Here is a 57,671-nt window from a genome sequence, read left to right on the forward strand (position 1 = left end):
CGAGCCAGCCAGTACTTCCCCATCTTTGAGTACTACCTGGCCAAGCACGAAATGCCCGAAAGCCTGAAGTACCTGGCCGTGGCAGAATCCATGCTCGTACCCCGGGCAGTCTCTTCGGCCAGTGCGGCCGGCCTTTGGCAACTCATGCCCGCCACCGCCCGTAGCATGGGCCTCCGCGTCGACGGAACCGTTGACGAGCGCCTCGATCTCTACCGGGCTACCGAAGCTGCCGTGGTGATGCTCAAGGAACTGCACGGACAGTTTGGCGATTGGCACCTGGCACTTGCTGCCTACAATTGTGGTCCCGGCCGCGTCCGCAGGGCCATCTCCGCATCCGGCGGGCACACCTACTACCCCAAGGTAAAGCCTTACCTGCCCAGGGAGTCGCAGCAGTACGTAGCCGCCTACGTGGCCGCTGCCTACACCGTCAACTACTACGACGACTATGGCCTGACCCCCGCCGAAAATGTCAAGGAAGACGAACTGGCCGCCCTACGGGTCTACCGTCACCTTTCCCTCAACAAGCTGGCCGACGCTTGCGGCATCCCCCGCCAGCAACTGCGCAAGATGAACCCCAGCTACCTGCGGGGTTACGTACCGGCGAATGAGATCGGCTACCGCGTCCGGATCCCCCTGGAAAAGAAATGGGAAGCCAAAACCTTCATCTGGGGCCGCCCCAACCTCGTTGAAATTATGCCCCCCAACGAAACCGAGTTGGCCAGTCAGATTGTCGCCGATCTCGGCTTCAGCGCCCGCTACTGGCTGCTGGGCTGCCAGCCGGCCAACCTGCTCTCTTCCCCCTCGGTCGTCCAACTGGCCCACGAGGAGCGCTTTAACCTGGCCGTAGCCGAAAGCTACCAGGCCGTAGCGATGTTGACCACTGCCCCGTAGTGCCTCCCACGCTCCGGCGAAAATGCAAAAGGGCCGTCTTGAATCATCAAGATGGCCCTTCTGCATTTTACGGCAATGGAGCGGGCAGTTTAGTTGAACTTCTTCATGACCCGGTCCAACTGCACTTTGTTGTCGCGAGCTTTAATGGTTTCGCGCTTATCGTAGGTCTTTTTACCCTGCACCAGGGCAATTTCCAGCTTGGCAATGCCCCTCTCGTTAAGGTAGAGGCGATAGGGGACGATGGTGAATCCTTTTTCCTTGACCTTGCGTTGCCACTTTTTGAGCTCCTGCTTTTTCAGGAGGAGCTTGCGGGGCTGCCGCTCTTCGTGGTTGTGGATGTTGCCCTGCTTGTATTCGCCGATGAACACGGAGCGTACCCACATTTCGGAGCCCTGGAAGATGCAGTAGGCATCGCGCAGATTGACGTGGCCCCCGCGGATGCTCTTGATCTCGGTGCCGGATAAGACGATGCCCGCCTCGAGGGTCTCCAGGAAGGTGTAATCATGCCGCGCTTTGCGGTTAACGAATTCTGTTTTTTTCTGTTTGGCCATAAGTCCGGGTAAAAAGGGAGCGGGGTAAAGATGCTCCAAAAAAAGCTGGTAGTGTAAAATACCCAAACGTCCACTAAAGTTTCCCCGGCCTTCTTTTCAGTAGGCCTTCCAGGGCTTTAAATTGATGGCCAGCTCTACGGGGCCGGCGGCAAACCAACTGGCAACTTCGGCAAACTGCGGAGCCCGCCACTTGGAAGGAGGAACCTGGGTAAAGCCGTAGGGTTCGGTGGGAGCGCCAAAGAGGTTGGTATCCAGTTCCCCGTTGCCGTTTACGTCGTGAAAAGCAGCGAGCACGTAATGCCCCGGGGCGGGAAGTTCGAGGCTGAGGGCCATCGACTTATCGGCCACGGAATAGACGGCAGACTGGATGGGCTTTTGCTGGCTGAATCCCGTGGCGGAGTCGTAAACCGCCAGCCGGATTTGTCCGCTGGCTCCTTGCTCGGTGGTCAGGGTCAGGTGAACCTTAGGAAGAGAGGGGGGGAAGAGAAAAAACGAAATGGCGAGTAGCAAAGTCATTGTTTCATTGGTTGGGTGTAGAATAGCCTGGCCAAGGGCCGTCAAACAGGTATAACGCCCATCACTGGGCAATGGTGGCGTGGGTAAAGGTTATCCAATTCCTAAAAGTGGGGCGCGAGCAGTCCGCTGATCTCTTTGGGGTAGCAAACGAAATACTTGCGGAAAGTGCGGGGGGCAATGCCAAAGTCGCTGATTTTGGACATGGGCACTACACTGCCCGATTTGGTAAGTACCATGATCTCGTCTTTGTTCAGGGTGTAGGCGCTGTTGCTTTCTTCTCCGACGATGAGGAAGCTCTCCGCCCCCCGCGGCAGATCGCGGTGGCTGGCCAAGGCAGTCCGGATGTTGTCCAGGTACGCCGCCGGAAAGGGTTCGTTGGAGAACTCGAGCCGGAAAAGGCGGCGGTTGACCAGGCCGTAGCTGAGGTAGGACAACAGCGGATCGGAGTGTTTTTGCCAGGCCTTGACGGCGGCGGAGATGTCGGTATCATCCAGGGCGGCAAAGCAGTCGAGCAGTTCGTTGCGGCGCTTTTTGAAGTCTTCGGTAGTGATGTGGTGGTTGAGGAAATATTCCAGGCTGGGCGGGGCCCACGGCGTTTGGCCCATGGCGGCCAGTTCGCGGGCCCGCTGCAAGACGAGGATCAGCATCCGCTCCGCCGAAACCACGGTCTTGTGTAAGTACACCTGCCAGTACATGATGCGCCGGCTGGTGAGGAAGCGCTCCACGGAGTAGATGCCCTTTTGCTCAATGACCAGTTGATCGTCTACCACATTGAGCATCTTGATGATGCGGTCGTAGCCAATGACGCCTTCGCTGACGCCGGTGAAGTAAGAGTCGCGGTTGAGGTAGTCCATCCGGTCCATATCGAGCTGGCCGGAGACCAACTGGTGGAGAAAGGGCTTGGGGTATCGGCCGGTAAAAATTTCGATGGCCAGGCTGAGGCGGCCCTGGAACTCCTCATTCAGCCGCTCCATAAAAAGGAGGGAGAGTTCTTCGTGGTGGGCGTAAATCAGGGTGTGTTCGAGGGTATGGGAAAAAGGGCCGTGGCCGATGTCGTGGAGCAGGATGGCGATGCTCACTGCTTCTGCTTCGGCGGCGGAGATGGCGACGCCCTTGCCGCGCAGGCTGGCGATGGCGTCCCCCATCAGGTGTAATGCCCCGAGGGCGTGGTGAAAACGGGTGTGCAGGGCCCCGGGGTACACGTAGTGGGTAAGACTGACTTGCTTGATGCTCCGCAGGCGCTGGAAAAACGGATGCTCGATGAGCTCAAACAAGGTGCCATACGGGATGGTGATGAAGCCGTAAACGGGGTCGTTGAGGATCTTATGGGTTTTTTCCATTGGCGGAGCCGGGGGGCGGAAGGTGGACAAAAGTACCGAAAACGCGGGAAGGCGCAGCCTTTTACCTGCGGGAATGACCCACCGCTTGCCAAAGCTACGGCAAAACTCCTCCTCCCCACGGGAGTACCCGGCGAGCGGAGGTATTCCCCCGCTCCCCGTCCATACTCCCCCCACTCGGGGGGGCGGGGGGGAGCACCTGCGGCCGCGCCCACCTTGCACATTAGTGCCGGATTCCTGCTTTATATTTACGCCCGATGACGGACCAAATAACGCGCATGAATGCCCTGGAACGCGAACTGCATTTGCGGCAGTTGCAGGTCCGCCGTCTGCTCCAAATCACCCAGGCCATCAACAACAACGTTGCCGTTGATGACCTTTTTGACATGTACCGGACCTTCCTGCACCAGGAACTCGGCGTACTGGAAATGGCTCTGTTCGTGCGCGACAGCCAAAACGACCAGCGCTGGCTGATGGCTACCCAGATCGGGATGGACGATAAGCCGCTCCCTGACTTCGACCTGGGCGCTGCCCTGGCCCGGTTCACCCGGCCGGGCCTGGTCAACCCCAAGGTCCACCCCTTCTTCGCCAATTTTGTCCACGTCGTTCCCGTCCTCCACAAAGAGCGGCCCATTGCCTACATCCTCATCGGCCGCTTCAGCGAAGAAGAAGACATGTTTGAGCGGGTGCAGATCATCACCACGATCACCAACGTCATTGCCGTAGCGATTGAGAACAAGCGTCTTTTTCGGCGGCAACTGGAACAGGAAAGGCTCGAAGCGGACCTGGACCTCGGGGCCAAAGTGCAGCAAATGCTCATCCCTGAAAAGTATCCGCACCGCGACCAGTACGAGATCAGCACGATCTACAAACCCAAGCTGGGGGTAGGTGGGGATTACATCGATTACAAAGAGTTTGAAGACGGAAAGCTCGTCTTTTGCATCGGCGACTTCACCGGCAAGGGCGTGAGTGCGGCCCTGCTGATGGCCAATTTCCAGGCCAACTTCCACACCCTCATCAAGAAACGGACCGACCTCTACGACTTCGTTACCGAAATCAACACCGCCGTGTACCAGATCACGCGGGGGGAGCGCTTCGTCACTTTCTTTGTAGCCGAGTATGACATGCACGACCACGTCTTGCGCTACGTCAACGCCGGCCATCCGCCACCGGTACTGGTGAGCGAAAACGGCATTAAACTGCTGACGGAAGGCACCCTGGTTTTGGGCTCCATCGACGTGCTTCCGATGCTGGAAGTGGGCACTGTACAGCTCCCAGACGAGGCCCTGGTGGTTACCTTTACCGACGGCCTGACGGACCTGCAAAACCTGGCCGGGGAAACCTTCGACGAGCAAATCCTCTACGATTTTTGCCGCCGCCAGCACGGGCGCTCCGCCGCCGCTTTCAACCGGTCGCTCAAGACGATGCTCGACGATTTCCGGCAGCAGACCGAGTATCCTGACGACCTGACGGTGCTCACCTGCCGCATCTTCCGGGGGCTGGAGGAGTAGACGGGCTGCGTGAGGGACCGAAGCGCCGGGCACCGGAACGGCGGCTTTCATCCTGATGCACCGGGGCTTAGTCGAAAAGTGACCAAATTCAGAACGAAATGCCTTCCTTTACCGTTAAGGATTAGCACATGAAGGACAAAAATCTAGCGGCAGTACTGGCTTTTTTTGGCGGCATAATGGGCTTGCACCGCTTTTACCTGGGGCAGGTGGGCCTCGGCATTCTCTACATCATCTTTGCTCCGCTGGCCTGGTTGATTGGTGTCATCGATGCCATCTCTTTTTTGAGCATGGACCAGCAAACCTTCGACGCGAAGTACAACAAGAGCCAATACCACCCCGTCCAGCCCCAGTTGCGCAACCAGAACGCCAGGCCGATGAACGACCGCGAAGCCCGCTACCAGCAGCGCCAACGCGACCGCGCCATACGCGAGCAACAACTGCGGCAAAAACGCAACGGCCGCCGAGCCTCCGAAACAGGGCCCAGCCCCCAGCCCGTCCGGGCCGTATCCACCGGGCAGGCCGAGCGCGAAGCCGGACTGAAATACTTCCGCGATTTCGAGTACGACCGGGCCATTCTCGCTTTTCAGCAGGCACTGGAGAAAAACCCCCGCGACGTGGCCTCCCACTTCAACATTGCTTGCTCCTATTCCTGCGAGGAAGAGGCCGACAAAGCTTTTTACCACCTGGACCGGGCCGTCGCCATGGGTTTTGCGGACTTCGAGCGGATCCGTACCCACGATAGCCTGGCGTTTTTGCGGGTCCAGCCCAACTTCGAGGCCTTCGTCGCCAATGGTTACCGCCTGGCCCCGGACCGCAGCGAAGAGGAAGTAGTACTGGCCAATCCGATTAAGGAAGAAGAAATGGTTGAACTGCCCCAAATCAGCGAAGACCTGCTCGAACAACTCCAACGCCTGGCTACCCTGAAGGAGAAAGGGCTGCTGACGGAGAATGAGTTTGCCACCCAGAAAAAACGCTTACTGGGTTAAACATGCCTATATTTCCCCGCCGTGGCAGCGTTCCCACCTTTTTGCCTCTCACCAACCTCGACTTCCCCTTGACTGCAGAATCCCTCCTTACTGACCTGATTGTCCCGCTACGTCCCGCTGATACCGGTGAAGAAGCGCTCGGCGTGATGGGCGAATTTTACGTTCGCCATCTGCCCATCGTGGAAAACCGGCAGTTGGTAGCCGTGATTTCCGAGGAGGACATCCTCAACGCCGACGCCATGGAAGAGGTGGGCAATTATCCCCTGGCTTCGCGGCCCCCGGCGGTGTTCCCCGATGACCACCTTTACGACGTGATGCGCCTGCTGGTGGAGTACAAGCTGACGGTAGTGCCCGTCATTGACCGGGAGGGGAACTACCTCGGGATGGTCAGCAGCGAAGATTTATTGCGTTTCTTCGCCGAATCGAGCACCTTCCGTGATCCAGGGTCCATCGTCATTCTGGAAGTGGGCCGGCAGGACTACAGCCTGGCCGAAATTGCCCGCATTGTGGAGAGTGACGGGGCGGTGATCCTGAGCAGTTTTGTCCGTAGTTTTCCCGATTCTGGTCTCGTGGAGGTCACCATCAAGGTCAGCAGCCAGAGTATTGCCAGCACCCTGGCCACCTTCGAGCGCTACAAATACACGGTGAAGGCCAGCTTCAATGAGAAGCAACTCCAGGATACCATGCGCGAGCGCTACGACAGCCTGATGAGCTACCTCAACGTTTAGGGTAGTATTTTTTGGGCGCGGCCGCAGGTGCTCCCCCCCGACCCCCCGAAGGGGGGAGAATGTTGGCCCCCAACCCCCAATGGGGGAGAGCAAGGGACGGTGGAGACTTCCCTTGCTCCCCAAAGACATTCCCTGCACCTGCGTGCGCGCCCTGAAAGGACCTCTTTTTTAGGGCCAACTTCTTGGGCTACGCAGAAAAGCAGGCCCTTGAGAACTGTCAGTATACGACATCCACGGCTGGCGTAACCTCCGTAAGTGATCTTACACGTAGTTTTACGGAATTGACCACCAGCTATTTTCTATGCACGTCGCCATCATTGGCAATGGGATTGCCGGAGTAACCGCCGCCCGTTGGCTGCGCAAACTCGACGCTTCCGTTCGCATCACCCTGATTTCTGCCGAGACGGAGTACTTCTTCTCCCGCACCGCCCTCATGTACGTCTACATGGGTCATATGCGCTTCGAAGACATCATCCCCTACGAGCCTTTCTTCTGGGAAAAAAACCGGATTGACCTGCTGCAAGCGTACGTCGAGCGGGTCGATACCCCCACCAAAACCCTGCATTTGGCCAACGGCAAACACCTGGCCTACGATAAACTGGTGCTGGCCACGGGCAGTTACTGGAACAAATTCGGCTGGCCGGGGCAAGACCTGGAGCGGGTACGCGGCATGGTCAGCGCCCAGGACCTGGCTTATCTGGAAGCGCATACGGCCGAGATCAAAGCGGCCGTGGTGGTGGGCGGCGGGCTCATTGGCATCGAGCTGGCGGAGATGCTCCACAGCCGGCACATTCCCGTTTCCCTGCTCATCCGCGAAAAAAGCTACTGGAACAACGCCCTGCCGCCGGAAGAGAGCCGGATGGTTTCACGCCACATCCGCAGCAGGGGCATTGACCTGCGCGAAGAGACCGAATTGGACACCATCCACGACGACGGAACGGGCGCGGCCGGTGCCATCACCACTAAGGGCGGCGAACGCATCGAATGCCAGTTTGTGGGGCTCACGGCGGGCGTTAGCCCCAACGTAGCTTTTTTACGGGGCACCGAGGGCCTGGAACTCGGGCGCGGCATCAAGGTCAATGATTACCTGGAAACGTCTGTCCCCGACGTCTACGCCATTGGCGACTGCGCGGAAGTGCTGGACCCCAAGCCAGGGCGGCGTGGCGTAGAGGCCATCTGGTACACCGGCCGGATGATGGGCGAAACGGTGGCTTACAACATCCTGGGCACGAAGGTGGGTTACGACCCCGGCGTTTGGTTCAACTCCGCGAAATTCCTGGATCTGGAATACCAGGTGTACGGCGAAGTACCGGCGGGCGGGCGCGACGGCCTGGCCACCCTCTACTGGGAACACCCCGACGGAGAAAAAGCCGTGCGCATCAACTACGAAGCCGCCGACGGCACCATCCGGGGCTTCAACCTGATGGGCATCCGCTACCGCCATGAAGTCTGCGAAAAATGGATCAAGGAAGGCAAGCACGTGGAAGAAGTCCTGCAGCAACTCGGTATGGCCAATTTCGACCCGGAATTTTACGAACAATACGAGGCGGAAGTAGTCGCGCTGTACAACCAGCAAACTGGCAAAAAGCTCCAACTGCGGCAAGAGCGCAGTTTATCGGCGGCCCTGCGCTACCTCGGCTTTGGCCAGCGGAAACCCCGGGCTTTCGTCAAGCCGGAATAGTCCGCCGCAGCAAGTACCCATCCTTAAGAAAGACTTTAAGAAATACCTCATGCCTTCCACGTCCACCCACAAATCCACCTTGCAGTACCTCGGGCTTGGCTTGTTTGCCATCGCCTTGCTCGTATTTACGGGCATGCTCGGATTAGACCATTATAATTTTACGCCGGCAGACCTGACAGCACCGTTTGCCACCGACGATGCGGCGCGGCAAGACATTGCGGCCATGCACCAACGGGCGCTCACTACTGCCGGCGAAAGGACCGGGCTCTTTGAAAACACCTACGGAACCACCTTCGCCGCCGAAAAAGCCCTGAAGGAGACTTTCTACCTGGCCCGGACGCTGGTAGACCAGGAGCTACAGGCCAACGGATTGCCCGAAGGTAAGCAGCAGTGGGAGGTGGAATTGCCGGAATGGCAGTTTAAAAGTCAGCGTACGGGCTGGATTCAGGGTGCCGCCGACGGGCCGGTAACGAATAACCCGTGGTTGTTCTTCTTTTTGACCATCGGCCTGGGCGCTTTAGGCGGTATTCTCTACGTATTGCCCAAGTTTGCGGCGCAGCCTGGCATCAAGAACGACCACATCTTCCACAGCCAACTCACCAAGGGACTGGACCTGGGCTGGCGGGCTTTTTTCCTGACCGTTACCATTCTGGGCGTCCTGGGCTACGGCTTTTGGTACATGGACGACAAGTTTTTCTGGCCCGCCGTTACGGCCCTGATTGCCATCGTCATCATTGGCTTGGTATTGTTTGCGCAGCAGTCCTGGAAGCAGGAGGCGCGCGACGCAGGGCCGGAGGGCATCAGTGGTTACCTGGGGATTTTCACCGGGGTGTACTTCATCGGATTCTATTTGCTGTTGTACTGGGCGAGCCACCACATTGTTGCATGGATACAAATGGTCAGCCCGGTCAGCGAAGCCCTCTACCAGTTTTTCAGTGGCGAAGACGAAGGCGGGGCCGCCAGCCAGTGGTTCCTCTACGGCCTGATGTATACCCTCATCATTCTGGTGATGGGCGTGCGGATGATTGCGAAGTACCGCCACAACAAGTACCAGATTTTCCGGACGATCTCGGTGATGTTTTTCCAAACGGCCTTTGCCTTCATGATTCCGGAAATCCTGGTAGCCCTCAATAAGCCGTGGTACGATTTCAAAAACATCTGGCCACTGGACTATGACTTCTTCTTTGGCTGGCAGCTCGACCAGTTTCAGAGTGCGGGAGCACTGGGCTTATTCATGCTCTTTTGGGGTATTGCGCTGATCATTCTGGGTGTCCCCCTGATGGTGCACTTTTTGGGCAAGCGCTGGTATTGCAGCTGGGTTTGTGGTTGCGGCGGACTGGCCGAAACGATGGGCGACCCCTGGCGGCAGCTCTCCGATAAGAGCTTACGGGCCTGGAAATTTGAACGCTGGATCATCCACGGGGTCCTGGTGGCGGCCATCGTAATGACGGGGCTGACGCTCTACACTTACTTCGGCGGTGCTTCGGAAGTGTTGGGCATCCAGACCGGTGGCATCCAAAAATGGTACGGCTTTTTGATTGGGGCGGGTTTTGCGGGCGTTGTCGGCACGGGCTTCTACCCCCTGATGGGCAATCGCGTGTGGTGCCGCTTCGGTTGTCCGCTGGCGGCTTACCTGGGCCTCGTGCAGCGTTTCCAGAGCCGCTTCCGCATCACTACAAACGGGGGGCAGTGCATCAGCTGTGGCAATTGTTCCACTTACTGCGAAATGGGCATCGACGTGCGGCACTACGCCCAGCGCGGCCAAGACATCGTCCGGGCCAGCTGCGTAGGTTGTGGGGTATGCGCAGCGGTTTGCCCCCGGGGGGTACTTCGCCTGGAAAACGCGCCCGAAGACATCAGCCAGCGCGCCGTCGCTGAGCGGGTCATCCACATTGATGCGGAGAAAGGCATTTCTTTGATGAACTAAGGAACAGTCCTGGGCTTGGGTTAGGCCCAAGCGGCATTTAGCGCACAGAAAGAAGTTGACTGCGGGGTGTAAACCCCGCGCGGGATTTGCAATGCCGAAAAGACATCCTAAAAGGGAATGTCTTCGTCGGTATTCATCTTGCTGGGGATGGTCGTTGAGCCGTAGGCCCCGCCGGGCTGGGCGGACTGGATGGCGCTGTCGGGCAGGAGGCTGAAGTCGGGGTCCCCCAGATCGGAGAAGCGGGCGAAGTTGCTTTCAAAGGCCAGGCGGATGTCTTTTGATTCTCCGTGGCGGTTTTTGCCGATGATGACTTCGGCGGTGCCTACCAGGGAGTTGCCCTGCTCGTCTTCCAGAATTTTGTAGTACTCGGGGCGGTAGAGGAACATTACCATATCGGCGTCTTGCTCGATGGAGTTGTGGACGATGATGTTGTTAGCTACAAAATTGTGAGGACCAGGGACTGTAAGGTCGAATACTTCTTCAATAGTCGATTTCTCAATAGATACTAATTGATCCCAGTATATATCGCTGGTTGCAAGCGCTTTAAGTTCTGGGCTATTCACTACTGAGGCTACACGAGCTGCCCGCTCTCTACTTAAGTTGTTTTTATAGAGTGAAGTCCCACAGTAGTTCATCCCAATATCTGCCTGCATAGTGCGGGTAGTCATTTGACCACGCTGCATGGCTGGAACGACTATAGAGTGCCATACCGATTTAGGGATAACATCTCTGTTTGTATTTTCTTTCCTCTCGGAGAGGAAACTCATTACTTCATCTAAAGCTGTAGACTTATATTTCCCAATAGCACCAACTTGAGTGCTAAATTTCAATAAGTCACTTTTACCTGTTACAATTACATGGAATTGATCCCGCCCTTTATCTTTTTGAGGCAATTGCTTAATTCGGGCATTAATCTCCAATCGAATCAATAATGACTGAACGTTTCTTGCGAGACGTTCACTAGAAGATGCATAGTAGACCGCCGGGTAGACGGTTTTTCCCTGCACCATTCGAATGCAACCATCTGTAGACCACAGATGACTAAGGAAAATCCCAATCTGTTCTGAAGAACAACCGAAAACTACGTCAGGAACATACTTCTCATGTGAGCGTAATCCAAATACATTCATTTCAGATAGCCACGTCGAAATTGGGTTGCGAACGCCATGAGTTCTGTGCTCGGTGGAAGTAAGGTATACTTGGTACCATCCGTTTCGACTTTCGTCTTTACCTTCAAATTTTATTGATGGGCTAATTCGGTTACCGAAAATATTTTTAGCAAGATTCGCTACCTTCTCAGCAAGATCGACTTCCCGTGTAGTGTATTGAATAGTGTGGCGAGGAAGTGTACAGCCATCGCCGATCAAATGACCAAGAAGTGCTAATTCATCATCGCTAATTCGGTCAGACAACTTTGGGGCTGAATTGACCTTTCGTGGAAGGGCAAGATGATTTCCAATAGTTAGCTCATCAAGACGTTTCCAACCTTCAATTGTCAAGAACTTATGGTTTTCAGTAGCTCGAATCGTACGCCCCAAAGCAGTAGTCAATCGATAAGTTTGCTTCACGCCTGTGCTAAAGGCTCTGCTTACTTTCGCTTTTTTAAGATTATGGTTTTCGTCTATAGCCCAGATAGTGAAGCCACCGTTAGGATGTTCTTTAACTAGTTGATCCAATCTAACCCTATTACCTGTGTCGGCAAGAGTCACCAACGTATCCCCCGCCAAACAACCCGACTCCCGCAAATCACTCAGCTGCGGCCGCTTATCCCCGCCGCGGGTTTCGACGGCGCGGGAGAGCTGGGACAGGGCGATGACGGGCACTTCCAGTTCTTTGGCCAGTCCCTTGAGGGCGCGGCTGATGCCGGAGACTTCCTGTTCGCGGTTCATGCCTTTGTTGGATTCGCCGGAGCCGGACATGAGCTGGAGGTAATCGATGATGACCATCGAGATGCCTTTTTCCAGTTTGAGGCGGCGGCATTTGGCCCGGAGTTCGAAGACGTTGATGCCGGCCGTATCGTCGATGTAGATGGGGGCTTCGCCGATGCGGTTCATGGCTTCCACCAGGCGGGCCCATTCGGCGTCGTCAAACTTGCCGTTGCGCATTTTCTGGCCGTTCACTTCGGCGTCCTGGCTGAAGATACGGCCGGCCAGCTGGGCGGCGCTCATTTCGAGGCTGAACAGGGCGACGCCTTTGCCGTACTCCACGGCGGCGTGGCGGGCCATGCTGAGCACGAAGCTGGTTTTGCCCATGGCGGGGCGGGCGGCGACGATGATGAGGTCGCTGGGCTGCAGGCCAGAGGTGAGGCGGTCGAGCTCCGTGAAACCGGTGGGGATGCCCGTCAGGCCATCCTCTTTTTCGCGGAGCATGGTGAGCTGTTCGAGGATCTGGTTGGCCAGGGAGCCCATGTCGGCCACCTGTTTGCCCATGTTCTTCTCGGTGATCTCGAAGATGAAATTTCCGGCTTTGTCCAGCAGGTCGAGCACGTCGGTGCTGTCTTCGTAGGCGTCGTGAATGATCTCGGTGCTGGTGCGGATCAATTCACGCTGGATGAATTTTTCGGTGACGATCCGGGCGTGGTACTCGATGTTGGCCGAACTGGTCACCTTCAGCGAAAGCTGGGTCAGGTACGCCGCGCCGCCGATGTTGGCCAACTCTTCGGTTTTGCGCAGGTCTTCCATGACGGTGAAAATGTCAATGGGCTGGCTGCGCTCGAAAAGGCGACGCATGCTGCGGAAGATGGCCTGGTGGGCGGGGCGGTAGAAAGACTCGGGCGCGAGGATATCGAGCACCTTCGTCATGGCCTCCTTTTCAATAAGGATGCCACTGAGGATGGCCTCCTCCAAATCCGGGGCCTGGGGGGGCAGCCGACTGTATTCCGGCAGGTTTGCTTCCTGCAGGCGGGTGCGGTTGGTGTACTTAGGGGTACCGTTGCCAGCTATTCTTTCGAGTCTTTTATCTTTTGCCATCCGTATTTACAAAGGTACGCTCTGGCGGCCCAGTTGCGGTGGAAAAGTTCTGCCCCAAATGTGGAAAAACCGGTTGAAAAGCCTGTGGAAAACGGTGGAATTGCGTGTTAGTGGCGGTGGAAAGTCTTGAAAGCCAACCGATGGGGCGTTCTGAGGCCCGCGCCGGGTTGGGGGAGTTTTTGGGGTGCCGGACTTCCCTTGCTCCTCGTCCACAAGAGCGCACCTGCGGCCGCGCCCACCAAACCCCACCCCGGTTTCCGCCGTTTCCAAAGGAAAAAAAATGTGCGGACGTTACAGCATCGTAATCGATGAGGCGAAGTTGCGGCAGCAATTTGGCAACGAGCTAAAGTTCCCCCCTGCAGGCCTACCCACCAATTACAACGTGGCCCCCACGCAGCAGGGCCTGGTGCTGACTGACCGCGACCCACAGCAGTTGCAGTTGTTCCGTTGGGGCCTGGTGCCTTTCTGGGCCAAAGACCTGAGCATCGGTGCCCGCATGATCAACGCCCGCCGGGAGGGCATTGAGGATAAACCCAGTTTCCGCCAGGCCATCCGCCAGCGCCGTTGCCTGGTGCTGGCCGATAGCTTTTACGAATGGCAACGCGTGGGCAAGGCCAAAACGCCGCACCGGATTTTACCCGCCGATGGCCAGCTCCTCGTCATGGCCGGTATCTGGGAACAGTGGCGCCCCCCCGACGACCCCGAACACCCCATCCACACTTTTTCCATCATCACCGGCGATCCCAACGCGGAAATGGACGCCATCCACGACCGGATGCCCATGCTGCTCTACACCCCGCAAAGCCAGGCGCGCTGGCTGGATCCGGCGACTTCCCTCGATGGCGTGCTCGACCTCCTGCATACCCCGCCCGGCGGGATGCTGCACCACTACGCCGTCTCTCCGCTGGTGGGCAACGTCCGCAATAACGGCCCCGAACTTCATGCTGCGCAAGTGGCGTAAATTGCGGCCATGTCTTATCCTCACCGCATCGTAGCGGCTACCCCGGCCGACTACCCGACCATCCAGCAGATTGCCCACCTCACCTGGCCGGATACCTTCGCGGGCATTCTGGAGCCCGCCCAGATTGCCTACATGCTGCACCACATGTACCGCACCGAAGCCCTCGAAGCCCAGGTGGCCGCCGGCCACGTCTTTTACCTGCTACTGGAACCCCAAACAGAGGCCGCTGCGCCCGATTACCCTCCTGCCACGGGCACGGCCTACGCCGCCGTCGGCTACGTCAGTTATCAGCTGGATTACTTGCCCGGCACCGCCAAAATCCACAAACTCTACGTCTTACCCAGCACCCAGGGCAAGGGCTACGGCAAGGCCTTGATTGAGCACGTCGCAACGATTGCTACCGCCGCCGGCCAAGGCGCGCTGCGCCTCGATGTCAATTACCAAAACCGCGCCATCAATTTCTACGAGCACCTTGGCTTCCAGAAAATCGACCGCTTCGATACCGACATCGGCAACGGCTACCGGATGGAAGACTGGCGAATGGAACGACCCCTCTAACCCCCCAAAAACTACCGCTGTGCGCGCTTTGCTTCAACGTGTTTCCTCCGCTTCCGTCACCGCCGACGGTACCATCACCGGGCAGATTGGCCCCGGACTACTCATCCTGCTCGGCATCGAAGAGGCGGACGGGCCGGAGGACATCGACTGGCTCTGCGGCAAGATTGCCCGGCTCCGTATTTTCAGCGACGCGGAGGGGAAGATGAACTTGAGCGTGGCCGATACGGGGGGCGGTTTACTGGTCGTATCTCAGTTCACCCTCTTCGCCAGCACCAAAAAAGGCAACCGCCCCAGTTTCATTCGCAGCGCACGGCCGGAGCTGGCCATCCCCCTGTACGAACACTTCCTGGCCGCCCTGGCCACCGTCGTAAACCGCCCCGTGGCCAGCGGCGTCTTCGGGGCCGACATGCAGGTGGCCCTGGTCAACGACGGACCCGTTACGATCTGGATCGACAGCCAGGCTAAGGAATGACCGCCTCCCACGCCTCGCCGGCGGTGGTGGGAAGGTCGGGTTCGCGGTTGAGGTAAGGATAGCGTACCCCCGTTAGAAAAAGTCCCTCGGCCGGTGCCAGCAGAAAAGGGGCAGTGCGAACGCCCGTGGCGAGCATGGCCGAGAAATCCGTAGTGCGTTGCGCCGCTTTTCCCACGCGCCAGAGGTCGCTGACCAGCAGGCGGATCATCCCCCGTAAAAAGCGATCGGCGACGAATTGCAGCCGGTAGCGGTTGCCGCCCGCGTTGTGGTAAAGTTGTATCGACTGGAGGGTGCAGCGGGTGCTGTTGTGCCGATCGGGGGCCTTGCAGAAGGCGCGAAAATCGTGGGTGCCGACGAGCTCTTGGAGGTTCTCGGTCAGGGCGGCGGGTTGGAAGTCGGTCAGGTCCAGCAGCGCGCTGTAGCGGTTCAGCAGGGCGTGGGTTTGGCCGTGGAAAAAGTAATCGTAGGTGCGTTGCGTGGCATCAAAGCGGGCGTGGGTGCCGGCGCCGACGGGCAGGAGTTCCAGCACCGTGATGTCGGGTGGCAAGTGTTTATTGAGGATGAACAAATAGTTGGCGGGCGGGGGTTCCGGGGTGGTGAGGTGAACGTAAAACTGGGTGGCGTGGACGCCCGCGTCGGTGCGCCCGCAGGCTCCGGCGGGCAGGGCCTGGCCGTGAATGCGGGCCAGCGCCGTTTCGAGCACTTCCTGCACCGTTTGGCGGCTGTTCAGCTGGCGTTGCCAGCCCCGGTAGGCTGTTCCGTCGTAAGCAAGGCGCAGGAAGTAGTCGATGGCTCGTTGGTTTTTTTTTGAGTGGGCGCGGCCGCAGGTGCCGGGCAAAGTTGAAGGCGATGGGAGGCCCCCCCCCTAGCGGATCTCGTACTTCGCAACGATCCGGTCCGCCCCCCGCACGATCATTTCCATCCGCCCGACCCGGGGCAGGGCGGGCAACTGCACAAACTCGGCGTAAGGTCCGGGCCCCCGGACGCTGAGTTCCTTGCGCCAAAGCACGTTCAGGTTCTCGTCTTGAATGGTCAGGTAAGGTACCCCCGCCCCGGGCATCTGAAAGGCCACCCGGATGCGGTTGTTGGCATCGCGGGTAAGAACGGGCAGTTGGGCCGTACTTTGGATAATGGGGGTGGTACGGCCACCGGTCATCGTCGGGCCCTGGGGCGGAGCAGCGGGGCTAACGGTGGGCCGACGGGGAATGATCAAAACGTCGCCGCCATTGTCCGCCTCCCAGTAAAAGATGCCCGGTGGGCTGCGGAAGCGGTTGGCGTTGGTATTTTCTTCTTTTGCGCCCGTGGAGCGGTCGATCATTACGGTGCGCACCTGGATGTTGCGGAGATCTACCCACACCCACTTGAACTGGTTGAAGCGTCCGCTGGCCCGCGTCCAGGGCTTGTCGTCGTCGTTGGGCCGCAAGGGGGCCCCCCAGCAGCCTTCGCCGACGTAGACGGTGCCCTGCCGGTCGTCGCGGATAAAGCCTTCGGCGGAGCCGGGTTCGCGGCTGGGGCGGATCGGCCAGGTCTGCTTCACGGTGTGGGCGTCAGACTCGCAGGCCAGGTCCACGCCGTAGCGGGAAAAACGGGTAGCCCAGAGGGTGATCAGTTCGTCGCGCTCGGGCTTGGTGGAAGTGTGGGGACGCATGGCGTGGTGATACTGGGCGATCTTCCACATGGTTTTGCAGCGGGCCAGGTCGTTTTCCAACCAGCTCAATTGGTCGCCGCCGGCGGGGAAAAGCGTGTTGAGGGTGTAGGTCCTCAGCAGGCCGCCCGCAAAGTCGAGGGTATAGTAGATATTGGGGTTGCTGACGTCAAAGAGGTTGTAGATCGATTCGTTGGCGCGCTCGTGGTTGCCCCGGGCGGGCACGATGGGAGTCAGGCGACCGTCGGAGCTGATCGTCAGCTGCCAGTCGTCAAACCAGGCCTGCCATTCGCTGGCGGTGTCGCTGGCCGTCATATCTCCGCCGAACATGACGAAGTGGGGGCGGATTTTGCCCACCAGGCGGTTGGCCGCGCGGGCCACCTCGCGGTTGTTGCGGGAATCGCTGCCAACGATGATGCTCAACGGCTTATCCGGCGTAGCGTGCGGCGTTTCAAACATCATGCGGTTGCTGACGCCTTCGTTATCGACCACCAGGAAGTAATAGACAGTGCCCGGCCGCAAGCTGCCCAGGCGAACGAAGACGTTGCGCATCCCGGCGTGGTTGATCGTGCGGGAAGGGGCGGCGGTGTAGCGGTAGGCGGCGGGATTGCGGCCGCCGTCTTCCTCACCGTACACCACCCGGACGGCGCTGCCACTCTGGTGTTCAAAACCGATGACCATGGTACTGGCGGGGTCTTCCCGCCAGGTAAGCCGGTACCGACCCGTAGCTGCCGCCAGCGAGCCAGAGAGCAATACCAAAAGCGCACCGAGCGCAAAACCCAGCATCCCTGCCGCCCGTCGGAAACCCAACCCATTGGCCAGGGATGGTCGGGGAGGCGTAACGGAACAACGGCTGGGGCGGAAAAAGGGCATACGGGGCGGAGAAGCTTTGCAAAAATTGTAGGGACCTAACAATTTTAGTGATCGGTTGATTGCGGCCAGTGGCGGGAGAAGGCGTAATTTTGCGGTTTACTAACGCGCGACCTTCCGGGGCCACAAAGAAACTACAAAGATGGGACGTGATTCTGCCGTATTTGACCGCATTCAACGCGAACTGGAGCGCCAACGCAACGGCATTGAGTTGATTGCTTCGGAAAACTTCACTTCCCAGGCCGTGATGGACGCCATGGGGAGTTGCCTGACCAATAAGTACGCCGAGGGTTACCCCGGCAAGCGCTATTACGGCGGCTGCGAAATCGTCGACGAAATTGAGCAGCTGGCCATTGACCGCCTCTGCGAACTCTTCGGGGCCGAATACGCCAACGTGCAGCCGCACTCCGGCGCCCAGGCCAACGCGGCGGTCTTCCTCGCCTGCCTCCAGCCGGGAGACCGGACGCTGGGCTTCAGCCTGGCCCACGGCGGGCACCTGAGCCACGGCCACCCGGCCAACTTCAGCGGCAAGCACTTCGAGGCCCACTTCTACGGCGTGGAAGAAGCCACCGGACGGGTGGACATGGAGAAGGTGGCCGAAAAGGCCCGCGAGGTACAACCCAAAATGATCATTTGTGGTGCTTCCGCGTACAGCCGCGACTGGGATTACGCAGCCTTCCGCAAGATTGCCGACGAGGTAGGAGCCATTTTGCTGGCCGACATCGCCCACCCCGCGGGCCTCATCGCCGCCGGCCTGCTCAACGACCCCCTCCCCCACTGCCACATCGTTACCAGCACCACCCACAAGACCCTGCGCGGCCCCCGGGGCGGCATCATCATGATGGGCAAAGACTTCGATAACCCCTGGGGCAAAAGCCTGAAAAACGGTACCCTCATCAAAATGAGCCGCCTGCTCGACGGTGCCGTATTCCCCGGCATGCAGGGTGGCCCGCTCGAGCACGTCATCGCCGCCAAAGCCGTGGCCTTCGGCGAAAACCTGCGGCCGGAGTGGAAGCAGTACGGCCAGCAAGTCATCGCCAACGCCCAGGCGCTGGCCCAGGCGCTGGTAGAAAGAGGTTACCACATCATCAGCGGCGGAACGGACAACCACTCGATGCTCATTGACCTGAGCAATAAGAACATCACCGGCAAAGAAGCGGAAGAAGCCCTTGGCCAGGCCGACATCACCCTGAACAAGAACATGGTGCCATTCGATAAAAAATCAGCCATGGTCACCAGCGGTATCCGCATCGGCACGGCAGCCGTCACCACCCGCGGCTTTACCGAAGAAGATTGCCGGCAGACCGTTGCCTGGATCGATGAAGTCATCCAGAACTACCAGGACGAAGCTACGCTGGCCCGTATCCGGGGAGAAGTGCACACTTTTATGCAGCGCTTCCCGCTTTACGAAGGAGCTTTGGTTTAGTGCAGTAGGTCGTAGTTCGTAGTTCGTAGTTCATAGTTCATAGTTCACTAGTGTTCTAGGCCATTCTGAGGGAGCACCCCGGGAATGCGGATGCGGTAGCCCCCGCAGATTCCGGATGCGCTGTAGGAGCCTGGGAGCCGCCCTGGATTCCGGATGCGCTGCATGACCCTGAGAGCCGCCCCGGATTCCGGATGTGCTGTAGGACCCTGGGAGCCGCCCTGGATTCCGGATGTGCTGCATGACCCTGGGAGCCGCCCCGGATTCCGGATGCGCTGCATCCTACATCCGGGGTTATTAAGGTTGGACCCCTGCCGGGGTCGGTCGGCTGGGACCTCTAAAGAATTGTAAACTAGTGCACTACTGAACTACTGAACTACTGCACTACTGAACTTACTTCTTCACCCGTTTTTCGTTGGCCTTGATGAAGCTTTCCCAGCCGGTGAATTTTTTTCCTCCTTCGGGCAGGCCTTTGCTCTGGTGAAAATGACACATGGCGGCCCCCAGGGCGTCGGTGGCATCGGCGAGGGAGGCGGAGAGGTCCAGGGTAAATTCGTTCTGGAGCATGGCCGCTACTTGTTCCTTGCTGGCGTTGCCGTTGCCGGTGATTGATTGCTTGATCTTGCGGGGGGCGTACTCTTCCACCTGCAGGCCCTGGCCCATGGCGGCGGCCATGCACACGCCCTGGGCCCGGCCGAGCTTGAGCATCGACTGGGGGTTTTTGCCGAAAAAAGGGCTTTCGATGGCCATCACCTTGGGCTGGTGGGTGGTAATGACCTGGGAGAGGCGGCGGTAAATGGCGGCCAGGCGTTCGGCGTGTTCGGGGAATTTGACGAGGTGAAGGGTGCCCAACTCCAGAATTTGGCGGGATTTGGGGCGGATTTCTACCACGGCAAAGCCCAGCACGACCGTCCCGGGGTCAACACCCAGGATGCGGTAGACGGCGGGCTCGGCGGCGGGAGGACGTTTTGGGGAGGGCAATGTCGTAGATTTACACCCGGAGGGCTTTGCAACAAAGAACCGTCCAAATCCCCAAACCAACAAATAATTTGACCGGAGCGCCAGATAAAATAAATGCTTCCCGCTACCGCAAGTGGGCGTGGCGGCTGCTGGTACTGGTGCTTTTGCTGGCCTTTGCCTGGCAATGTTGGCGGGTTCTGGCGCTGCTGAACTGGGCGGAATTTCTGCTGGCCCTGGGTTCGGCCGACCGTTGGCCCTACCTGCTGCTGGCCGTGCTGTTGATGCCCCTGAACTGGTGGCTGGAGGCCCGCAAGTGGTTTCTGCTGCTGCGGCCTTTTTTGCCCTGGTCTTTCGGGCGTACCTGGCGGGCAACGCTGGCGGGGGTAAGCCTGAGCGCCGCCACCCCTAACCGGATTGGAGAGATCGGGGGGCGGCTGCTCGTTGCCCAACGCGCCGAATGGGCGGGGGTACTGACGAGCAGCGTTCTGGGCAGCGCCTGCCAGTGGATCGCCTTTTTGCTGCTGGCCTGGCCAGGGTTGGTGTGGACGGCCGGCGCCTACCTGGGCCGTGGATTGCCCTTCAGCATCTACTGGCTGATGCCGCTGGGGCCGGCGCTCCTCCTGCTTGGGTGGTGGGGAGGGAAGCCTGTGGTGCTGCGCCTGCTGGATTGGCTGGCCAGCCGCTGGGGCCTGGCTACGCAGGAGTTGGTCAACGGGCTGGAACACGTTAATTCCTGGTTAATGTTGCGGGCTGGCGCTTACGCTTGCCTGCGTTTTGGCGTTTATTGTACACAACTCCTTCTTCTGCTGGCCTTCTTTGGGCTTCAACTGCCCTGGTGGCGCGGCCTGGCGGGTATTGCGGGCATTTATTTGGTCCAGGCGGGCTTACCCCTGCCACCGGGCCTGAACCTGGTAACCCGAACGGAGCTTGGGCTGTTATTGTGGGGGAATTCGCCCGCTGCGGCCGCCGCCGTCCTGCTGGCTTTTACGAGCCTCTTTTTGGTCAACGTCTTAGTGCCAGCGTTACCCGGCTACTGGCTCATCGTCAAAAAAGAAAAAACAATGAACACCCTCTTTCGCCTCACCTTGCTCCTTGCCCTGCCCCTGGGCTTACTGACCAGCGCTTCCCGCCATGCGGAGGTAAAGGGGGCATCCGCAGCTGACCAGACTTACTTTGCACCTGCGTTCAGCGCCCTTCAGCACCTGCTTCCCGCCACCGCACCCACCCCTTTTCACCCACCGTTGGTGGCCCCGGACGTCTGCGAAATAGAAAACCGCACCTTCCAGCCCGGCGAAAAAATCGTTTATAAACTCTACTACAACTGGAACTTCGTCTGGCTGGCCGCCGGGGAAGTTACCTTTCTCGTCCACGACCTGCCCAACCAGTACCACGTGATGGTGCGCGGCCGGACTTACCCCAGCTACGAGTGGTTTTATAAGGTGCGCGACAACTACGAGAGTTACCTCGACAAGAAAACCCTGTTGCCCAAAATTCACATCAAAGACATCCAGGAGGGCGACTATACCCGCTACGACCGGACGACTTTCTATCAGGACGCCGGCAAAGCCATCAGCGAGCGCGGCAAAACCCGCGATGACCTGGCGAAGAAAGAAATAGCCCTCAACGAGTGTATGCATGACCTGATTTCCATCGTGTACTACGCCCGCAACCTCGAATATTCGGGTATGAAAAAGAACCAGGAAATCCCCATCAAAATTTTGATGGACCAGGAGATCTACCCCTTGAAAATCAAGTACCTGGGCGCCGAACCCGATACCAAAATCAAAGGCGTTGGCCGGTTTAAAACCCAAAAGTTCAGCCCTCAGCTCATTGCCGGCGAAGTCTTTAAGGAGGGCGACGAGATGAGCATTTACGTGAGCGACGATAAGAATAAAATTCCCGTCCTCATTGAGTCGCCCGTCAGTGTCGGCAGCGTAAAAGCCGTATTGCACAGCTACAAAGGCCTGAAGTACCCGATGACTGCCCAGATCGATTAGGTCAGGACCCCTGAGCGGGGCGGTTGCCAAACCCCCAATCAACTGTTACCTTTGCCGCGTTAAAAAATACCCTTATGCGGCAGATACTGACTCTTGTGGTGCTCTTTTCCCTGGCGTGCAGCTTTGTGGGTTGTGGATCCAGCGAAAGTTACGTCTTGATTGAGACCAACATGGGCGATATCAAGGTGCTCTTGTTCGACAATACGCCGAAGCACAAGGAAAACTTCCTGAAGCTGGCCGAAGAGGGCTACCTCGATGGTACGCTCTTCCACCGGGTAATCCCCGAGTTCATGATCCAGGGTGGCGACCCCGATAGCAAAGGCGCTGGCCCCAACGTCCCACTCGGCTCCGGTGGCCCCAACTACCTCATTGACCCCGAGATTGGTGCCCCTCACTTGCGGGGAGCCCTGGCGGCGGCGCGGACGTCGAATCCGGAAAAAAGGAGCAGTGGCTCGCAATTTTACCTCGTTACCGGCGTACTGCAAAGTGCCGCCACGCTCGATCAGTACGAAAGGGTCAAAAACATCAAGTACAGCCCTGAGCAGCGCGAAGCCTACATGACCCAGGGTGGCCGCCCCGACCTGGATATGGAATATACCGTATTCGGCCAGGTCGTTTCGGGCATGGAGGTGGTTGATAAAATCAGCGCCCTGCCCACGCGGCCGGGCAGCCGTCCCATCCAGGATGTCGTTATGGAGCGCGTCTCCGTTGTCCGTTAAACTCCCACTACCGTGCGTTACCTGCTTCCCCTTTTTGTTTTAGTGCTGCTGTTCAGCCAGTGTGCGGCCCCCAAGGCGTCCTTTACGGTGCCAAGCCAGACGGTCCGGGCCGCCGAGTACCTCACCTTTACGAACACTTCGCAGCAGGCGAGCAGCTACGCCTGGGATTTTGGCGACGGCCGCAGCAGCACCGAGGCGATGCCCCGTCACCGCTACTTTAAATCGGGCGATTACACCGTGCGGCTGACGGCGACGGACGAAAAAGGAAAATCCAAAACCACGACTCAAACCATCAACGTGACTCCACCCAAAGAATGTATCATCCGCATTGAAACCCCGCACGGCGAAATGCTCGCGCGCCTATCCGATGCTACCCCCCAACACCAGGATAATTTCGTGAAGCTGGTAGAGCAGCAGTACTACGACCAGCTGCTGTTCCACCGCGTCATCGAGGGCTTCATGATCCAGGGCGGCGACCCCGAGAGCCGCAACGCCGGGCCCGATGCGCGCCTGGGCTCCGGTGGCCCCGGCTACCAGATTCCTGCGGAATTCGTCGATAGCCTCGCCCACGTCAAAGGGGCCATTGCGGCGGCCCGGACGAACAACCCGGAGAAGAAAAGCAGCGGCTCCCAATTCTACATCGTCCACGGCAAGCCCGTGACCGACGCCGAGCTCAACCGCCAGGAAGGGCAAACCGGCGTGCGCTACCCCACCGCCGTGCGGGAAGCTTACCTGCGCGAAGGGGGCGTCCCCTTCCTCGACCAGGGCTACACCGTTTTCGGGCAGGTCTTCGAAGGCCTGGAGGTGATCGACAAAATCGCCGCCACCAAAACCCGCCCCGGAGACCGCCCCGTGGAAGACATGTGGATGAAGATCAGCCTCGTTCGCTAAAAACCGCTTTTGGCAACCGCAGTACCGGCACTTCTCTCGGCGAGGGGTGCCGGTATTTTTTTGCGCGGCCGCAGGTGCCCCCCCCGGCCCCCCGAGGGGGGGAGAAAGGATGAGGAGCAAGGGGAGGAGGGATTACCCGTTCCCCGGCGATTGCCTTTAGGCCGATACACTCCATCCACGCTGTACCGCAACTGGGAAAGCGGCCGCTGTCCCGTACTTTTACCCACCCCGGGCGATGAGACCAAAACCATCGCCCCCAACGACCGCATGGAGACGCGCACCTACGGCATACGGCACCATGGCCCGGGCTCGGCCCGCCGGCTGGTGGCGGCGTTGGCGGCCTACGAGCCCGATCTGATTTTGATTGAAATGCCCGCTGACGTCGGGGCGGGCCTCCTGGAAGTTGTCGCGAGTGGCATGCGCCCGCCAGTGGCCTTGGTGCTCTACGATGCCAAAGACATTGAAAGGGCCAGCTTTTATCCTTTCGCCAGTTTTAGTCCGGAGTACCAAGCCATTGCCTGGGCTGCCGGGCGGGGGGTGGAGGTGCGGCCCATTGATCTCCCGGCCCAGCATTATCTGGCGCAAACGGCGGCACACGTTCCCCCCACTTTGTTTGCTGACCCCACGCCACCGCCCGAGGAGGCCTCGCCCATCCCTGGTAAAAGTGCGAAAGCGCTCCGGAGACAATTGCGGCAAGACCCGCTTTCCCTGCTCGCTGAGTTGGGGGGCTACGCCGACGGAGAAAGCTGGTGGGATGCTACCCTGGAGCGGGGAGACACGGACGCGGAGGCCACCTTTGCTGCCCTGCGCGAAATCATCACGGAGCTGCGCACGGCCTTTCCCGCAGCCTCGGATGCCGAGAACGAACGCCGCGAAGCGTGGATGCGCAACGAAATCCGGCAGGCCCTGAAATCGGGAGCCGAGCGGGTAGCCATCGTCGTCGGCGCTTTTCACCTCTCTGCGGTGACGGAGGTCCACCGTTTTCCGGCGGCAACGGACAAGGCACGGGTGAAGGGACTGCCAAAGGTGAAAATCGCCCGGGCCTGGGTGCCCTGGTCTTACCCCCGGCTGGCCAAGGCGGGTGGCTATGCGGCGGGCGTGATCAGCCCGGCCTGGTACGGACTCCTGTACGAATACCCCACCGCCGCTACTGCCCGCTGGATGGCTACCGCCGCGGGTTTGTTGCGGGAGGCGGGTTACGACGCCAGTCCGGCGCTGGCCTCCGAGGGGGTGGCGCTGGCCGAAGTGTTGGCCAACCTGCGGGGACACGAGCGTCCCGGCGGCAACGAACTGGAGGAGGCCCTGCTGGGGACTCTGGCGGCGGGCACCCCCGAACGCCTGGCCCTGATCCACGAAAAACTGACGGTGGGGACAACCGTGGGCTTCGTCCCGCCCGGCGTCACGACCGTCCCCCTGGCCGAAGACCTGCACCGCGAGTTGAAAAGCACCCGGCTGGCCAAGCTCTGGGAAACGGCCGGTCAACAGTACCTGAAGGCCACGAAAACCGCTCCGCGGGGCGGCATTGACCTGCGGACGGACAACGACCTGCGCAAAAGCCACCTGTTGCACCGCCTCAACCTGCTCGACATCCACTGGGGCACCCTGCAACCTGCCGGCCCCGATGCCTTGAGCAGTTTCCGGGAAGTGTGGCTGCTGGAGTGGCAACCCGAGTTCAGCCTTTACCTCATCGAGCGGGCCAGCTACGGCAATACCCTGCCCCTGGCGGCGGGGCGCTACGCCGTGGAAAAAGCCCTGGGGCTGCCGACCGTACTTCCGCTGGCCCAGCTTACGCTGGACTGCCTGCGGGCCAATTTGCCCGAGGTGGTGCCCGACCTGCTGGCGGCACTGCGGGCGCGGGCGGCGGAGACCAACGACGTGGCTTCGCTGCTGGCTGCGCTGCCGGCCTTGGTACAAACCAGCCGCTACGGGGATACGCGCAAGACGGATACCTCCGGCCTGGTGCAAATCATTGACGAGCTCTTGCCCCGGCTGGCGGCCGGCTTGCCCGCTGCGGCAACGAACATTGACGACGAGCAGGCCAGCGAAATGCTGCGGCAACTGGCGGCGGCCAACTACGCCCTGGCCCAACTCGAAAACGAAACGTATGACGAGATCTGGATTGGCGGCCTCCAACGGCTGGCAACGACCAGCGGAGCGAATCCTCTGCTGACCGGGCACGGCGTACGGCTGCTCTACGAACACGGGCAGTTGGATTACGCGGCGGCTGCCCAACGTTTCTCCCGGGCGCTCTCTGCGGCCAACGGTGCCCACGACGTGGCGCAGTGGCTGACGGGCTTCCTCTACGGCAGCGGGCAATTGCTCTTTCACTATCCGCCCCTGTGGGGGCTGGTCGACGAATGGGTGCGCGGCCTCGCCTGGGAAGACTTTGAGCTGGTGCTGCCCTTGCTGCGGCGCACTTTTGCCGACTTCAGCAGCTTCGACCGGCGCAGGTTGCTGGGGCTGGCGGTGGCGGAGCAGGGAAAAACGCAGGTGGAGGAAGAGCGCGAGCCGGGGCCGCCGTCCGCGCCACCTACGGCAGAGCATCCGGCGGAGGATTTGGTGGAGGCGTTGTTGGGTTGGCTCGGGGGGGGCCAATGAGTGAATGCGTGAATGCGCGAATGAGTGAATGGGGGCCTTGTGGAAGCAGGGCAAGTTGGGTGCTATAAAATAATTTTTTTGCTGGTTTCTTTAGTGACAAAATTTTGGTTTGAAAAATTGATATTCAAATTTTTGTGAATATTTTCTCTTGAGAAATAGCGATTTTCGGAGGAACAGGCTCAACGCACAGTTCTAAAGATCCATCCCGGGCGGTAGCCTGTCCCTTGCGGCAGCCTGTCTCGTGCGGTAGCCCATTCACTACGGCGGCAGCCTACCACGTGCGGCAGCCTATCACGTGCGGTAGCCCATTCACGCATTCACTCATTCGCTCATTACCAAGGATTGCTGGTATCTTCGCCCAATGCGAACCCAGGGCCAACATCTTGCTGAGTTGCCGCGTCATTTCCACGCGCTGCGCGGGCCTTACCTGAAGTGGGCGGTCAGATTTCGTCAGCCGGTGGAGGTGTGCCTGGCGCACTACCGGCGGGCATTGATTGGGTGGTACGAAGCGCGCATTGCGCCGGTGGAACCCTTTGTGGGAGAGGTCGATCACTACGTCAAAGAAGTGGCGGAGGTATACTTTACCGACCAGTTGGAGAAGGCGGTGTTGGTGGCCGACCGACGACCGATTACTGAACTGGGCTACGCCAACGACCAAAACCCGCTGAACCACTTGCCGCGGCCGATCCAGCTGAACGAGACCCAGCAACTGATGCTGCGGCTGTTTCAGGAGCAGGGGAAAAATTGCCGGGAGTTGTTGCTCATGGCCGACTACCACCGCCTGACGCCCGACCGGCTGGCGCAGGTCTTGAACCTGGATGGGCAGGTGGTGGAAGTAGAAGAACGCCGCCGCAAATGCCTGCTCATGGTGCGGGAAAGCTGGCAGGCGGCCGGCATTACCGATCCGGCGCACCACCCCAGTCCGGCGGATGAGGACCGCCTGGACCGTTACTACGAAGGCTTGCTGGACACGACGGAGCGGTGGGAAGTGGAAGCCCGCCGATCGAGCGATGTGGTCTTGCGCCGGGCGATGGAGCTGCGGGAAGACTGGGCGGCCGTATTGACCGTAGCGGGGCGGCTCGATTTGATGTCGACGCTGCAACGGGAAGAGACCCACTATGCCGTCCGACGTCCCACGGCACCTGCGGACGCGCAAAAAGAAATCAAACTGACGCCGCGCCGCAAACCCTTCCTCCGTATCGGTTCCTTTCAGTTGCCCGGGCTGGAAACCGCGCTGGCGGGACTATTGGCTGTGGCCCTGGCCTGGTTATTGTACTCCACCTTCGGCGCAGCGGCCCCCGAGCGCAAAGCCGTGGCCCACTTTGAGCCCTTTCCGAACATCTTCCAGCGGATGCAGCCCCGCAATGAAGACGAGCGCGACCTGCAACGGATTTTACGGTACTACGACCGCAAGGATTACCTGACGGCCTACGATGAACTGCTGCCCGTAGCCCCCGCCTACCCCGCCGCACCACTTTACCTGGGCGTCTCGGCCCTGGCTCTGGAACAACCGACGCGGGCGCTGGAGTGGTTTGCGCAGATTCCCGAAGGCAATTACTACCGGCCCTTCGCCGAATGGTACGAGGCGCTGGCCTACCTGGCCGAAGGACGCAAACCGGCGGCCATCATCACCCTGACGGAAATAAGTGAAACCCCGGGCCATCCCTACCAGGGCAAAGCCCGCGCCCTGCTGGCGGAACTGTAATTCGGGCTATCTTCGCCCTCCCGTTGGCTAAACGGCGCAAAAAATCCCTTCCCTTGGTTTACCTCGAACTTACCAGTGTCTCCAAAATTTACGGCGAAAAAGTGCTCTTCGACCGGGTGGACCTGCAAGTGGCCAAAAACACCAAAGTAGCCATCGTGGCCAAAAACGGCACGGGTAAGTCTACCCTGCTCCGCGTAGCCGCCGGCGTGGACCTGCCGGAAGGGCCGGGGGCGAAAATGTACGTCCACAAAGACGCCCGCCTGGCCTACCTGCCCCAGGAACCGGAGTTTGGCACCAACGCAACGGTGATGGATGCCGTCTTCGACAGCGACAACGACCTGGTGCGCGCCGTGCGCGACTACGAAGAGGCCCTCTCGCGCACCGACCAACCCGAGCGCCTGCAACGGGCCCTGGCGAAGATGGACGAACTGCAGGCCTGGGACATTGAGTCGCGCATCAAAGAAGTCCTGTTCAAGCTCAACATTGAGCATTTTGACCAGAAGGTGAGTACCCTCTCCGGTGGCCAGCGCAAACGCGTCGCCCTGGCCAAGCTCATCATCGATTCGCCGGACCTCATCATCATGGACGAACCGACGAACCACCTCGACCTGGACATGATCGAGTGGCTCGAAGAATGGCTGCAGGCGACCAACCTTACCTTGCTGATGGTGACACACGACCGTTACTTCCTGGAGCGGGTTTGTAACCGGATCATCGAACTCGACGGCGGCAACATCTACCACTACACCGGCAACTACTCCGAATTTCTGGAGAAAAAAGCCACCCGCGAGGAAACGGAGAGTGCTGAGCTGGCTAAAGACAAAAAGCGGCTTAAGAAGGAGCTGGAGTGGGTGCGCCGCATGCCGAGCGGGCGCGGGACCAAGGCGAAGAGCCGCCTGACGGCCTACGATGATCTGAAGAGCAAGGTGGGGGGCTTCCGGCAGGAGGAAGAACTGACCATCGAGATCAAAGGACAGCGCCTGGGCAGTAAAATCCTGGAAGCCCACAACATCAGCAAATCCTACGGCAACCGGGAGTTGGTAAAGGGCTTCAGCTACAAATTCCAGAAAGGAGAGCGTGTGGGCATCGTCGGGAAAAACGGCGCGGGCAAATCGACCCTCCTGCACATGCTTACCCAGGAACTGGCGCCGGATACGGGCAAGGTGGTGCACGGCAGCAATACCGTCTTTGGCTACTACACCCAGGATGGCATCAATTTGCCGGAGGATATGCGGGTCATTGAAGTCATTCGGGAAATCGCCGAGTTCATCCCCCTGGAAAAGGGACTGAAATTGACGGCCCGCGGCCTGCTGGAGCGCTTCATGTTCAACAGCAAGCAGCAGCAGGTGTACGTCAGCCAGCTCAGCGGCGGAGAGAAGCGGCGGCTCTATCTGCTCACCATCCTGATGCAGAACCCTAACTTCCTCATCCTGGACGAACCGACGAACGACCTGGACATTATGACGCTCAACGTGCTGGAAGAATTCCTGATGGACTTCCCCGGCTGCGTCCTGATCGTTTCCCACGACCGTTTTTTCCTGGATAAGCTGGCCCACCACCTCTTCATTTTCGAAGGAAACGGCAAGATCCGCGACTGGAACGGCCTGTACACTGAATACCGCGAAAAGCTCAAAGAAGAGGAAGCCGCCGAGAAAGCCAGCGCCGTGGCCAAAGCTCCTCCGGTGGCTGCGCCCAAGACCGCTCCCGCCGTAGAGATGAGCCAGGAAAAGCGCAAAGCCATCCGCCGCATCGAAGGGCAACTGGCGAAACTGGAAGAGCAAAAGCAAAAGATCAACGCCCAGTTTGAAAACGCCGCCGAACTGGATACTGCTAAGATTGCGGCGCTGGGCAAAGAACTGGCCAGCCTCAATGAACAGATTGAGGAGAAGGAGTTGGAGTGGATGGAGTTGGTAGAGTGAGTGAATGGGTGAATGAGTGAATGAGCTGCCGCACGAGGCAGGCGGGGGAGCTAATAATTGAAGGGGCTGCCGCACTATGCAGGCGCGCGTTCCAATCCAGGTGTCTACTAAAGTTGCGATATTGGGTTTGAAGATCGCGCTGGATTCAAGACAGCGGAGGCCTAGTTGCCGGGTTTTTTATTCATCAAATAAGAAGATCATGACCATTCTCCTCACTGGGGTATCGACGGGCATCGGCCAAACCACGGCCCAGTTGTTGTTGGAGCGGGGGTACCGCGTGTACGGTTCCGTCCGCAAGCCCGAAGACGCGGCAGCCTTGAGTAGTCATCCGGCCTTCCATACTTTGGTTATGGATGTGGTGGACCGCGACAGCGTCCGCCGGGCTATGGCCGTCATTGCCGCGAGTGGGGAACAGTTGACGGCGGTGATCAATAATGCGGGTATTGCGGTTTCTGGTCCGCTGGAAACGATGCCCGAGGCCGACTACCGGCAGCAGATCGAAGTGAACGTCTTTGGTACGCTGGCCGTCTGCCAGGAGGCCCTGCCTTTGCTCCACGCCGCCCGCGCCGCCGGGGAAAGCAACGTGAAGATCATCAACATCAGCAGTGTTTCGGGTTACGTGGCGGCGCCCTTTACGAGCATGTATTCGGCCAGCAAATTTGCCGTTGAGGCCATCACCGACGGCCTGCGGCGGGAACTGACGCCCTTCGGCATTGACGCCATCAGCATCGCCCCTGGGCCGGTAAAAACCCCGATCTGGGCCAAAGGCCGCACCTACACCCACGCCTACGAAGGCACGCGCTACGCCTACATCCTGGAAAAACTGGGTCCCTACACCCGCGCCAACGAAGAAGGCGGCATCGAACCGGAGAAAGTCGCCGAGCTCATTCTGGAGACCCTCCGCGACCCACGGCCCCGCCCCGATCGGCTGATCATGCACAAGGCCTGGATCATCCGCATCCTGCGGCAACTGCCCAAGCGGGTGCAAGACAAGCTCTTTTTGCGGAATTTGGAGGTGAATCGGCGGTATTGAGTGGGGGGAAGTGCTTATCTTGGCCACGGTGCTTTCCATTTGGCCAGTAATTCAAGCGGAGGATGGGAAGGATGGGCTCTTATAGTTGAGCATTCTATACACCCTACGGGTCTGAATAGTCCCGAGGTTCTGGTTAGCGACCTTGGAGGAGATTCTGAGAAGGGGGGAGGCAGGACGATTTGAATACTAAATTAGATGTGCCTAAGCCTAGAAAAACGGGCTGGCTATGAAATTACTCTTCATTTTTGTAAAAAATAGTACAAGTTAGCGGAAAGTACTATCTTTCCACCATGTTATCGCCGTCATTCAAGGCCGTTTACACCAAGCGCAGAAGTGATTGGCCCCTGATTTTAAGGTGTTTAGCCCCGATTTGCTGTCGGCCATGGAACAGTTGGAGAAGAGGTTTGAGCCTTTGGAAGGCACACAAATAATTGAGAACGGCAACAGCTTTACTCCGCCAAGTAAAGATTCTTTGAAATTACCGATTAAACGTTCAACGCGGATGGAGAATAGCAAGAAAGGTGATGGTCCGTTGGGCAACAAAGAGTAAGGGGGGCTCGTAAAACCCCAGAAAAAGCAATTAAGTATTAAGAAACATACTGTATTGATTGTCAGATTGATTGGTACTTTAAGAATCTAGCTTGTCTAATTAAATAGACCTAAATAGCCACTAGGTTTTTAAATTTACAGGAACTACACACAAAAAAATTACTATGCTAGAAGTTAGAGACACAGCGTTCAAGCATTATTTCGGATTCATTGCTGAACGGATGAACATTTTTTGGAATAGAGTGGAAGGGAAAAATAAGCTAACTGATGACAGTATACTAAAAGAACACAAATTTACGAATGTATACAGGGTGCTAGATAGGGTTAGCCAATATCTAATTAGCGAGGTGATATACAACCCAACAGAATCCTCTGAAGAAGAAGATATTTTTACAAGAATTATAGTCTTCAAAATTTTTAATAAAATAGAGACATGGGAGTACATAAAAATTAATTACGGAGAAGTGACATATTCTAATTTTGATCCGGAGCGTTTGTCTCGGATTCTTACGGAATTACAAATAAGAACGCCTATATTTAGTGCTGCATATATGATGACCGGTTCTCATTCACGATACAACCATTTGAAGACCAAGCATCACAAATGGCTCTACATGGTTCAGGAAGAATTAATTAATGGCCGACTCTTCTTGGATATTTTAAAGTCTAAATCGCTTGAAGAAGTTTATGTTCTGCTGAGGAATTGCTCATTTATGGGTGACTTCATCGCATATCAGTATGCTACCGACTTAAACTATTCTAATTGCATTGACTATGATGAAAACAGTTTCGTCATGGCTGGTATTGGTGCTGTAAGAGGCATTAAAAAGTGCTTCAAAAACCTTGGGGGGCTATCAACAGAAGGTGTTATAAGGCACGTTTATGATAACTTTGAATTTTACGCAGAGAAATATGACTGCACATCCATTAAACTTCTCAGTGGTAGAGATCTAAAGCTAATAGACTTGCAAAATTGTTTTTGTGAAACTGACAAGTATCTACGTGCCAAGATGCCGGAATTATCAGTAGGGAATAAAAGAATAAAGCAAAGATATAAATCTGTTAATAAACCTATTTCGTATCGCTTTCCTCCTAAATGGGGCGTCAACGAAATCAAATCTTCATCATGGAACTTATCACATCAGGAATTAACTCTTTTCTAATAGGTACGATCAAACTAATACTTGAGAAAGGAAGAGAAAGAGTGACAGGAGGTTCAACCTGTTATGAATTACCTGAGCCTATTCTCATCAAAATGACCAATCCTAGGTCAAGAGTCATTACAATTAAAGAGCGCGATTGGAACCCCTATTTGCCTTACGTTGAAAGCCTGTGGATTGCTACAGGAAGTAATGAAATTGAATTCCCCACTTATTATGTGAAGAAACTAGGGGAATTTTCTGACGATGGTAAATACATGAGAGCAGGATATGGCCCCAGGATTCGTTTTTATGACGGTAATAGTTTTGATTATAAAATCGATAATTTATATACTCCTTCAAAAGGATTCGTTGATCAACTGAAATTCGTAGTTCTAGAACTTACTCGGGATAAATTCTCAAGACGTGCGGTTATAACTATAGGAGATCCTAATAAAGATTGTTTTGACATCAGCGGCAATATTAAGCAGACTAAAGACTTCCCATGTACTAGGCTTCTTCACTTTCAAGTTCAGACAGATAATACTTTAGACTTAATGACTACCATGAGGTCTAACGACCTCGTTTGGGGTGCAAGTGCTGTTAATGTATTTAATTTTACGCTGATGCAAGAGTATGTCGCTGCTATCTTAGGGCTAGATATTGGTTCATACTACCATTTTGTTTCCAACATGCATATTTATGCCAGGCATCTTGACCTAGCAAAGAAAATTGCCTTGGTAAAAAGTTATGACGAAGATACCTCATACATCGAATATACATATCCTACTAGTTGGGAGGCCTTCACATCCCAGTTAGATAATTTAGCAAGAGCCGAACAGTCCGTCAGACAAACCAAGGAGGCGAAGCCATCTATCAGCGCTTACACGTTTTTCGATGACTGGTATCAAGCACTAGCGACCTATCATACCGGCGACACATCTAGGATTCTTAACCCTCACCTAAAAAAAGCGTTGGACACGAAACTTCCCGCCTTTTAATGTTGTTTGTCTGCAAATCGATATTCATGACAAAGGAATCTATTCAAAAAATCACAGACAAGTTAACTGAAACCCTTGTTCGAAAGAATCAAGACTATGGCGGTGCTAGTTTTGACCTAGGGATGCAAGGGAATTTTGTACACATCTATGACAAAGTCTCTCGTCTTAGATCACTTGTTTGGAACAAAAACTCACCAAATTTCGAATCAGTCGAGGACTCCCTCATGGATCTAATGGGGTACTGTATAATAGGTCTCCATATCTTGGAACAAGAAAATACGTCAAGTGATGAGCAAAAAATCGAGTAACGTTTTCATAAGTCATCATAGCAAGGATGACATGCACATCGGCAAAATGAGGGAGCTTCTCGCAAGGGGGGGGTATTCAATCAAGAATAGCTCAGTAGACTCAAGTCGTTGGAACCGAGCAACTGATGAGGGTTATATTCGTAGGCTCCTTAGAATGAGAATAAACTGGTCCGGAACTTGCATCGTTTTGTTATCAGATACAACTCATTCAAGAGAGTGGGTAAATTGGGAAATAGAAACAGCTAATAGACTTGGCAAAAGAATTATCGGAGTTCACTGTTTAGGAAGTACAGGTTGCGAGCTTCCAGAAGCATTGAAAAAGTATGGTAACGCTATAGTTGGGTGGCAATCGGATCGCATTATAGGAGCTATAAATGGTACGATCAATAACTTTGAGGAACCTGACGGAAGTAGCTCTGATGCATTATTTTCTTCAAGTTCAGTTGTTTGTTAGGTGAAATTTTTTATCTACAAAGTTACGCGAGACGTAGGCTTTGCCCCCAACCCTTTTGACGGCTGGTGTACCCTTGCCTGTTGTAAACCAAGAGTTCGCAAAGCAGCTATGATAGGAGACTATATAATTGGTATGGGTTCTAAAAAAGCTAAAAATCTAGGGCATCTAATATACATAATGAGAGTTACTGAGGCGCTCACTTTCAACCAGTATTGGAACGATTCTCGTTTTCAGGTTCGAAAACCGAACATGAATGGGAGTTTGAAGGCTTTGCGAGGTGACAATATATATCACAAAACTAATGAAGGAAACTGGCTTCAGAGTAATTCTCATCATAGTAATATAGATGGAAGCACGAACCAATTGAATCTTTTCAAAGATACCGCTGTAGATAGAGTTCTTCTTTCAAACGATTACCTATACTTTGGCAGTAAAAGTATAATAATTGAAGAAAAGTGGGTAAATAATATTTCCATAAGTAATAGGGATTTTGAATATGCTAAGGACGAAAATGCCGCTCTAGACTTTGTCACGCATGTGAAGGAAATTTACGGACGAAACTATATGTATATTGCAGATCCTAGTGGATTTGAGCAGCTCATTAGGTATAACCCTCGATAATAAAAATTGATGCTTGAGTATAAAGATTTCCCCGCCCTTTTTCGTACATGTGATAGCTATTCAATGGCTGCGCAACGGAAGTACATATTTTGGTTCCGCTTCGAGTTATTGCTACTCGTGACAGGGGGTGTCGTGGGTACGCTTGATATAGAAAATGAGCAGTATGGTAAGTATATAGCCATTCTAGCGGCGGCGCTATTTTTAGGCGGATTAGTGGTCTCCTTCTATAGGAAATTTGAGAAGCTTGAAGATAGTTGGTACATTGGCAGAGCACTAGCCGAATCTATAAAGTCAGTAACATGGCGTTACGCTGTTAAAGGAGAACCATTCGAGGAGACTATAGAAAATGTTGACTCAATTTTCCGAAAAATGATGAGGGAGTTTATTGATGAGAATAAAGAATTCATTAAGGGAAATATTCCTGAAGACAACATGCATGCTGTTTCGCCGAAAATGAAGGAGATTCGTAATTCGTCCTTTGAGGACAGGAAGACTACATACTTATCTGAAAGAGTAAATGATCAGCTAAGTTGGTATAGGCGGAAATCAAATTATAATAAAAAGAAAAAAGACGTTTTTTTCGGTTTTACTGTAATTGCATATTCTTTAGCTATAGTTACACATTTAATACTCATTAGCGACAATACATTTTTAAATGTAACTTCAATATTTGCTACTGTCGTTGGCTGTTTAATATCCTGGACTACGATGAAGAAATATCAAGAGTTGAGCCAATCGTATGCAGTTACTGCTCATGAAATATCTTTAATTCTAGAGTCAGGCGCAGAGATAAATAATCAAGAAGACTTTTATGCATTTGTAGGTGATGCAGAAGCTGCATTCTCTCGTGAACACACACTGTGGTTGGCAAGAAGAGATGTAGTGCGTTAAATGAAACCTTCCTTACCAGTCTAGAAATCCGTGTATTTCTTAATATTTTACTTCGACACCTTGCAATTAGAGTAGCCCAATGGCCTGATTGCTCGTAATTGTTCAATCATCCAAGCAATACTTTCTCTTATTCAAAGTCTGAGCTTAGTCCAAAATATTAGCAAAACCATGTATCAAGTTCTAACTGGCATCCAGCAAATCTTAAATGCTTGCTAAGAAGTTCAAGATTTCAGAGGCCCTTACCAATTATCCCCCAGCCGCTTTCCCCACCTACCAAGCAGGCCAAAATGAATAATCAAAAAGATTTCCCCCAAACGCAGCGAGGGGATGATCCCTCATCCCCTCGCTAACTTCAATCGTTTAAGTAAGGCAAATCAGGAACCCCTTAATTCCCCCCACCCAAAATCAGCGGCAAACCACCGCCTTCACCTCCCACGACAATGACTTTGCTGTTGGGCGATTTGGCCAGTTCCAGCGTGGCTTCGATGCCTTTGTCCTGGAGGATCTTATCGGAGAGCGAAGCGGAGAGAACACGGTTGGCCGCCGCCTTGGCTTCGGCCTCGATCAGGCGGCGCTCAGCTTCCTGCTTTTCGCGGGTCAGGATGTACTCGTACTTCAACGAGCCTTGCTCGGCTTCCAGTTTTTCTTCGATGGCCATCCGGACTTTATCGGGCAGCTCGATGTCGCGGATCAGGATGGCGCGCAGGTCGACGTAATTCTCGGTCAGGACTTTTGTCAGCTCTTCCGTAATGAGCGTCTGCACTTCGTCGCGGCGGGTAGAGTACAGTTCTTCGGGGGTGAACTTACCGATGACTTGGCGGACGCTGGAGCGGACCTCCGGGCGTACCAGGCGTTCGAGGTATTCCCGGCCGAAGGTTTCGTGCAGTTCGCCGATCGTGCCGTAGTTGGGGCGGATGCGGGCCGTTACGTCTACCTTAATGGTCAGGCCGTTGCTTGAAAGAACCTCCATTTCTTCCTCCAGTTGGGTTTCCCGGACCTCGTAAACGTACATATCGTTCCAGGGCGCAACCATGTGAAAGCCAGGCTGGTAGATGTTTTGTTTGTCCAATCCTCCACTGAAGCGACGGAACAGCACGCCGCGCTCACCGGCATCAATGGTGATGAAGGCCGAGTTGCTGAAGATGATGAGGAAAATAAAGAGGAAAAAGGCAATGATGCCGAAGGTCATTAATTTTTTCTGGTTCATTTTTGCGTTGGTTGGTGCTGAAAGATAACAAAAAAAGAAGCGGGCTGCCGACTTCGGTCAGCAGCCCGGCCCCGTTTTTCGACGGACGTGGTTAATTCCTCGGCGAAGCCCCCGTGCGGTGCGCGTGGAGCCCCGGCCAAAAAACGCCCGGTGAATTAGTTCAGTCGCTCAAAAATGCCCGCAATGCCCTGGCCGCCGCCCACGCAGGCGGTCACCATGCCGTACTTCTGTCCGCGGCGCTGCATTTCGTCCAGCAGCTGGATGGTCAGTTTAGCGCCCGTGCAACCCAGTGGGTGGCCCAGGGCGATGGCTCCGCCGTTGGGGTTGACGGTCTCGGGGTCGATGCCCAGGGTCTTGATGACGGCCAGGGCCTGGGTGGCAAAAGCTTCGTTGAGCTCCGTTTGCTGGATGTCGCCAATCTTCAGGCCCGCCCGCTCCAGGGCTTTCGGGACGGCCACGCAGGGACCAATACCCATGTACAGCGGGTCTACGCCGCCGACGGAGCAGCTCACCAGCCGCGCTACGGGTTCGAGGCCGAGTTGTTTGACCATCCGCTCGCTCATCACCAGCACGAAGGCGGCACCATCGGAGGTTTGGCTGGAGTTTCCGGCTGTCACCACGCCCCCGTCTTTGAAAACGGCGCGGAGTTTACCGAGCCCCTCCATGGTGGTGTCGCGGCGGACGCCCTCGTCCATTTTCACCGTATGGCTGCTTTTGATCATTTTGCCGTCTTTGACGAAAACGTCTTCCACTTCGATCGGGACGATCTGCCCGTCGAACTTCCCGGCGTCAATGGCCGCGGCGGCGCGCTCGTGGCTGCGCACGGAAAAGGCATCAGCTTGCTCGCGGCTCACGTCGTACTTCTCGGCCACCGCTTCGGCGGTTTTGCCCATGCTCACGTGGTAGTTGATGTTGTCCATCGCCGCTTTGTAGCTGGGGCTGAGCTTGTAGCCCGTCATCGGGATCATGCTCATGCTTTCGGCGCCGCCGGCCAGGTAAACGTCGCCAAACCCTGCCTTGATTTTGCCCACCGCCATGGCGATGGATTCCAGGCCGGAGGCACAGTAGCGGTTGATGGTGATGCCGGGCACCTCCTTGCCCAGGGCGCGGGCGGCAATGAGGCGGCCCACTTGCAGGCCCTGTTCGCCTTCGGGGTTGGCGCAGCCGACGATCACGTCGTCCACCAGTTTCGGATCCAGTTCGGGGACGGTCGACATCAGGTGCCGGATCACGTCAACGGCCAGGTCGTCGGAGCGGTAGTTCTGAAATCCTCCCTTTTTGGCGCGGCCAACGGCGGAGCGGAATCCGGTTATAATGTAAGCTTCCATGCTTGAGCTTGATTTGTTGGTAGAGAAAATAAAATGGGCGCGGACGCAGGTGCTCCCCCCCGGCCCCCCGAAGGGGGGAGTAAGGATATGGAGCAAGGCGGGCGAGAAAGCACCGTCTTTAGCTCCAAGAGCGCTTAATTCCGCAGCGGCTTGTTGTGCTGCAGCGTGTACTGGATTCTTTCCAGGGTCTTCTGGTTGCCCAGCAGGCTCAGAAAGGCCTCGCGTTCGAGGTCCAGCAAATACTGCTCGCTGACGGTTTGCGACTGCGTCAGCTCCCCACCGCAGAGGATGTTGGCAACGTGCCGGGCCACCACGGCGTCGTACTCCGAGATGTACTTGCCCAGCAGGAATTCGTTGATGGCCGTGTACAGGGCGGCCAAACCAGCGCGGCCCAGTACGGTGATGTCTTCGCGCACGCTCGGGGCCACGTATTCGCGGGCCAGTTCCAGTACCTTGTGCTTGGCTTCGCCGATGTTGCGTTGCAGGTTCATCTCCACAAAGTCTTTGCCTTCCAGCAAGTACCCAAAATCAAACGCTTCAGCAGCGGAAGTGGACACTTTTGCCGTCGCAATCGTCTGGAAAGCATCGATAAGTGTCGGCATCTGTACGTCGCCTTCGAAGAATTTATCGGAAGCCCGCAGTGCCATTTCCTTGGTGCCACCGCCGCCGGGGATGAGGCCTACGCCCACTTCCACCAGCCCGATGTAGCTCTCGGCTGCGTAGACACCCGCGTCGGCGTGCATACTGATTTCGCAGCCGCCGCCGAAGACGTAGCCCTGGGTGGCCACCACTACGGGCACCTTGCAGGTCTTGATCTTCATGTTCAGTTGCTGGAAGCCGTTGACCATCGCGTCGAGCGTTTTCCAGTCTTGCTGCATGGCCACCATGCCGACGTTCATCAGGTTAGCGCCCACCGTGAAGTTCTTGCCGTTGTTACCGATGACGATGCCCTGCCAGCCTTCGCCCTCCGCCCGGTCAATGGCCTCGTTGATGGCCTCGCCGATGGCGTCGTCGATGGAGTTGGACTTGGAGGTAAATTCTACGCCCATCACGCCGTCGCCCAGGTCGTGGACGGTGGCGGAAGCGTTTTTGATGACGGGCGTCTTCTCCCGGAGGGTATCCAGGATAATGTAGGGTTCCAGGCTCGGGACGGGCTGGTAGGCCTTGGTGGCCAGGTCGTAGTACTGCCGCTTGCCGTCGTCTACCCGGTAGAAGGCGTCGTGACCAGCCGCTTGCATGTCCTTTACCCAGTCGGCCACCTTGCCGCCCTGTTCTTCGATCATGGCGATGCCGGCGGCCAGGCCGATTTGGTCCCACGTTTCGAAGGGGCCGTATTCCCAGAAGTAGCCGGTGCGCATGGCGTCGTCTACGCTGTAGAGATCGTCGGCAATTTCCGGCACGCGGTTGGCGGCGTAGGCGATCAGGCCGGCGAAGTACTCGCGCAGGAACTTGTGCTCCCGCTCTTCGCCGTTGACGATGGACTGCATCCGGCGGCCCATATCTTCAATCATCTTGGCTTTGCCGATGGCGGGGCGGGGGTTGGTGGCCGGGGCGTACTCCAGCGTCTTGAGGTTGAGGGCGTGGATGATGCTCTTGCCAGCCTCGTCGCGCTCAGCCGTCTTTTTGTAGAAGCCTTGCCCCGACTTATTGCCGTAGAATTTTTCCTGGAGCAGGAAGTCCATAAAGGCCGGGTTGCCTTTGCCCTTCACGGCGTCGATGTACTCGTCGTCGGAGACATTGCCCATCACAAATTCCGATACTTTGGCGCTGGTATCGATGCCTACGAGGTCCTGGAGGCGGTAAGTAGCCGTATTGGGCCGGCCGATGAGGCTGCCCGTGATGGCGTCTACCTCCTCGATGCTCATGTCGTACTTCAGCGTCAGGTCCATCATCATTACGCCCGACATTACGCCGATGCGGTTGCCGATGAAGCCGGGGGTGTCTTTGCAAAGCACCGTTTGTTTGCCCAGGTATACGTCGCCGTAGTGCATGAAAAAGTCGACCACATCGGGCCGGGTGCTGGCGTGGGGGATCACCTCGAAGAGACGCAGGTAGCGCGGGGGGTTGAAGAAGTGGGTGCCGCAGAAGTGGCTCCGGAAATCCTCCGACCGGCCCTCGGCCAGCAGGTGGATGGGGATGCTGGAGGTGTTGGAAGTAACCAGGGAGCCCGCTTTCCGGTGGGTATCGACTTTTTCCAGGATCTGCCGCTTGATGTCCAGGCGCTCGATAACTACTTCGATTATCCAGTCGGCATCGGCCACTTTGGCAAAGTCGTCGTCAAAATTTCCCGTAGTGATGCGGCTGGCGAAATCACTCTTGAAAAGGGCGGCGGGTTTGGACTTGAGGGCGGCGGCCAGGGCGCCGTCTACGATGCTGTTGCGCTTGGCGGGGTGTTTCTTTTCCTCGTCGCTGAGGTTGAACGGGACGATGTCGAGCATGAGCACGTCAAGGCCGATGTTGGCCAGGTGGCAGGCGATGCCCGAGCCCATGACGCCGGAGCCAAGCACGGCGACTTTCTTAAGGCGGTATTGCATGATGAAGATTTAGCGAATTTTCGCTGGCGAAGATAGGGCGTGGGGGCCGGAGTTGCAAAAAGTAGGGGCTGGGGCTTGTTGGTGGACAGTCATTGCGCTTAAAAGACTTCCTTTGGCACCTGCGGCCGCGCCCAAAACGCTGTGTATCAGGGCGCGGCCGCAGGTGCAATGAAAGGACCAAAGCAATGGACGGAACGGGCCACGTCGACGCGCTCCAACCCCATATTCCAAAGCCCATCCAGCCACACAACTCCCTGCCCCTCCAGCCGTTACCCCTCTATAATCGTCCCTTCCACACCCATGTCCCGCTGCCTGCTCCTCTTCGCTTTTTTCCTGTCGCTGGCCAACCTGGCTGGCCAGGCGACGGCATCTCCGGCGGACCAAGACCACATCATCAGCATCTTTTTCGGCGGCGGCAGCTATTACATCGATGCCGAACAGGCTACCCGGCTCAAACAGTTTCTGGATGCCATCCCCAACCTCGAAGCTTACGAAATTGAGGTGCAGGCCCACACCGATGACATCGGCAACCGCGCCTACAACCTCCGCCTCTCCGAATTCCGGGGTGCCGCCGTGCGCGAACGCCTCATCCAGTACCCCGTCGCGCCCGAAGCCATTCAGGTCCTTCCCCTGGGCGAAGACGCCCCGGTGTACAACAACGCTACCTGGGAAGGCAAGATCAGTAACCGCCGCGTGGACGTGATCTTGAAGAGGATCTTGTTTTAGGGAAGTCTCCCCCTCAAAACTCATAACACTTCACCCGCCCGCTGCTGCCACCGCTGCGGCCCCGGCTTTTGCCACCGCCGCCCCGCCGGCCCTTTCCGCCAAAATCGTGTATCCGCAGGCCCAGGAAAAAGCCGCCGCTTTGAAGACGTGCCGCGGGCAATACCGTGCCCAGCAGACGATCCGTACCCAAAAACACGGGGCCGCCACGCAACTGAAAACCGACGTTAAAGCCCGCCCCATCCTGCCATGCCGCCGTCAAACCACCCCCGTACCACCACTTGCTGTAGTGCGCCGCCAGCGTGAGGCTGCTGCCGCTGCTGAGTTGTTGTTCGCGCAGGGGCAAGTCACCCCGGTAGGCGAGGGCCAACTGCACTTCCTGCACCGGCCGCAGGGCAAATTGCAGGCTCAGGGCGGCGGGCAAACCAACGGTGAAGGCATCGCCGACCAATGATTGGGTCGGCGAACCGTACACCACCTGGCTGAGTTGCTGCAAAGCCGTATCGATGCTCTCGGGCGTAGTGAAGGAGTAGTCGTCGCCGATCAGCAAGACCTCCCCCTGGTTTTCGAAGCGGTGGCTTTCGGCGTTGCCCCCGAAGCGGAGGCTGCCCAGGTCGAGCACGGCAAGCCCCAGAACGTAGCGGTAACCACCGGAGGGGTTGTAGCCCCAAGCATACTGTATTCCCAGGTCAGTGCCCCAGCCCCGGCCCTTGCTGGTGAAGTTGGCGTTGCTGCTGCGCAGACCATCGGTCAGGGATAGGTCGGTCCGGGCGTTGACGACTACCAGGCTGTCGTTGTTTTCCTGGCGGATGAGGCGGCCGTCTTCGGGGTTGAAAAGCGATGCTCCTTCTGCCGGGAAAAGGCGGCGAAGGTTGGCACCGACGCGCAGTTCGCCGTCGGCCAGCGGAATGGCGCGGGCCAGGTGGATGCCCGCCTCGCCCCAGGCGGCGCCCGCAGCGTAGATGGTGCCAGCCGGAATGGGGATGCCGCGGGGCTGGGCCTCGTAGGCGTAGTACCCTAAAACGGGGTCAAGATCCCGGGTGCTGGCCACCGCGCGCAGGCGGGTGAAAACGCCCACCCGGGTGTATTCGCCGAGCTGAACCGAAAGGGCCGGCCCCAGTACGTCCGCCGCCACCCGGGCAAAAATCCGGCGCTGGTGGGTAGGGAAGTCGTACTGGTACGTTTTACTGCCGATACCGACCGCAAACTCAGTATCGTCGATGGCCACGCGCTCGGTGCTGCGGAGATCGCGCAGTAAACCCAGCCCCGAAGCCTGTCTAAAGAACGCATAGTTATTGGCCACGTCAAGGGAAAAAGCGGCCAGGTTCAAATCCCAATCATGCGGATTGGCAACGGTGCTGGCAGGTTGGAGCATGGCCCCATTAATGCCCGCGTGGGGGTCGAGCGCCCAGCCCAGGTTTTGGGCAGCCAGTGGAGGGGCCAAACCGCTGAGGCTATGGACGAGCAAAAAAATGAGCAGGAAGAAGCGGAAATTCATAAGAGCATTGAGCAGGAAACGGTAGCGGACCTTTCTTAGTATTGTCCATAACACGGAAAGTCCGGCCTATGGTATTGTTGGGCTTTAGCCCGACTTCCCACGGCTTAGTGCTCTTAGTGCCCTCAGTGTTCTTAGTGGTTAAAAAAAAGGCCGAAGGCCCAAAAATTACCGACGCAAAGCGCCTCAACCACGGGGCGGATCCTACCCTATTCCGCCGCTTCGAGGAACTGCATTTCGTACAATTCCCGGTAGCGGCCGTCGGTATTTTGGATCAGGGCATCGTGGCTGCCGAACTCCTTGATCTGTCCTTTTTCCAGGACCATGATGTTATCGGCATTGCGGATGGTGCTGAGGCGGTGGGCAATGACGATGCTGGTGCGCCGGTCAATCAACTTTTCAATGGCGTGCTGGATGACGCCTTCGGTTTCGGGATCCACGCTGGAGGTGGCTTCGTCCAGAATGAGAATGTCGGGGTCGAAAACGAGGGCCCGCACGAAGGAAATCAGCTGCCGCTGGCCCATGCTCAGGGTGGCACCCCGTTCCTGGACATCGTAATCGTAGCCGCCGGGGAGTTTTTCGATAAACTCGTGAGCGCCGATCAATTTGGCGGCTTCCACGACGCGCTCGCGGGAAATGGCGGGGTCGCGCAGGGTGATGTTCTCCAGTACCGTACCGGTGAAGAGAAAGACGTCTTGCAGAACCATGGCCATGCGGCTGCGCAGGGCGAAGAGCTCATAATCCCGCAGCGGAATACCGTCGATGGCGATGGTGCCTTGCTGGTATTCATAGAAGCGGTTGATGATGTTGGTGATCGTCGTTTTGCCGGAGCCCGTACTGCCTACGATGGCCAGCGTCTGCCCCGCCTGAAGCTCGAAACTGAGGTCCCGCAATATCCACTCCTCGTCATTATAGGCAAACCAGACGTTTTTAAAGCTGACGTCGCCCTTCAGGCTGCCCGGGGCTACCGTGCCTTTGTTCTCGATCTGATCCGTACGGTCCAGTACCCCGAAGACGCGTTCGGCGGCAACGAGGCCCATTTGCAGGGTGTTGAACTTATCGGCCAGTACCCGGATGGGGCGGAAGAGCATGTTGATGTAAATCGGGAAGGCCACCAGCGCCCCCAGGGTGACCCCCCCGGCCCGGGCCACATCCGACGCGCCCCACCACACCATCAGCGCCAGCGAGGCGGCCGCGATGATGTCTACCGTAGGAAAAAAGATCGCGTAATAAAGAATGGCGTCAATGTTGGCGCGGCGGTAATCTTTGTTGATGGCCGCAAAAGATTTTCGCTCCTGCTCCTCGGCGTTGAAAATCTGCACAATCCGCATGCCCGTGATGCGCTCTTGTAAAAAGGCATTCATTTTCTGGATCTGGGTTCTTACGGACTGGTAAGACTTCTTCACGGCCTCCTTGAAAATGTAGCTGGCCAAGACCAGGAAAGGCATTGTTGTAAGGCAAATCAGCGTAAGCCGCCAGCTCGTGTTGATCATCACCGCCAAGACGGCGACGATGGAGATCAAGTCGGCCATTATCGTGATTACCCCCTCCGTGAAAATGCTGTTGATGGACTGGATGTCATTAATCGTGCGGGTGGTGGAGGTGCCAATTGGCGTTTTATCAAAGTAGCTGAGCTTCAGGCTGTTGATGTGGTTGAAAACCCGCACGCGGAAGTCGCGGATGATCGACTGTCCCAGCCAGTTGGAGATGTAGATGAAGGCGTAGCGGCAGATGGCCTCCAGCACGATGACGCCAAACACGATGGCGGCCCAGAAGGTCATCCCCTCAATGTCGCCCACAAACACAAACTCATCCACAATCTTCTGCACAATGCGGGGCCGGGCAATGGCCAGCGGGGCCAGTAAAACCGCCAATAAAATGGCGACCAGGGCAAGATTACGGTAGGGCAGCGCGAGCGCCAGCACCCGTCGGAAGAGGGATAAGTCGAACTTTTTCTGGGAATCTTGCTGGCTCATGCACGGGGTTTAACACGCCTGACGGGGAAAAGATGCATTTGTACTTTAACGACTATCAACCTTTGTGCCGCAGACCGGGGGCCAGGGCCGCCGATTTGCAACGGGACAGTGTTTCGGGGGTCATGCGCAGGTAATTGGCGATGTATTTGGCGGGAATCTCCTGGAAAAGGCGGGGGCTGCGCTCCAGCACCCGGCGGTAGCGTTCGGCGGTGTCGTTCGTCAGCAGGTCAATTTCCCGCTCAAGCTGCCCCAAAACCATCCAGTGCATGATTTGCTGCCAAAGCTGGTTGAAGGCAGGGTCTTCCTTAATCCGTGCGAAGCAGACCGACTGCGGCAGCACCCGGACCGTCGTTTTGCGCAGGGCCTGGGCGTAGAGCGAACTGGGTCTTCCAACGAGAAAACTATCCAGCGCCACCACGAAATCGCCAGCGTAGCCAAAGCGCACCTCCTGGGCTTCGTCTTCCAGCAGTAAGTAGTAATGCAAGGTGCCTTCTTCGAGGTAGTACACGTTGGTGTCCGTTGCCCCGGCCCGCAACAGGTGATCGCCCCGCTTCAGTACCAGGGTGCTGTGCCAAAGCTGCTGGCCGTCCAGGTAATCGTACAACTGCTGCAGTAAATGAGCCATGATGGCAAGATAACCGCTTCCGCCCACATCCCGGCAAAAAAGGAGTGTTCCGCCCCAGATCCCCAAAAAATCGCTCCCAGTTTATGGAAAGCGCTGACCGTGAACGTCCTGACACAAAGCCAAATGGACTATGCGCTACTTCTTCCTTTTGCTCCTCTTCCTCTTCCTTTGCACCTGCGCCCGCGCCCAATTGACCGTGACGGCCGATGTGGGTCTGCGCGCTGAATACTGCAACGCCACGGTGAATGACCCGAACACGGACTGCACCAACGTGCCCCCCGGCAACGATATGCTCACCTATCTGCCCGGACAAGACGGGGAAATTCTCATCACCTACCGCGTAACCAATAATTCTGGCCGAGACATTAATCAACTTAGCCTTGTTGACACGGAATACGGCGTGGTGCTTCCTCTAACCACCGTTACCGTTCCCGACCGGACAAGCCTTGCGGTCAACTTCATTCGCCCGGCCCGCACTGTACCAGCCACGAAGACGAACACGATCACGCTCAACGTAAGGTACGTTAATGGCCAGTTGGGGTCGGCAATGAATACCTATACCATCGAGGTCGTCGCTCCCTCGCTGGAAATCGCGGCATTTGGCATCGGGCGGACGGCCGACAGCGGGGCCTGCGACGGCAGCTCCAACACGGCCTGCTTCGCTTTGGACGGCACGACCAGCGTGACCGTCGGAGCCCGCGACTCCATCAGCGCCTATTTCCGCTGGCGCAACAACGGATTGAGCACAATTGACCAGGTCACCTTCCTGGACAGTAACGCACCGGGCACCGAAGGCATCCAGGAAAATCCCCGCACGATTGACCTGGCCCCGAACGCTAATACCTTCGGGACCGACTTTTTCGTCGCGCCCGACGCCCCCGGCACCTACACCCGGACGTTTACGCTGACGGCGACGGACTTGGCGGGCAATACTTCCACGGTTTCCGTCAACTATACGCTCGTCGTCGTTGCTCCCTCTCTGGAAATCATCGAATTCGGCATTGGGCGGACGGCCGACAGCGGGGCCTGCGACGGCAGCTCCAACACGGCCTGCTTCGCTTTGGACGGCACGACCAGCGTGACCGTCGGAGCCCGCGACTCCATCAGCGCCTACTTCCGCTGGCGCAACAACGGACTGAGCACAATTGACCAGGTCACCTTCTTAGACAGTAACGCACCGGGCACCGAAGGCATCCAGGAAAATCCCCGTACGATCGACCTGGCCCCGAACGCTAATACCTTCGGGACCGACTTTTTCGTCGCCCCCGACGCCCCCGGCACCTACACCCGCACCTTTACGCTGACGGCTACTGACCTGGCTGGCAATACCACTACGGTTTCCGTTAATTACACGCTGATCGTTACTGCGCCCTCCTTGGCCATCATCGAATTTGGCATCGGGCGGACGGCCGACAGCGGGGCCTGCGACGGCAGCTCCAACACCGCCTGCTTCGCTTTGAACGGCACGACCAGCGTGACCGTCGGAGCCCGCGACTCCATCAGCGCCTACTTCCGCTGGCGCAACGTTGGCTTGAGCACGATTGACCAGGTCACCTTCCAAGACAGCAACGCACCGGGCACCGAAGGCATTCAGGAAAATCCCCGCACGATTGACCTGGCCCCGAACGCTAATACCTTCGGGACCGACTTTTTCGTCGCGCCCGACGTCCCCGGCACTTATACCCGTACGTTTACGCTGACGGCTACTGACCTGGCCGGCAATACCACCACGGTTTCCGTTAATTACACGCTGATCGTTACTGCGCCCTCCTTGGCCATCATCGAATTCGGCATCGGGCGGACGGACGACAGCGGGGCCTGCGACGGCAGCTCCAACACCGCCTGCTTCGCTTTGGACGGCACAACCAGCGTGACCGTCGGTACCCGTGACTCCGTCAGCGCCTACTTCCGCTGGCGCAACATCGGGTCTGGGATCATCGACCAGATCACCTTCCAAGACAGCAACGCACCGGGCACCGAAGGCATTCAGGAAAATCCCCGCACGATTGACCTGGCCCCGAACGCTAATACCTTCGGGACCGACTTTTTCGTCGCGCCCGACGCCCCCGGTACCTACACCCGCACCTTTACGCTGACGGCGACGGATCTGGCGGGTAACACCAGCACGGTCTCGGTGAATTATACCCTGATGGTCAGTTGTGCCATCGGTGATTTTGCCCCGCCAACGGCCTTGTGCCAAAACCGTACGTATACGATCGTCCAGGGGGGAAACCGGACGATAGCAGCCGGAGCACTTGACGGAGGCTCATCGGATCAATGTGGCAGCATTGTGGGCGGCTTGTTGAGCCAGAATACTTTCGATTGTTCCGACGCGGGCCCAAATACGGTTACCCTGACGGTAGAAGACGAAGCTGGCAACCAGGCGAGTTGCAACGCAACGGTCACCATCGTAGTGGAAGAAGCTGTTTTTGCGGGCAATGACGGAGACTGCGTCTTCACGACGGTGCCCGTCAGCCGGGGCAACACCTGGTACAATCTGGACTTCCCGAGCGGGGAACTCATCGCGCAGGTCAGGATTGGCAACAACACCAACGTCGCCAGCGTACGCGCCAGGGTTTTCAAAGGGGCTGCCACTACGGAAAGCATCGGCGGCCAGGCCTATTTGGGTAAGCGCGTCGTCATCCAGCCCCTGGGGGTCGGTGGTGCGCCTGTACAGCCTAACGTGGAGCCCGTTGAGGTAAGGCTCTTTTACTCGGGTGCGGAAATTGCGGCCTTGCTGTCCGCTAGCCCCGGAGCCAGCCTGGCTTCGCTGACTCTGGTGAAGACAAATTCCAACGACTGTTTCGGGGCCTATAACCCCAACGGAGCGGTGCCGATGACGGCTTCCACCACCACTTTTGGTTGTGCGGAAGACCGCTTTTTCGAGTTCTTCACCAATACTTTTTCCACTTTCTACCTGTTTGCCAACGATGCGGTGTTGCCGGTGGAGCTTACCGAATTTACTGCCCGCGCCATCGAAAAGCAGCGGGTATTATTGGAATGGACGACGGCCGCTGAAACAGACAACAGCCACTTTGTAGTGGAGCGTAGTGCGGACGGAGTAAACTTTGTGGAGTTGGGCGCGGTCGCAGGTGCCGGGCAAAGCCAAGAGGAGCAAGGATATGAGTACCTCGATATTCATCCTTTCACGGGCGTCAATTATTACCGGCTCCGGCAAGTCGACTTCGGCGGAAGCACCCACCTCAGCGAAGTGCGGCAGGTCACCATCGAGGGCGAAGTCAACGTAGTGCTCTACCCCAACCCGGCGGTGAATGAGCTGCGCCTGCGGGGCTTTCCCGGCGGCCAGCTGCGGATTCTGGACGCCCACGGCCGCCAGGTGCTGGAAAAAAACCACGCTGCCGCCGAGCCGCTCAACGTGGCCACCCTTCCCCCCGGTGTGTACTTCCTTCAATTGCCTTCCCAAACCCTCCGCTGGGTAAAACGCTAGCGGGTATAAGATGCACATAGTCCAGGTGCTTACGCATTTGGGGCCCCCACTGTGGTGCGCTGCGGTGGGGGCGTTTTTTTTTGCAACGGGAGCTCGCTTACGCTTTGTTCATCATTTCCCGCACGTTGAGGTCGCGCGCAAACTCCAGGAAGTAGCGGTGGGCGGGGGTGAAGCGAAAGTGGTCGTCGTCCAGTCGGTCGATGAGGCTGCGGCGGGCCAGCTCAAGGTAGAATTTGGCGCGTTGGTCGGCATTGCGCAACTTATCCGTTGCTTCGAGGACGTTGTTGAACGACGACTGCTCGAAGCGTTCTTCCCACTGGCTGATGGAAAAGATGCCAAAGGAGAGTTTTTCCAGCAGGTTGCTGTCTTCCTGGTCCAGCTCGTAGCAGAAGACGGCCAGGAAAATGCAAATCGAACGGGCCAGGGGGTCTTTGTCGCGGTTGCTCGTCAGCAGGGCGTAATCGGCGGTGAGCACCAACTGCAAGCGGAAACTTTCGTGGAAAAAGCGCTGATAAAACTCCCGCTGCTCCCGCAAGGCCAAAAAAGCGGCTTCTCCCTCCAGCAGGAAACGACCTTCCCGGAAGAGGGCGTTGACGATGGCAAAGTGTTCGGGGGGGTACTGCATGGGTTCGGACGGGATTAGCGGTTGGGGGAGGACTTGCGGCCAACGACCTCCACGCGGGGAAGGCGGTAAGTAAAGCCTTCCACGGGAAAAGAGTGGTAGTCGGGGAAAAAAGTCAGGGCGTACCGTTCACTATCGCTGAACAGGAGGCTGATGAGGGACAGCAGGTAGCGTTCGCGGTCGGCGGTGTCTACTCCGGCCATGGTCTCCTCGCACCAGCCGAAGAAATCACTCAGGGGCAGGGCGGCGTCGAGCTTTTTGCGGTAAGCAGCCCGCTGGAAAACGGGGACTACGGCCGCGGCGGGCCCTTCGCCCAGGCGGATGCGGGGGCGCCTGGTGGCTTTGATGAATTGCTCGACGTACATCCGCAGGTCGGCCTGGGTCTGGTCACCGAAGATCTGTAGTTTGTGGCGCTGGCCCAGCTCGGGCGTGGGGAGGAGGAAAGGGCGTTCCAGGAAGGCCAGAAAGCCTCCCAAGACCTCGCTTTCCCGCTGGATGCGGTCAATGAGGGGCGTCAGTTCGCGGCGGATGACGTCGGTTTCTCGGAGCAAGTGGCCATTGACGAGGCGCAACAGTTGGTCGAGTTGTTCGTAGCGGTCTTGCACGGCCGGGGCGTGGGTGCCCAGGCGGTCGAGGTTCACGTCGCGCCCGATGCGCTGGAGCAGGCTGGCGATGGAGTTCTCGTGGTTCAGGTCGATGATGTTGGTCAGCGGGTCGATGTAGTGGCCAATGAGTTGCTTGGCTTCCCGCAGCCGTTCGGCGTAGCTGAGCTGGCGGCGGTTGATCTTGAGTTGTTGGGTCCGCTTGAGCAGGGTGTGGGTGTTGTTGGTGACGTTATCCAGGAAGCTCTGGATTTCGTCGTACAGGCGTTCGAGGCGCAGGGCGTGCGTTACCTCATCCATCTGCTGGTGCACGTTGAGCAGGCCGTAGAGGTCCTGGATGGACCCGTGGTAGCGCCGCAACTGTTCGGGCAGCATGGGTTTGAACTCCTGGGTCAGGAAACCCAGATAATTGCCGACTTGCTCGGTCATGCGGTAATCGTCGCCCATCTCCCGCAGGATTTTGTAGGCGAAGAGCCGGCGCGTGACGATATCTCCCCGGTGGCGGGTGATGGCCTGGAAGGCCTCGGCCGGGATGAGGTGTTCCTTGAGTTGTACCTGGTAGAGGTCGCGGAGGATTTCAAAATTGTCCTCCACAAAACGCATCACCTGGCGGGGTTCGGCACGCAGGATCATGGGGGAGGGACTTGAGGGATGAAAAGGGCCTGCTGTTCCAGAAACCGGTTGGTGGTGGCCAGCAGCTGGCGGATGAAGCTTACCCCGGCATCGTCGGAATGTTGCACGCGGGCGGAGGCGGTGGCTCCTGCTTTCAGGGGTCTGGAAAAGCGTTGCCAGGTGCTTGCGAGGTCGGCGGGCAGGTACAGTTGCGCCCGGGGGAAGCTGGCGTGGAGGCGCAGGTATTCGTCCAGCCCCGTATAATCGTAATCGCCGAAGTGCAGCAGTTCCTCGCAGTTCAGCCCGTTGAAGGTGGTCTTGCCCAGGCGGCCGTAAGGGTGGACAAAGACCCACCCGGCCCCCAGCACCGCTTCGGCGTTCAGGAAGCTATCGAGGTTTTCCACGGTGCAGATCCGGCTGGCGGCCAGGTCGGGTTTCTGGCAGGCGAAGCAGCCAAATTGCCGGGTGAAACTCCCCAGGTCGAGCGTCTGCCCGTTGAGCTGTACGCTGCCTTCGCCGCGTAGCAGGACCAGCCCGGCGGAGGGGCGCTTGCCGGCTTTGCTATCCCGGTAGCGGTGGAGGTTGCCGGCCGCGTCGGCCTGGTGCAGCTGGTGCCGGCCGGGATAGCGGCTATCGAGGTACTGGCCCAAGGCTGCTGCATCGACAACGCGGACAATGTACCCGCCGCCCCGCCCTTCCTCCCGGAGGATGGTGGCGGAGACCAGGGCGGCGTAGGCATTGCTCTTCCGTACCGTCCCCGGCACCTGCGACCGCGCCAGAAAACCTTCTTTTTCCAGCCGTTCAAAAAAGCGCAACTCAACTTCGTTCGGCATCGATGTAGTGTTTGTTGCGGTCCACCACCAGCGAGCGGTCGGCCGCCCGGCTGATCATCACGTAACGATCGAAGCCCTCCACCATTTCGGGGGCGGCGAAGATGGGGTAGAAGTGGTTTTCGGCGCAGAAACGGACCAACTGCGGCCGGTTCTTTCCGTCAATGGTGGCGATTTCGTCGATAAACACGACTACGCGGTTTTCCGGCCCCAGCTCGGCCAACCGGCTGATGACGTGCATGACGATGATGAGCCGCAGCATGCGGTCGGTGCCGTCGCTTTCGATCTGTTTGCTCAGGTCGACCGTTTTTTCCTTTCCGTTGACCGTCAGTTTGAGCTGGAGTGTGAAGAGGTCGCTGAAGAGGATGTCGCGCCCCTGTTCGATGTAGCGTTTGAGCACTTTCATGCCGCCGCCGTCGCGTTGGAAGAGGTTGCCGCCCAGGTCGAGGCCGCTGATTTTTTGCAGGTCGCTCCGCAGTTGATCGTTGTGGATGAGCTCAATGCGCAGCTGCTCGATGTTGGAGATTTGGTGGTTGGCCAGGCTGCGGTTGAACTGCTTGGAGATGAATTCGCTGAACTTCTGGTACTCGTTCAACAGATCGGCGGCCGGGTTGGCGAAGCGGTGGCTGATGTTGTCCACGAGGCTCTGGATGGCGACAGCCTGGTCTTCCATCCCCGCAAATTCGCCGGTTACTTCTTCGATGAAGGCCGCCTCGGAAGCCGTTTCGGAAAGGAGTTGGGTGCGCAGTTGGCGGAACTGGGTGTGGACCTGGTTGCCGAGCAAGCGTTGATCCTGGTAGCCTTTTTCGAGGGCGTTGAATACGCCGTCGAGGCCCCCGTCGGGCAGCGGGCGGGGGAGGTATTCGAAATTGGTGGTCTCGATCTGGAAGCCTTCCAACTTGCGCAGTTGGGCGTGGATTTTGTTCAGGTCCCGTTCCCGCGCCTCGTGCTGCCGTTGCAGGATTTGGAGGGCCTCCTGGGTTCGGCGCATGGTCTCGGCGTTCTGGCCGGCGTCTTTTTCGGCGGTGGCCAGTTCCGCTTCGGTATGCACGATGGTGCTGCGCAGTTCGGCGATGGCCGCAACAACCTCCGGCTCGCTTTTCCGGAGTTCGAGCTGCTTGCTCAGGTTGCGGAGCTGGGCTTCCTTTTGTTGCAGTTCGGCCTCTACGGCGGCGCGGTTTTGGGCGGTTTTCAGCAGGCGTTCGGTGCGCTGTCGGCTTTGTCGCAACTCCGCAATTTCCCGGTCGAGGGCTTCGGGCGAGGGAAGGTCGGGCAGCTCCAGGTTTTCGGGCAGTGCGAAGACCCCGTCGAAAAGCCGGACGAGCCCTTCGGTACTGCTGATGGCCGTACGCAGGGCGGCGGCATCGGAGCGGGCGACGGTCTGGCTGAGGATGGCCGAGAGGCGACGGCGGTCCTGTTCGTCGGCGGCCAGGTGGAGGATGAGCCAGTTGCCGATGTTCTCCCGCTGCCCCTGCCGTTCCTGGAGCTGCCGGGCGTTGCGGCGGAGCTGGTCTTCGAGCTCGGCCACGGTGTGCGGGCTCTGCTTGAGTTCGCTGAGCTGGAGGCGGATGCTGTCGATGCCTTCCCGCAGGTTTTCCTCGCCGAGGCGCAGGAATTCCACGTCGGGCAGGGCGGCAATTTCGGCCAGTTGCTGTTCTTGTTTGGCGAGTTGCCCCAGGTGGAGGCCGAGGGTGGTGCGGGCGGCCCCGACGGCCTGGTTGGCCCGTTTCCACTCCCGTTCTGCGGTGTCGAGGAGGGCCTGGGTTTCCTGGAGGTCTTGCTCGTGTCGTCCTTTGCCCGCCTGAATGTCCGCCCGGATGCGGGTGGAATGGTGTTGAAAGTGCAGGGCCAGCAGGGCCAGCCGTTCTTCCCCCTCCTGCAGGCTGTGGTAGTTGTCCCGGAAGGTGGCGAATTCGCCTTCCACGCCGCGGAGGGTTTCCACGCGCGATTGGAGGCGGCGCAGGCGGTCTACGTCGGCCAGGTTGTTTTTGCCGTACTGGAGGGCGCTGTCTTCGCGATGATCGGCCAGCAGCAGGATTTCACGCAGGGCGGGCATATCGATCAGGCGGGTATCGATGAGGTAGCGGTAGAGCTTGCTGAAGCCCTCGGCGGCGCGGCCGTGGCCACTGGCTTTGAGCCAGACGGCCGCATCGTTGGCCCGGCCGGTGTGGTAGATGGTCTTGAAGATGTCGCGCTGGTTGCGCAGCTCTTCGAGTTTGATGCCGTCTTGCACCCACTTCTTTTTGAGCGCAATGAGTTTGCGGGGCTGCAGGCCGCCGTCGGGGGCGGTATCGAAGAACAGCTCGCGCTGGTAGCCGTGGTGGAGGCGGGCGTAGTTGGGGTTGCCCTCGCCGTCGCGCCACACGACGATGCAGTAGGTGCGGCCGCGCTTGCTGATTTCGAAGACGATGAAGCTGCCCTCGGCCTCCGGGAAGTAGTACTCCATCGTCGTCTTATCGGCGGCTTTGCGGCCCATGAAAGACATCCGCTTGCGGTTGATGACGAAGAGGAAGTTGAGGGCGTAGATGAGCGACGACTTCCCAACGTTGTTGCCCCCCACGAGCTGCATGGCCTGCCCGTGGCGGAAGTCGAGTTCGGCCAAGTCGTAAGTGCAGGAGCGGATGAGGGTCAGCGTGGTCAGCATGCAAAAAACCTGGTCTTACCGCTGGCAGTAGCGGGGGTGCAAGGTAGTCAGGAATGAAGAAATAGGGGGGCGAAGGAGGTGACTTTCGCTGCGCAGTATTTCCGCTGGGCGCGGCCGCAGGTGCAGGCACCAGGACGGAAGAGCAGGGGGAGGAGTCTCCCCCGCCGCATTCGCTACTCCGCCCAATAAGGAAAATCCGACGAAAGCGTCGGGCTTAATCCGACACAACCAAAGCGCCCTTTCAAGGAGGGTAAACGGTAGGTCGATTACTGGTCAGCAAGAGAAGAAAACGGACTGAATTTAGGTATTTAGCCACCGATTTTGACACCTTACCCATCCTCTCCACCCGGAATAATGAAGAGCTAAAAAGGGACTCATTTTATTTTTTAAAATGAATTATCGGGAGCTAATCCTCTGGTTTCAAGCGATTTATGTCCGTTTTTGGTTGGTGCTCCGGGTTCGTGGCGCAACGCTGCAAAATCCGGCGAGGACAAAAGCTCGTATGTAGGATACAGTTTGGTTCTCCAAATTGATTTTCTAACCCTCAAAAGACATTGTGATGAATTATTCCTTTTTTAAGGTGAAAAACGACCGCGAGGTGGTCCGCAGCCGCCGCGTATTTCTACGAAAGTCGGGCCTTGGCCTGGCAGCTGCCGGACTCCTGATTGCTGGTTGCGCCGATGACGATATGACGGGGCTTAACGGCGACGACGCGGTTGATCTCGGCAGCGGAGATTTCGGCGTGCTCAATTACGCTTACGCGCTGGAGCAACTCGAAGCTGCGTTTTACGCACAGGTATTACAGGGCAGCTACTACGCTTCGGCCAACGCCGAAGAGCGGCAGATCATGGAAGACCTGGAAGCCCACGAACGGGCGCACCGTGAGTTCTTCGCCGCCGCCATCGCGACGGTAGGAACGCCCATCCCCGCTCTGGAAGTGGACTTCAGCAGCATCGACTTCGGTAGCCGCTCAAGTGTGCTCAGTACGGCACAGGCCTTCGAGGATCTGGGTGTTTCGGCTTACAACGGTGCTGGCCGTCTGCTCCAGAACGCTGACTACCTTCTGGTGGCCGGTAAGATCGTTTCTGTGGAAGCCCGCCACGCGGCGGCCATTCGCAGCATCAACGCGCCATCGGATCCAACGGCTTTTGCCAGTGACATGATCATCGACGCCAACGGCCTTGACCTGGCCCGCACGCCGGCCGAGGTACTGTCCATCGCATCGGCCTTCATCGCCACGCCCATCAATGCCTCGAACTTACCTGGCTGATCTCCTAATCCCAAAAGAAACAACCAATGAAAATTCCAACCGCACTCCAAGGGCTGCACGACTTATCGACCGCCCCCGAACAACAGGTTCCCCTCACGAGCCGCCGCCAGGCTTTTACCGACCTCACTTCTCTGGTAGGTAAGCTCGCCACCATCGGTCTGCCACTCGGCGCCGCGCTGGCCGCTCCGGCCGGGCTGCGTGCCCAGTCGGGCAGCGTCTCCGTTACGGATGTCCTCAACTTCGCCCTCACGCTCGAATACCTCGAAGCAGAGTTTTACGAAATGGGCCTCAGCGCTTCCGGTTTGCTTACTGGCGACGTACGCACGACCATTGCCCAGATCTCCAAGCACGAAACCGCCCACGTTGCCTTCCTCCAGGCCGCCATTTCCGGAGCCGGCGGAACGCCCGTGACGTCACCTACTTTCGACTTCACCGCCGGTGGGGCTTTTGCTGACGTATTCTCCAACCCCCAGACTTTCCTGGCGGTAGCCCAGGCCTTTGAAGATACGGGCGTCCGCGCCTACAAAGGCCAGGCGGGTAACCTGCTCGGCGCCGGAGATGTACTGACCGCAGCGCTGCAGATTCACTCCGTCGAGGCCCGCCATGCTTCCGAGGTTCGCCGCATCCGGGGCTCCAAAGGCTGGATTACCGGTAGTGTCAACACTTCGGCCCCGGCCGCCAGTGCCGTCTACGCCGGAGAAGACAACGTGACCCACCTCGGCGTAAACGCCACCACGGTTACCACCGTAACCATGGACGAACTGACGCAGGCCTACGATGAGCCCCTGACGATGTCTGCCGTGCTCGATATTGCCGGCCTCTTCATCGTCTAAGCGCCAGGCAAATTCCATTAAGCATAATATTGCACGTATGCCGCCCCGGTCTTTGGACTGGGGCGGCATTTTGGTTTTTTGGGCCAACGCCCCCAGCACCTGCGGCCGCGCCCAAAATGGCTTGGTAGGAAGTGGGGCGCGGGCGCGGGTGCAAAGTTTTGTCTTGAGGAAGGGAGGGGAGGGCGAGGCGAGTAATCCCAGCGGCGCAGAAAGGGATGTGAAATTGAAAAGAGTCTTCTTTATCTTTCCCGCATGTTGACTCCTTACCAGGCCCAATATTACGCCCTTCAATTATCCCGCCGCACTCCTGCTAACTCCCTTGAAAAGTTCGCGGCTACCCTCGTTGATGCGCAAGTTGACCTAAACCCCCACCAAGTGGAAGCGGCCCTGTTTGCTTTCCGTTCACCGCTCTCCAGAGGTGCAATGCTCGCTGACGAAGTGGGGCTTGGCAAAACCATCGAAGCTGGCCTCGTCATCTCGCAAAAGTGGGCCGAGCAGAAAAGGCGCATGCTCATCATCGCTCCATCTTCTTTGCGCAAACAGTGGAGCCAAGAGTTGGCCGATAAGTTTTTTCTGCCTTCAGTAGTAATCGAAAAAAAACTATTTGATCAAGAGATCAAAAAGGGCAACCACAATCCTTTCCACCAAGACGGGAAGATTGTCATTTGCTCCTACCACTTTGCCCGCAGCAAGGAGGACCATCTAAGCCAAACGCAATGGGATTTAGCAATTCTTGACGAAGCCCACAAACTGCGTAACGTTTATCGATCGGATAACCAGATTGGCACCAGCGTTCGCGCCAGTTTACGCAACGTACCCAAGATTTTGCTCACCGCCACCCCCCTCCAAAATTCTCTTTTGGAGCTCTATGGTATGGTCAGTATCATCGACGAGCAAATTTTTGGCGATCTGGCCAGCTTCCGGGACCGGTACGGTCGGCTCGATGATGCGGCATTTGCCGAGCTTCAGCAACGTCTGCGCCCCGTCTGTAAGCGAACCCTGCGGCGGGATGTGCTGGAGTACATCAAGTATACCCACCGGAAACCCTTGCTCCAGACCTATGAACCATACCCTGACGAACAAGAATTGTACGACCTGGTTTCCGATTACC

General features: G+C 57.5%; 46 protein-coding genes (2 of these 46 only partly in view). 29 read left to right on the forward strand and 17 right to left on the reverse strand.

Annotation, left to right across the window (positions count from 1 at the left end):
• Positions 1 to 891 carry the 3' portion of a lytic transglycosylase domain-containing protein gene (locus tag H9S92_RS16905; RefSeq protein ID WP_187467870.1) on the forward strand. The gene continues 237 nt to the left of window position 1, outside the view, so only the last 891 of its 1,128 coding nucleotides appear in the window; its start codon lies off the left edge, out of view; it ends in the stop codon at positions 889 to 891.
• Between the two features lie 89 nt (positions 892 to 980).
• Here H9S92_RS16905 and smpB read toward each other — a convergent pair whose 3' ends face one another.
• The 3 genes from smpB to H9S92_RS16920 form a co-directional block, all read right to left on the reverse strand.
• Positions 981 to 1,442 carry an SsrA-binding protein SmpB gene (gene smpB / locus H9S92_RS16910; RefSeq protein WP_187467871.1) on the reverse strand — a complete coding sequence of 154 codons (462 nt, stop codon included), beginning with the start codon at positions 1,440 to 1,442 and terminating at the stop codon, positions 981 to 983.
• 96 nt (positions 1,443 to 1,538) lie between these two features.
• Entirely contained in the window at positions 1,539 to 1,958 is a 420-nt protein-coding gene (locus H9S92_RS16915) for a DUF2141 domain-containing protein (protein WP_187467872.1), read from the reverse strand.
• Between the two features lie 101 nt (positions 1,959 to 2,059).
• Positions 2,060 to 3,298: an HD domain-containing protein gene (locus H9S92_RS16920; RefSeq protein ID WP_187467873.1), complete on the reverse strand. Its 1,239-nt coding sequence runs from the start codon at positions 3,296 to 3,298 to the stop codon at positions 2,060 to 2,062.
• Between the two features lie 254 nt (positions 3,299 to 3,552).
• Between H9S92_RS16920 and H9S92_RS16925 the strand changes: the two genes are divergently transcribed.
• From H9S92_RS16925 to H9S92_RS16945, 5 genes are all read left to right on the forward strand, one after another.
• Positions 3,553 to 4,806, forward strand: coding sequence for a PP2C family protein-serine/threonine phosphatase (locus tag H9S92_RS16925; protein ID WP_187467874.1), 1,254 nt, complete (start codon positions 3,553 to 3,555; stop codon positions 4,804 to 4,806).
• A gap of 128 nt (positions 4,807 to 4,934) precedes the next feature.
• Entirely contained in the window at positions 4,935 to 5,792 is an 858-nt protein-coding gene (locus H9S92_RS16930) for an NINE protein (RefSeq protein ID WP_187467875.1), read from the forward strand.
• Positions 5,793 to 5,794: 2 nt separating this feature from the next.
• Complete coding sequence (locus tag H9S92_RS16935; protein ID WP_246463939.1) at positions 5,795 to 6,520, forward strand: CBS domain-containing protein; 726 nt, start codon at positions 5,795 to 5,797, stop codon at positions 6,518 to 6,520.
• A 301-nt stretch (positions 6,521 to 6,821) separates the two neighbouring features.
• Positions 6,822 to 8,201, forward strand: coding sequence for an NAD(P)/FAD-dependent oxidoreductase (locus H9S92_RS16940; RefSeq protein ID WP_187467876.1), 1,380 nt, complete (start codon positions 6,822 to 6,824; stop codon positions 8,199 to 8,201).
• A gap of 49 nt (positions 8,202 to 8,250) precedes the next feature.
• Positions 8,251 to 10,128, forward strand: coding sequence for a 4Fe-4S binding protein (locus H9S92_RS16945; protein ID WP_246463941.1), 1,878 nt, complete (start codon positions 8,251 to 8,253; stop codon positions 10,126 to 10,128).
• 107 nt (positions 10,129 to 10,235) lie between these two features.
• On the opposite strand, the gene H9S92_RS16950 is transcribed toward H9S92_RS16945, so the two are convergent.
• A complete protein-coding gene (locus H9S92_RS16950) occupies positions 10,236 to 13,097 on the reverse strand; it encodes a replicative DNA helicase (RefSeq protein WP_222936143.1) in 2,862 nt (953 codons plus the stop codon).
• A gap of 280 nt (positions 13,098 to 13,377) precedes the next feature.
• On the opposite strand from H9S92_RS16950, the gene H9S92_RS16955 reads away from it, so the two are divergent.
• Genes H9S92_RS16955 through dtd form a run of 3 tightly spaced genes read left to right on the forward strand, consistent with a single transcriptional unit; the run spans position 13,378 to position 15,088 of the window.
• Positions 13,378 to 14,058, forward strand: coding sequence for an SOS response-associated peptidase (locus tag H9S92_RS16955; RefSeq protein WP_187467877.1), 681 nt, complete (start codon positions 13,378 to 13,380; stop codon positions 14,056 to 14,058).
• 9 nt (positions 14,059 to 14,067) lie between these two features.
• Positions 14,068 to 14,616 (forward strand): GNAT family N-acetyltransferase, encoded by a 549-nt coding sequence (locus H9S92_RS22355; protein WP_187467878.1) that lies wholly within the window; start codon positions 14,068 to 14,070, stop codon positions 14,614 to 14,616.
• A 19-nt stretch (positions 14,617 to 14,635) separates the two neighbouring features.
• Positions 14,636 to 15,088 carry a D-aminoacyl-tRNA deacylase gene (gene dtd, locus H9S92_RS16965; RefSeq protein WP_187467879.1) on the forward strand — a complete coding sequence of 151 codons (453 nt, stop codon included), beginning with the start codon at positions 14,636 to 14,638 and terminating at the stop codon, positions 15,086 to 15,088.
• Here the strand turns inward: dtd and truA are convergent.
• Both truA and H9S92_RS16975 read right to left on the reverse strand, forming a co-directional pair.
• Entirely contained in the window at positions 15,078 to 15,926 is an 849-nt protein-coding gene (gene truA, locus H9S92_RS16970) for a tRNA pseudouridine(38-40) synthase TruA (protein ID WP_187467880.1), read from the reverse strand. The two genes, dtd and truA, sit on opposite strands and share 11 nt — an antisense overlap.
• Before the next feature lie 27 nt (positions 15,927 to 15,953).
• Entirely contained in the window at positions 15,954 to 17,606 is a 1,653-nt protein-coding gene (locus H9S92_RS16975) for a metallophosphoesterase family protein (protein ID WP_187467881.1), read from the reverse strand.
• 139 nt (positions 17,607 to 17,745) lie between these two features.
• Between H9S92_RS16975 and glyA the strand changes: the two genes are divergently transcribed.
• Positions 17,746 to 19,029, forward strand: coding sequence for a serine hydroxymethyltransferase (glyA, locus tag H9S92_RS16980; RefSeq protein WP_187467882.1), 1,284 nt, complete (start codon positions 17,746 to 17,748; stop codon positions 19,027 to 19,029).
• 390 nt (positions 19,030 to 19,419) lie between these two features.
• Here the strand turns inward: glyA and ruvC are convergent, their stop codons facing one another.
• Positions 19,420 to 20,007 (reverse strand): crossover junction endodeoxyribonuclease RuvC, encoded by a 588-nt coding sequence (ruvC, locus tag H9S92_RS16985; protein WP_187467883.1) that lies wholly within the window; start codon positions 20,005 to 20,007, stop codon positions 19,420 to 19,422.
• Between the two features lie 68 nt (positions 20,008 to 20,075).
• Between ruvC and H9S92_RS22360 the strand changes: the two genes are divergently transcribed.
• From H9S92_RS22360 to H9S92_RS17055, 14 genes are all read left to right on the forward strand, one after another.
• Positions 20,076 to 21,983 (forward strand): DUF3108 domain-containing protein, encoded by a 1,908-nt coding sequence (locus H9S92_RS22360; RefSeq protein WP_187467884.1) that lies wholly within the window; start codon positions 20,076 to 20,078, stop codon positions 21,981 to 21,983.
• 74 nt (positions 21,984 to 22,057) lie between these two features.
• On the forward strand, positions 22,058 to 22,702 hold the full coding sequence (locus tag H9S92_RS16995) for a peptidylprolyl isomerase (protein ID WP_187467885.1): 645 nt from the start codon (positions 22,058 to 22,060) through the stop codon (positions 22,700 to 22,702).
• Positions 22,703 to 22,714: 12 nt separating this feature from the next.
• Entirely contained in the window at positions 22,715 to 23,593 is an 879-nt protein-coding gene (locus H9S92_RS17000; protein ID WP_290283640.1) for a peptidylprolyl isomerase, read from the forward strand.
• A gap of 150 nt (positions 23,594 to 23,743) precedes the next feature.
• Positions 23,744 to 26,191 carry a DUF5682 family protein gene (locus H9S92_RS17005; RefSeq protein ID WP_187467886.1) on the forward strand — a complete coding sequence of 816 codons (2,448 nt, stop codon included), beginning with the start codon at positions 23,744 to 23,746 and terminating at the stop codon, positions 26,189 to 26,191.
• Positions 26,192 to 26,552: 361 nt separating this feature from the next.
• Positions 26,553 to 27,896, forward strand: coding sequence for a tetratricopeptide repeat protein (locus H9S92_RS17010; protein WP_187467887.1), 1,344 nt, complete (start codon positions 26,553 to 26,555; stop codon positions 27,894 to 27,896).
• 53 nt (positions 27,897 to 27,949) lie between these two features.
• The gene (gene abc-f / locus H9S92_RS17015; protein WP_187467888.1) at positions 27,950 to 29,815 is read left to right on the forward strand and encodes a ribosomal protection-like ABC-F family protein; all 1,866 of its coding nucleotides are present in this window, start codon (positions 27,950 to 27,952) and stop codon (positions 29,813 to 29,815) included.
• A 199-nt stretch (positions 29,816 to 30,014) separates the two neighbouring features.
• Entirely contained in the window at positions 30,015 to 30,848 is an 834-nt protein-coding gene (locus tag H9S92_RS17020; protein ID WP_187467889.1) for an SDR family oxidoreductase, read from the forward strand.
• 337 nt (positions 30,849 to 31,185) lie between these two features.
• The gene (locus H9S92_RS17025; protein WP_187467890.1) at positions 31,186 to 31,398 is read left to right on the forward strand and encodes a hypothetical protein; all 213 of its coding nucleotides are present in this window, start codon (positions 31,186 to 31,188) and stop codon (positions 31,396 to 31,398) included.
• 163 nt (positions 31,399 to 31,561) lie between these two features.
• Positions 31,562 to 32,560 carry a nucleotide kinase domain-containing protein gene (locus H9S92_RS17030; RefSeq protein ID WP_187467891.1) on the forward strand — a complete coding sequence of 333 codons (999 nt, stop codon included), beginning with the start codon at positions 31,562 to 31,564 and terminating at the stop codon, positions 32,558 to 32,560.
• Positions 32,524 to 33,537 carry a thymidylate synthase gene (locus H9S92_RS17035; protein WP_187467892.1) on the forward strand — a complete coding sequence of 338 codons (1,014 nt, stop codon included), beginning with the start codon at positions 32,524 to 32,526 and terminating at the stop codon, positions 33,535 to 33,537. Before H9S92_RS17030 ends, H9S92_RS17035 begins: the two co-directional genes overlap by 37 nt.
• 26 nt (positions 33,538 to 33,563) lie before the next feature.
• Entirely contained in the window at positions 33,564 to 33,845 is a 282-nt protein-coding gene (locus tag H9S92_RS22875; protein WP_187467893.1) for a nucleotide modification associated domain-containing protein, read from the forward strand.
• Positions 33,826 to 34,299, forward strand: coding sequence for a TIR domain-containing protein (locus H9S92_RS17045; protein ID WP_187467894.1), 474 nt, complete (start codon positions 33,826 to 33,828; stop codon positions 34,297 to 34,299). The genes H9S92_RS22875 and H9S92_RS17045 overlap by 20 nt, the downstream gene beginning before the upstream one ends.
• Positions 34,300 to 34,920, forward strand: coding sequence for an Nmad2 family putative nucleotide modification protein (locus H9S92_RS17050; protein ID WP_187467895.1), 621 nt, complete (start codon positions 34,300 to 34,302; stop codon positions 34,918 to 34,920). It abuts the gene before it with no gap.
• A gap of 9 nt (positions 34,921 to 34,929) precedes the next feature.
• The gene (locus H9S92_RS17055) at positions 34,930 to 35,811 is read left to right on the forward strand and encodes a DUF4231 domain-containing protein (protein WP_187467896.1); all 882 of its coding nucleotides are present in this window, start codon (positions 34,930 to 34,932) and stop codon (positions 35,809 to 35,811) included.
• A 385-nt stretch (positions 35,812 to 36,196) separates the two neighbouring features.
• Here H9S92_RS17055 and H9S92_RS17060 read toward each other — a convergent pair whose 3' ends face one another.
• The 3 genes from H9S92_RS17060 to H9S92_RS17070 all read right to left on the reverse strand — a co-directional run bounded on the left by H9S92_RS17060 (position 36,197) and on the right by H9S92_RS17070 (position 40,880).
• A complete protein-coding gene (locus tag H9S92_RS17060) occupies positions 36,197 to 37,018 on the reverse strand; it encodes a prohibitin family protein (RefSeq protein ID WP_187467897.1) in 822 nt (273 codons plus the stop codon).
• A 155-nt stretch (positions 37,019 to 37,173) separates the two neighbouring features.
• Complete coding sequence (locus H9S92_RS17065; protein ID WP_187467898.1) at positions 37,174 to 38,346, reverse strand: thiolase family protein; 1,173 nt, start codon at positions 38,344 to 38,346, stop codon at positions 37,174 to 37,176.
• A 134-nt stretch (positions 38,347 to 38,480) separates the two neighbouring features.
• On the reverse strand, positions 38,481 to 40,880 hold the full coding sequence (locus H9S92_RS17070; RefSeq protein ID WP_187467899.1) for a 3-hydroxyacyl-CoA dehydrogenase/enoyl-CoA hydratase family protein: 2,400 nt from the start codon (positions 40,878 to 40,880) through the stop codon (positions 38,481 to 38,483).
• Positions 40,881 to 41,180: 300 nt separating this feature from the next.
• Between H9S92_RS17070 and H9S92_RS17075 the strand changes: the two genes are divergently transcribed.
• Entirely contained in the window at positions 41,181 to 41,606 is a 426-nt protein-coding gene (locus H9S92_RS17075) for an OmpA family protein (RefSeq protein ID WP_187467900.1), read from the forward strand.
• 13 nt (positions 41,607 to 41,619) lie between these two features.
• Here the strand turns inward: H9S92_RS17075 and H9S92_RS17080 are convergent, their stop codons facing one another.
• The 3 genes from H9S92_RS17080 to H9S92_RS17090 form a co-directional block, all read right to left on the reverse strand.
• On the reverse strand, positions 41,620 to 43,101 hold the full coding sequence (locus tag H9S92_RS17080; RefSeq protein WP_187467901.1) for a DUF5723 family protein: 1,482 nt from the start codon (positions 43,099 to 43,101) through the stop codon (positions 41,620 to 41,622).
• A 206-nt stretch (positions 43,102 to 43,307) separates the two neighbouring features.
• The gene (locus tag H9S92_RS17085; protein ID WP_187467902.1) at positions 43,308 to 45,074 is read right to left on the reverse strand and encodes an ABC transporter ATP-binding protein; all 1,767 of its coding nucleotides are present in this window, start codon (positions 45,072 to 45,074) and stop codon (positions 43,308 to 43,310) included.
• A gap of 55 nt (positions 45,075 to 45,129) precedes the next feature.
• The gene (locus H9S92_RS17090; protein WP_187467903.1) at positions 45,130 to 45,699 is read right to left on the reverse strand and encodes a Crp/Fnr family transcriptional regulator; all 570 of its coding nucleotides are present in this window, start codon (positions 45,697 to 45,699) and stop codon (positions 45,130 to 45,132) included.
• Between the two features lie 130 nt (positions 45,700 to 45,829).
• Here H9S92_RS17090 and H9S92_RS17095 point away from each other — a divergent pair, with 130 nt between their 5' ends.
• A complete protein-coding gene (locus tag H9S92_RS17095) occupies positions 45,830 to 49,147 on the forward strand; it encodes a T9SS type A sorting domain-containing protein (protein ID WP_187467904.1) in 3,318 nt (1,105 codons plus the stop codon).
• Between the two features lie 97 nt (positions 49,148 to 49,244).
• Here H9S92_RS17095 and H9S92_RS17100 read toward each other — a convergent pair whose 3' ends face one another.
• Genes H9S92_RS17100 through H9S92_RS17115 form a run of 4 tightly spaced genes read right to left on the reverse strand, consistent with a single transcriptional unit; the run spans position 49,245 to position 54,457 of the window.
• Positions 49,245 to 49,772, reverse strand: a complete 528-nt coding sequence (locus tag H9S92_RS17100) for a condensin complex protein MksE (protein WP_187467905.1) — start codon at positions 49,770 to 49,772, stop codon at positions 49,245 to 49,247.
• A 14-nt stretch (positions 49,773 to 49,786) separates the two neighbouring features.
• Entirely contained in the window at positions 49,787 to 51,004 is a 1,218-nt protein-coding gene (locus H9S92_RS17105) for a hypothetical protein (protein WP_187467906.1), read from the reverse strand.
• A complete protein-coding gene (locus H9S92_RS17110; protein WP_187467907.1) occupies positions 51,001 to 51,816 on the reverse strand; it encodes a Wadjet anti-phage system protein JetD domain-containing protein in 816 nt (271 codons plus the stop codon). The genes H9S92_RS17105 and H9S92_RS17110 overlap by 4 nt, the downstream gene beginning before the upstream one ends.
• A complete protein-coding gene (locus H9S92_RS17115; RefSeq protein ID WP_187467908.1) occupies positions 51,800 to 54,457 on the reverse strand; it encodes a hypothetical protein in 2,658 nt (885 codons plus the stop codon). Before H9S92_RS17115 ends, H9S92_RS17110 begins: the two co-directional genes overlap by 17 nt.
• Before the next feature lie 559 nt (positions 54,458 to 55,016).
• Between H9S92_RS17115 and H9S92_RS17120 the strand changes: the two genes are divergently transcribed.
• The 3 genes from H9S92_RS17120 to H9S92_RS17130 form a co-directional block, all read left to right on the forward strand.
• Positions 55,017 to 55,727, forward strand: a complete 711-nt coding sequence (locus H9S92_RS17120) for a ferritin-like domain-containing protein (protein ID WP_187467909.1) — start codon at positions 55,017 to 55,019, stop codon at positions 55,725 to 55,727.
• A gap of 26 nt (positions 55,728 to 55,753) precedes the next feature.
• Positions 55,754 to 56,560, forward strand: a complete 807-nt coding sequence (locus H9S92_RS17125; protein ID WP_187467910.1) for a ferritin-like domain-containing protein — start codon at positions 55,754 to 55,756, stop codon at positions 56,558 to 56,560.
• Between the two features lie 252 nt (positions 56,561 to 56,812).
• Positions 56,813 to 57,671, forward strand: the beginning of a protein-coding gene (locus H9S92_RS17130) for an SNF2-related protein (RefSeq protein WP_187467911.1). It continues 2,024 nt past the right edge of the window; only the first 859 of its 2,883 coding nucleotides appear in the window; the start codon lies at positions 56,813 to 56,815; its stop codon lies beyond the right edge, outside the window.

Origin of the sequence: Neolewinella lacunae, from assembly GCF_014349155.1 — a bacterium.
GTDB classification, from domain to species: Bacteria; Bacteroidota; Bacteroidia; order Chitinophagales; family Saprospiraceae; genus Neolewinella; species Neolewinella lacunae.

What these genes read in the sequence shown, in the direction of transcription:
- smpB (WP_187467871.1), bottom strand. Translation starts at nt 1,442, where the DNA reads ATGGCCAAACAGAAAAAAACAGAATTCGTTAACCGCAAAGCGCGGCAT.
- H9S92_RS16915 (WP_187467872.1), bottom strand. Translation starts at nt 1,958, where the DNA reads ATGACTTTGCTACTCGCCATTTCGTTTTTTCTCTTCCCCCCCTCTCTT.
- H9S92_RS16920 (WP_187467873.1), bottom strand. Translation starts at nt 3,298, where the DNA reads ATGGAAAAAACCCATAAGATCCTCAACGACCCCGTTTACGGCTTCATC.
- H9S92_RS16925 (WP_187467874.1), top strand. Translation starts at nt 3,553, where the DNA reads ATGACGGACCAAATAACGCGCATGAATGCCCTGGAACGCGAACTGCAT.
- H9S92_RS16930 (WP_187467875.1), top strand. Translation starts at nt 4,935, where the DNA reads ATGAAGGACAAAAATCTAGCGGCAGTACTGGCTTTTTTTGGCGGCATA.
- H9S92_RS16935 (WP_246463939.1), top strand. Translation starts at nt 5,795, where the DNA reads ATGCCTATATTTCCCCGCCGTGGCAGCGTTCCCACCTTTTTGCCTCTC.
- H9S92_RS16940 (WP_187467876.1), top strand. Translation starts at nt 6,822, where the DNA reads ATGCACGTCGCCATCATTGGCAATGGGATTGCCGGAGTAACCGCCGCC.
- H9S92_RS16945 (WP_246463941.1), top strand. Translation starts at nt 8,251, where the DNA reads ATGCCTTCCACGTCCACCCACAAATCCACCTTGCAGTACCTCGGGCTT.
- H9S92_RS16950 (WP_222936143.1), bottom strand. Translation starts at nt 13,097, where the DNA reads ATGGCAAAAGATAAAAGACTCGAAAGAATAGCTGGCAACGGTACCCCT.
- H9S92_RS16955 (WP_187467877.1), top strand. Translation starts at nt 13,378, where the DNA reads ATGTGCGGACGTTACAGCATCGTAATCGATGAGGCGAAGTTGCGGCAG.
- H9S92_RS22355 (WP_187467878.1), top strand. Translation starts at nt 14,068, where the DNA reads ATGTCTTATCCTCACCGCATCGTAGCGGCTACCCCGGCCGACTACCCG.
- H9S92_RS16975 (WP_187467881.1), bottom strand. Translation starts at nt 17,606, where the DNA reads ATGCCCTTTTTCCGCCCCAGCCGTTGTTCCGTTACGCCTCCCCGACCA.
- glyA (WP_187467882.1), top strand. Translation starts at nt 17,746, where the DNA reads ATGGGACGTGATTCTGCCGTATTTGACCGCATTCAACGCGAACTGGAG.
- H9S92_RS16995 (WP_187467885.1), top strand. Translation starts at nt 22,058, where the DNA reads ATGCGGCAGATACTGACTCTTGTGGTGCTCTTTTCCCTGGCGTGCAGC.
- H9S92_RS17010 (WP_187467887.1), top strand. Translation starts at nt 26,553, where the DNA reads ATGCGAACCCAGGGCCAACATCTTGCTGAGTTGCCGCGTCATTTCCAC.
- H9S92_RS17020 (WP_187467889.1), top strand. Translation starts at nt 30,015, where the DNA reads ATGACCATTCTCCTCACTGGGGTATCGACGGGCATCGGCCAAACCACG.
- H9S92_RS17030 (WP_187467891.1), top strand. Translation starts at nt 31,562, where the DNA reads ATGCTAGAAGTTAGAGACACAGCGTTCAAGCATTATTTCGGATTCATT.
- H9S92_RS17035 (WP_187467892.1), top strand. Translation starts at nt 32,524, where the DNA reads ATGGAACTTATCACATCAGGAATTAACTCTTTTCTAATAGGTACGATC.
- H9S92_RS22875 (WP_187467893.1), top strand. Translation starts at nt 33,564, where the DNA reads ATGACAAAGGAATCTATTCAAAAAATCACAGACAAGTTAACTGAAACC.
- H9S92_RS17045 (WP_187467894.1), top strand. Translation starts at nt 33,826, where the DNA reads ATGAGCAAAAAATCGAGTAACGTTTTCATAAGTCATCATAGCAAGGAT.
- H9S92_RS17055 (WP_187467896.1), top strand. Translation starts at nt 34,930, where the DNA reads ATGCTTGAGTATAAAGATTTCCCCGCCCTTTTTCGTACATGTGATAGC.
- H9S92_RS17060 (WP_187467897.1), bottom strand. Translation starts at nt 37,018, where the DNA reads ATGAACCAGAAAAAATTAATGACCTTCGGCATCATTGCCTTTTTCCTC.
- H9S92_RS17065 (WP_187467898.1), bottom strand. Translation starts at nt 38,346, where the DNA reads ATGGAAGCTTACATTATAACCGGATTCCGCTCCGCCGTTGGCCGCGCC.
- H9S92_RS17070 (WP_187467899.1), bottom strand. Translation starts at nt 40,880, where the DNA reads ATGCAATACCGCCTTAAGAAAGTCGCCGTGCTTGGCTCCGGCGTCATG.
- H9S92_RS17075 (WP_187467900.1), top strand. Translation starts at nt 41,181, where the DNA reads ATGTCCCGCTGCCTGCTCCTCTTCGCTTTTTTCCTGTCGCTGGCCAAC.
- H9S92_RS17080 (WP_187467901.1), bottom strand. Translation starts at nt 43,101, where the DNA reads ATGAATTTCCGCTTCTTCCTGCTCATTTTTTTGCTCGTCCATAGCCTC.
- H9S92_RS17085 (WP_187467902.1), bottom strand. Translation starts at nt 45,074, where the DNA reads ATGAGCCAGCAAGATTCCCAGAAAAAGTTCGACTTATCCCTCTTCCGA.
- H9S92_RS17090 (WP_187467903.1), bottom strand. Translation starts at nt 45,699, where the DNA reads ATGGCTCATTTACTGCAGCAGTTGTACGATTACCTGGACGGCCAGCAG.
- H9S92_RS17095 (WP_187467904.1), top strand. Translation starts at nt 45,830, where the DNA reads ATGCGCTACTTCTTCCTTTTGCTCCTCTTCCTCTTCCTTTGCACCTGC.
- H9S92_RS17100 (WP_187467905.1), bottom strand. Translation starts at nt 49,772, where the DNA reads ATGCAGTACCCCCCCGAACACTTTGCCATCGTCAACGCCCTCTTCCGG.
- H9S92_RS17105 (WP_187467906.1), bottom strand. Translation starts at nt 51,004, where the DNA reads ATGATCCTGCGTGCCGAACCCCGCCAGGTGATGCGTTTTGTGGAGGAC.
- H9S92_RS17110 (WP_187467907.1), bottom strand. Translation starts at nt 51,816, where the DNA reads ATGCCGAACGAAGTTGAGTTGCGCTTTTTTGAACGGCTGGAAAAAGAA.
- H9S92_RS17115 (WP_187467908.1), bottom strand. Translation starts at nt 54,457, where the DNA reads ATGCTGACCACGCTGACCCTCATCCGCTCCTGCACTTACGACTTGGCC.
- H9S92_RS17120 (WP_187467909.1), top strand. Translation starts at nt 55,017, where the DNA reads ATGAATTATTCCTTTTTTAAGGTGAAAAACGACCGCGAGGTGGTCCGC.
- H9S92_RS17125 (WP_187467910.1), top strand. Translation starts at nt 55,754, where the DNA reads ATGAAAATTCCAACCGCACTCCAAGGGCTGCACGACTTATCGACCGCC.